Origin of the sequence: Aliiglaciecola sp. CAU 1673, from assembly GCF_029223185.1 — a bacterium.
Classification (GTDB): Bacteria; Pseudomonadota; Gammaproteobacteria; order Enterobacterales; family Alteromonadaceae; genus Bowmanella.
In genome coordinates, this window is the sequence record NZ_JARHUG010000018.1 from 1 (window position 1) to 57,671 (window position 57,671).

Sequence of the window (57,671 nt, forward strand, 5' to 3'; positions counted from 1 at the left end):
ACACCTGTTTGGCTAAATCAATGCCATAGAAATAAGTTAAATCTGACATGGACGGTTCCTCTTAAGTTGGCCACCGCTAAAGCGTGGCACACCCCGGAAGAAGGGGGAGTCCATATCATTCGTATCAATGACACTTATGGCCACGATGCTGGAGACAAGGCTATTCGTTGGGTCGCACAACTGATAAAGCAAAGCGTGAGAAAAAGTGATTGTGTCGCCAGGGTGGGCGGTGAAGAGTTTGCCGTGATGTTACCTAACACCAATCCACCCAATGCCAAGCTCACCGCCGAGAAAATACGCCAGGCCATCGAGTCATCCCCCCTGGTCTTTAAAAATCGTACCATTCCTATCACAGTAAGTGCAGGAGTCAGTGCCATCATCAATTCCGACAGTCAGTTTGAACTAGCTATCACTCGCTCTGATAAAGCCCTATATCAAGCTAAACAAAGTGGTCGAAATAAGGTTGTGCTGGATCCATTGATAGAAAATGCTGAACCTATGGAAGCTGACCAACAATCTGTTATGGCGTCTTAATCAGAAAATGGTTTCTTACAGACAAATCACCAAACTGGCGCTATTCATTTATGGTGACGGGCGGCACAGAGTAAAACTAAGACGTGACCAATGCAGCCTCTCACATGCTGTTGCTTTCGTCACAACTTATTGGCCACTTTCATTGAAGAAATGTAGAGCAAATGCAAAATAATCCTCACCTTTTTATTGCCGCCCTATTAAGTTTTATTGCCGCCCTGCTGCATATTGCCGTGGTTATCGGCGGCGGTAACTGGTATCGCTTCTTTGGCGCCGGTGAGGGAATGGCGCAGCTTGCCGAAGCCGGCAGTTGGACCCCGGTGCTCATTACCCTGGCGATTGCCACTGTGCTCTTTGTTTGGGGGCTTTACGGGCTCAGTGGTGCGGGAGTGATGGGGAAGTTGCCATTGTTGAAACCTGCATTGGGCCTGATCACTGCTGTATACCTTATTCGCGGCGCAGCCGGACTGATATTGCCCTTCGTCAGTAATCATCCGCAGGTTCAGCAAAACTCGATAATGTTCTGGATGATAAGTTCGCTGATTTGCCTGGTATTTGGTCTGTTTTACCTGTTTGGCACCCTGCGCAGCTGGCAGCAATAGCGCAGGCGAAGCGACAAGGAAAGCATCGAAAATCAAACGAAGCCGTGCCCCGGGGAGGATAATACTTTGCAAAGCCAACTGACCAGGGCATTGGTTATCGCTACCATGATATGCGGGCTACCCGCTATGCCAAATTCTTTAGCTGAACAAACCAGTAATAAGGGGGCGCCCATCCAACTTAGTGGCATGAAAACCCGAATCGAAACACCCTTTTTTGAAGAATCTTTGGCCTTTTATACCGACTACATCGGTTTATCAGTGCTGGAGTCTTGGGATGAGAAGGGCGACAGAGGCGTCATTCTGGGGATAAGCAAAACCCCACAAGCGGAAGCGTTTCTAGAAATTGCCGCTACGCCTTCGGTCCCCATATATCAAGGCCTGAGCCTTCAGTTTCGCAGCAAAGACTTACAGGGTTTTGTGGAGAAATTTGCAAATACCATTTCCTTCACCGGTCCAACAAAGCGCCCATGGGGCAGCACTTATCTGTATTTGACCGACCCGTCCGGGATCCGGGTCATCCTGTATGAAGGCGACTTGTAAATGCCGTCCACCGATAGCCCGGCGCCCGTACAGATACAATCGAAAATACACTACTGGCAACGTACCTTAATTCTCATTCTGGCAGGTTTCGCAGGCATCTTGTCTGCTCTGCCCTTGATCCCGAACCTGCTTGACTTGGCCGCCGAGTCCCCGCCTTTTCCGATCCCCGTGATCCAGGCAATATCAACGCTGCAGTCAACCATTGTTCTTATCGCCATGGTGTTTATTGGCGCGAAGATGGCGCCCAAAGCAGGTTTGGGTACCCCCATTGTCGATGCCTGGCTAGTGGGAGCCTGGGTGCAGCCTCCGCTTCGGCAAATACTGTTGTCAGCCATCGCTGGCGGCATTCTCGGGGGCCTGGCATTGGTGGCTTTTTATCAGCTTTACCTGCCCTATCTCCCCGCGACATTTGTTGAGAACGTCAAGGAACTGATGTTACCCCTGTCCTCGCGGCTGCTTTATGGCGGCATTACCGAAGAATTGCTCGTGCGTTATGGAATGATGTCATTTTTGGTATGGCTTGGCGTACGCCTCACTCAAAAGCAGGGGGATGGTGCGCAGACAGTTCATTACGTAGTGGCCATCTTACTGTCGGCTGTCATATTCGCACTCGGTCATCTGCCCGTAACGGCATTACTCACTCCTGAGCTTACAATGCCCCTGGTCTTCTATGTGATGATGGGCAACAGCCTTTTCGGTTTGATTGCCGGGTATCTATACTGGCGTCATGGCCTGGAGTCTGCCATGTTGGCGCATATGCTCGCCCACTTGGTGACGGTGACACTTGAGGGCATGTTCTGAGCCCCCAGGGCAACCAACCTGTTGTCACATTCTGGCAAGTAGAATAATCCGGCGGCGCTAGCGGACAACACTTGGCATGACTTTACTATCTTATTTCTGGCAAATGTGGGAGCTTGCCATTAACGGCGAGCTTCAGGGGATCTGGTTCTGGGCAGCAGTGTATATGCTGCTTGTCTGTGGCTACTCATTGGTATATCAGGTAAGGACACGTGCCTGGCCCTTTACCAAAGGCCAATTACTCGGGCTGGATGTGAGCAAATTTGGGGCAACCGAGAGGGATAGTTCAGCTCAGGACTATGTGGCAGAGGCACTCTATCGCTACACAATCGATGGTGTTGAATATACCGGCACCCGTATCTCTCCCTGGATTTTTGTAGCCAGCCACAACGCCAGAAGCCTGCTGCAAAAACAGCTGTCCGCAATTCAGCGCTATCCCGATGGCAGAGTGAAAGTCTTTTACCATCCCGTCAATCCACAGAAGGCCTTTTTAATCCTCCCTGGTTGGCTGGGGATAGCAGTAACATCTGTGCTGGGTATTTTGCCTCTGCTTACCTATTACCTGAAATACCACTATTGATCCCATCGTAGGGCTCTTCGTTGCACTTCCCTACCCAATTCAATACCTTACTGATAAGGTAATGACCATCCACCAACATTTGCTACTGATCATGCAAGACCCACAAATTGAAAAACGCCTAAAGAGCGCCAAGCGACTGGCCACCCTGCTCGATGGTGTCTGGACTATCCCCTTTACCAAATGGCGCTTTGGTGTGGATGCTTTGCTCGGTTTGCTACCCATTGCAGGCGATTTGATTGGCGCCGTTTTGGGCCTTTCCATCGTTTGGCATGCCCAGCAGTTGAAAGCGCCCTTAAACGTTAAACTGAAAATGCTGCTTAATATCCTTCTGGATCTGGTGCTTGGCCTGGTGCCGGTGATTGGGGATATTGCCGACATGTTCTTTCGCAAGAATTTGCGCAATGCAGCATTGTTAGAGGACTGGATAAATCAACAAACCGTTACCCGCCCCTCCTAAGCAACAGAGAAATCGTTTATGCCTCATCTGATTATTCATTACGCCAAAGAACTGGACAGTAAACCCGGTGCCAAACGGCTGGTAGAATCCGTCTACCAAGGTGCCTTGGCCTCAGGCCTATTCAGCGCCCCCGGGATCAAGGTCCGCGCCCAGGCCTTCGAGCATTTTCAGACCGGTGAATCCGACCTACCCTTTATCCATGTAGAGGCGCGGATCCTGGGCGGACGCACCGCTGATCAGAAAAGCGCCTTGTCAGCCCTGATCCTGCAAGGTCTATCCGAACTGCCCTTAGCCTCCGTGTCGTTAACGGTAGAGGTGGTGGATATGCATAACCCAAGCTATGCCAAGCTGGTGAAATAAAGCAATTTACACCCGCCTGGGAAATGGCGATTAACTCATCTAAAATTCATTGTTAATCAGTACCTTGAATGGCAACTTTCTATGACACTTCGCTCTCACCCAGCGCTGGCTGCGACACTGCTCCTGCCTGCCTCCTTAACATTTGCAGCCAGCCTGAGCGTCTCTGAGCCAGTTATCCGTAAGGACCTGCCCTCTGCCTCGGCAAACATGCTAATGGGTGAGCGTTTATATGTGGTGGGCGATGACGCGTCTTTTTTGTTTGTACTAGACAATAACTTCGAGATGATCGACAAAACGCCAATCAGCCCCCTGCAACCCGCTGCCGATGGCAGGGTACCGGGTGATATCAAAGAGGATATGGAAGCCATGGATGCCATGGAAGTGCATGGCGAGGCGGCGCTTGTGATCTTGGGCTCTGGCACCAAACCAAGGTTTAGGGAAAAAGGCATAGTGTTGGCGCTGGATAATAGCTTTAAAGTGGAACGTGACCTTGCCCCCCTTTATCAGCAATTACATCAAGCAACCGGTTTTAAAGCCAGCGAGACCCTTAATATTGAGGGGTTAGCCAGTGATGCCGAATATGTGTATATCTTTAATCGGGGCAGCCGCAGCCCCAATGCTATATTCAGGCTGAATAAAGCCAACTTTATTCAGTACATGCTGGGTCAAACCGACAGTATTGAGCACATCAATGCTCAAATAGTGCGCTTACCAAAAAACAACGTAATGGAGTCCACTTTTTCCGGCGCCGTTTATAGCCCCGCCATGAAAAAGCTATTCTTCACCGCATCAATGGAAGGCGATAAAAACGAGATTCTGGGTAGTTTTGTCGGATGGCTGACGCCAGAACAGATGGATTTCAAATCGCCCCTGGACTTATCCTCTCAACCCCTGGCAGTGATGCTTAATGGCAAGAATCTCATTAACAAAATTGAGTCCATCACTTTAAGCAGGGAAGACGAAAACCAGGTTGAGGGCGCACTTGCCGCAGACAATGATGATGGCACCAGCCAGTTTATGCGTTTCACTCTGTCTCTGGATTAGCAATCGCTAAAATGCCGCTCTCATACGAGACATTGGACACCATTGCCGACAGCTTCAGTCCACTTATTGCCCTTTTTGCCCTGGCTTTAATTGTAAATCCGCTTCGCTTGGGACAGCGCAAAATGGCAATGCAACGTCTTAAAGCCCTTGCTGCATTGCTGGTACTTATTTACGGCTTTATGTTGTTGGATATGAAGCTGGATCCTGATGAAAAGTGGGCCATTGATTACAGCACCCATACTGCCTTTGCCCTGTGTTTTTGCGCCTTTAACTGGCATTTTGAGCCCAGATGGCGGCTGCTATGGCCACTAGTGTTGCTTGCCTATCTTTTGTTGATGCTTTACCAGGGGTATCACCCATTTATAGACATTATCATCACGTTGATGCTGACAGGCCCTATAACCTTTTTACTCTTAGGCAGGTCTAAGGGCATCACATCCAACCCGCAGTAAACTTATCCCCAGTACCATTCGTTGTTTTATCCATACATGTTTATTGATGTCAGCCTCAAAGCCGCTTTATCTCAAACCAGACTAACAAAAAACGGCATATTCTTAACATGTAGCAGCACCATATAACCTAGGAATAAAAAATTTACCGCGAGCTGATGCAACAATCCTACATCCCCTTGCCCGGTGCTGTCTGATTGATTGACTGATGAGTTTCCTGCAACAAGTAGAAATCGGCACTGGATTTAGCGTGATTAAAGTTAACCTTTGCCCAGTAGCTAGCCTGCGTGCTGTCTTGTTCCACATATAAGTAGAACTTTGCCAATTCGGCTGCGTGAGCATAGTTATGCTCATCACTTCGTTGCGCAATCCTGGCCCGCATAGCCTTCAGCCATTTTTTGCCTGAATCGGAAGCCTTCTCCGCCATCGCCAACCTTAGCAGCAAAGCATCATTGATATCGGCATGACCTTCAGTGATGGCCACCAACTTGTTTAGCACCTGTTGATGATGATTTAGCGCCAGCTGTACGTCAGCCCACAAAGCAATGTAGCTAACCTGAGTATCAGCAAGATACTCTTCCTGCAAATGCGACAACGCCAATTCGGGTTCATCCATCGACAGAGCTAAAGTCGCAAGGATCTCATTGGTCCAATGGCGCTGAGCAGCAGGCAAACCGTCAGATGATGGCAACATTTTCAACAACTGCGCATACAACACATGGATGTGATCTGGTATCACCTGCATACGTGTCTCCACCACACAGGCGGCAATAATGCTGGCATCGGCCACCGCGAGGAGCTTTTCGCAAGCCTTTACGGCTTGTTCATGCTCTCCTAAATTATTCAGCACTGACGCTTTGAGCAACCACAAATCCGCATTGTGAGGCTGGCTTTTGAGAGCCTGTTGCAGTGTCTGATTGGCGGTAAAAAAATCGTGTTGGTGTTGCTGTAGCTTTGCCAACAAGTAGAGTCGGCGCACTTCTTCCTGCTCATTATTTACCTTGAGCGTTTCAAGAGCGGCTTGCAGAGATGGCAGGGTGGACTCAGCAAAGCCTAAATGCGTTACCTTGGAGAGCTGTTGTTGTAAGCCATCAAGGGTAATGGGCTGCACTGTCACGCTTTTCTGTTTTCTGTCCGCTGGCGGATGGTCGTGTCCTTCGTGGGCGTAACCTTGTAAAGCCCAGCAGACACAAAAGGCCAAGCCCCATAAATGCCAGTATTTGAACCTGAGATTGTGTTGGCACTGTTTGATTGTCATTTTTTATACCTCAATAGGAAGCCATCCTTGGCAACAAAGTCAATTAATCTACAAGCAAATCGTCATAGGCCCCGGGCTGTGTGACATCGTCATCAATAGCCCGACCATTTAAACGAAGAGGCGCCGCATTGGCGTCCTGGGAAAACGCTGAGCGACTAAGCTCGGAAAACAATACTGGCAATGCTTCTACGACAATCACCAGGGTGGCCGACACCGGTTGGCTACGCCTGTCGGTAACTGAAAAACTGAAACTGTCTTCACCGGTGAATTCCAAACCAGGGGTATAGCTATAGTTACCGCTAGCATTGAGGGTTACCGCGCCAAATTGTGGCGGTTGCAGCAAGGTAAAGGTTAAGGTGTCATTGTCAGCATCGATGGCTTGCAAGGTGCCACTAATGCTTTGTTCGGATTGCGTGGTGACACTGGCATCCATGGCCACCGGCGCAGTGTTTGTCGGCGGCGGTGGTGCAGGTGCTGCCGAGTCATCACCGTCGAAACAGCCACTAAGGACTAATGTCAGAGCAACAATAAAGAGTGGTTTGTTCATGACATCTTCCTTTAATTAGAACCAGGTAATGGGGTCGCCAAATACGGGAAAGCGCTGGTCATCATGCGGGCATCCAGTGGTGCACCATCGGTAAAGGGCACATTGCCGACATTCGCATCAGCCTCTTCACACAGGCCTAAATTCGTCGCTTCGCCGTTAACCGGAATGGGATGACATAAGGCCCCCATTACCACACGCAAGGCAATATCGACCACATCGTCTCCGGGTCTGCGGCCGTTGGGGAATCCCGCCAAATCGTCTCCAGCCACGCCAAAGGGAGATTGGGCATCAGCGGGAACCGCAGCAATAGCAGTATTTAAGCGCAGCATTTCTGAGGGAGTAACTTGGGCCAGCTGATTAACACCAGAGAAGCCAGTCAAAAAAGCGGTGACCAAATCCGTCCGCGGAAAATTGGTTGGCGCCAGGGTGGGCAGTGAGGTGCCCAACGTCGCGTTGACGGCATCCAAAAATAAAATATTCAGCAACTCAGGTAGGCTGGGATGGGTCACATAATCGGCAAATTGCCCGTCTTGACTGGGATGAGAAGATGAAAACTTATCCTTGTCGCCAATACCAATCACCAATTCATTCACCAGTGGATTGCCCAATCGGGAAACTTGGGTCATGGCCCCACCACTCACTGCAGGTTTGTCGAATGTGGCATTGGGATTCAAAATAGTGGCTTGGGGCAAACGGGCTGTAGTCCAGGTGCCAATGACGCCGTTACCACTGCCAACGATACAAGACTTTGGCACTTCCAAGGCAATACTGGTGACATTTTTATCGGCCAGGTCGTCGTTACTTGACGCTTGGGTGATGCCGCCAGGAAAGCCATTGCCATCGCCAGTACCTGGGGCGCTGTCCCCCTCAACCGGCACATAATTGACCAGATCAAATGTTTTGCCCAGGTTAACCACAAAGGGATCTTTGCGCTGACCGACGAAGACTTTTGCCGGCAACGCACAATTGGGCAATATGGTGGTATAAACGAACTGCTGAGCATACTGCTCATATCCCTGCTCAGAGCCAAAGGTCTTGGTACCTATGAAGTCCAGGGGCTTAGCAAAGGTTGTTGTGCCGTTTGCTGACAAAGGGGTGCGCATGCCACTGCGCATTTCGCCTTGCACCAGTGACACGGAATAATTTTCAAAAAAGTTGGCATTAGCTTGGGTATCGCGGCTAACGGGGCCTACGTTTTTCAGCGGCACCTTCACTGTTCTTTGATTACCCTCGGGTCCTATTGGTAACGCCACACCCTCGCCATTGGCACCGAGGCTTGCATCAAAGTCGAACACGAAAGATATATCTTCCAGAGCGTCACCATCGTTGTCGATATGTATGACATAGTGAGCCCGAGGATGCATGGCAAAATAATTGGGGCCGCCGTAGGCGTCTTGTAAGGGGATGTAGTTTGCAATCAGCGTAACGTAGTCCTCACGCCCCTCTTCATAGCTGTTAAAGGCATAAAAGTCTGTGGAATCGATAGTAGGGGTTTGGGTAACGCTAGGCGCTTCACGGTGACTAGAGGCAGAGACGGACACCGCTATAGCACTGGCTAGCGCAGCAATGGCAAATTGAGTCTGAATGTTCATATAGAAACCTTCTTTGTTGTGGGTTCGTTAAAGCCAAACGGACAACAAAGAAGGTTGGATGCAAGATTTCTGGTCTTTTTTACACAGCCGTCAGCGCTGAAGTATATAACACCTCGGTGGGTTGCCCTGTGGGTGACCCGCCCAGAGGCTCCAAACTCACTGCCAGTACATTGATGGGGACGCGTTTCAGACTTTCAGGCGCCGCCACAGACTTTTCACCCGCTTTTGGCAACACTCCCAAAGAGACTGGGGCGGTACCGTCTGCAGGCACTATCCATAGCTCAAAGTCTTTATCAACTCGGGCGGTCAACTGCTCCGTGGCTCTCACGCGTAATTGCCGGTCAGAAATTTCAATTAACCAAAGGGGTTGGGATTGCTGATTGTTGACCACCGCAATTTGGGTCACCGGTGGCATTAATGAGGGGCCCACAGCCGTCCAGATTACCGCTATCAAGATCGAGGCAGCAATAGCAAAGGTCACCATATTGCGCCAACCAGTGGGTTGTTTTTGGTGTCCTTTGCCTACTTCTTTGAGCACAACGTTGGATTCAACAAAGCCAAGCTTTTGCTGAATGCTCTGCCACACGCGTGCATCCGGCGCAACAGGCGCGATGGTCTCACCCATGCCATTTAAATACTGCTCCCACAGCCAGGTGGTTTCAGCAATGGTTTGGTTGGACATGATTAATTTTTGGTAACGCCTGCGCGCCCCACCCCGCAAGGTACCCAATACATATTCAGCAGCTAAGGCGTTGCGCAAAGATTCGGCTTGATAATTCATATTGACAGACACCTTTGCAGACTTTGCAGACCGCGGCGGATCCAGCTTTTAATGGTCCCAAGGGGGGAGTCCAAATGCTCCACCACTTCCTGATGAGAAAGACCACCGTAAAATGCAAGATGGATGGCCTGACGCTGTTGCTCCTCAAGCTCGTCAATACATTCGGCAAGGCGTCGGCGCTCCGATGAAGGCAGTGGCATGCTAGCCGACGGTCCGTCACTTTCTGGTGATAAACTGACTTCGTTACGAATATTGTGATAACGCATTAAATCAAGTGCCCGGTATCTGACAATACTTACCATCCAAGTCAGCACCGTACCTTTGCTGCGCTGATAACTGGCAGCGCCGTGCCAGATCTTGATAAAGGTGTCCTGGGTTGCTTCCTCTGCCAATTCCTTATGCTTGAGCATTTTAAGTGCCACCGCATAGATTTGTCCGCTGGTGATAGTGTAAAGCTTGGCAAAAGCGTCACGGCTGCCATCGGCGATATCGCATAGCAGCGGAAATAGCTCTTCATGTTCCATAATCGTCCTTCGAGTTTTTCTTACCTGAGTAGCCTTACGCTTGAACAACATGTTTGGATGCAGTCAAAGCAAAAACCTAAAGCATCTTGTTTGAGCTGAATCAGCCATCACAGCAAGCCAGGTATATTACTAAAGCCGCTGTTATCCCAGGGACTGTGGAAAACCACCTTGTCTTGACCTATCACTGTATGGATACTGAACTCACAGACTTTATCCCTGTGTAGGGATAAGCATCTACCTGTGGATAAATCTGCATGCAAAGTGATCCCAGTCAAGACGCGACAATACAGCGCCAGCGCTTTTCGGCTGATGAAATCAGCGAGTCACTAAAGGTGCTGGAACAAGCCATCGAGAATCATCGGATTTGGTATCACCAATTGCATGAAGGACTGCTTTGCCGACAACCCTTTTCTGACACCATGACTCATCCCCTCGCCCATACCCTGTGCAAATTTGGTTGTTGGTACTACCAAAATGCCAGTGAGGCCATTCACTCCCACCCAGAATTCAAGGCCATTGAATCGACCCATAAAACCATGCATGACGCCGCCAGAAGCCTGATTGAAGATTTTGTCGAGAGCATGCCTTTAGCCATAGAGAAATACCGCTTCCTGGCGAATAAACAGAAAGAACTGGGGCGATTACTCAGTAATTTGCGCGATACCATGGTAGCCCAGCAGCATTCCTTCGACCCCCTGACGGGCCTTATCAATCGCAAATTTATCAGTCTTATCCTTGAAAAACGGCATATGCAGTCGCTGCGTGACGCCACACCTTACAATATTGCGCTTCTGGATATTGATTACTTTAAAGCCATTAACGACAACTACGGTCATACCGCCGGCGATGCGGTGTTAAAAGCAATAGCGACCCTGTTGTCTAATGCTTTCAGGGACTCAGATTGCGTTTGCCGTTATGGTGGTGAGGAGTTTCTGGTAATGCTACCCGGCACCACAACACAGATTGCCTTTAAAATATTGGATCGCGTCAGAGAAGAGGTCAGTAGATTGCAGGTACCCTACGAGGACAACCTGATCAGCATGACCATTTCCATCGGCTTTGCAGACTTTGATCCACAAAAGCCGGTGTGGGAGCGGGTGAAAGACGCGGATACCGCGCTTTACCAAGCCAAAGCCAGTGGTCGGGATCGGGTGATGGCCTACACATCGGATATGGACGAGTAGATGAACCAAGAAACCTCTCGTCATAGTTCAGGGAATCAGTAGTATGAAGATTATTGGCCTGCTCGGCGGTATGAGCTGGGAGTCTACGGCTAACTATTACCGCGCCATCAATGAGGGGATTAAGGCACGCTTAGGCGGATTACATAGCGCCAAAATCTGTCTTTTCAGTGTGGATTTCGCTGAGATTGAAGCCTGCCAACATCGCGGCGAGTGGGATAAGGCCGCACAAATCCTCAGCGCTGCAGCCAAGTCTGTTGAAGCAGGTGGCGCCGATTTTCTGCTTATCTGTACCAACACCATGCATAAATTGGCTGAGCCCATTCAAGGGGCCATTGGCATTCCACTCCTGCATATTGCCGATGCTACCGCCAAGCAATTGCAACAAAGAGGTATCAACAAAGTCGGCTTACTGGGTACCCGCTTTACCATGGAACAGGATTTTTATAAGGGCCGTCTGCAGGACAACTATGGTATTGAAGTGCTGGTGCCTGATGAACACCAACGTAATCTGGTACATCAGGTAATTTATGAGGAACTGTGCCTGGGCAAAGTGGAGGCCGCATCCAAGGACGCTTACCTGCATATCATCCAGGATCTGCAAAAAAGAGGCGCACAAGGCGTTATTTTGGGTTGCACCGAGATTGCCATGCTGGTCAAGCAAGAAGACACGCCAGTCGCACTATTTGATACCACTGCCATCCATGCCCAAGCCGCGGTGGAGATGGCTCTGGCCTGAGGACAAAAATGAAACTGAAAGATTATCTGGCTGCAATCCCTGCACATCGTCAGGAGAGGTTTGCTGCCCTGCAAGCAATCATTAAATCACTGTTTCCCGATGCCAACGAGTCGATGAAATACAAGATGCCCACCTATGAACACAAAGGTGGTTGGATCGCCATTGCCAATCAGAAGGGTTATATCTCACTATATACCTGTTCAGAGGAACATATCAGCAGCTTCAAAAGCACTTACCCAGAGATTCAAACAGGCAAGGGCTGTATCAATTTTAAAGACAAGGATCCGTTGCCGTTGGAGGCGCTGGCCATAGTGATTAAAAGTGCATTATCTTCAGCCCACTAGCTGGACCGTGAGCCTAACGCACTGGCAGGGTAAGATCCTTAAACATGCGCTCGATATCTTCGTTGCTCTTTTGCATCATCGCCCGCTCCACGACATCTTTGGTTAGATGCGGGGCGAAGCGCTCGATAAAGTCATACATGTAGCTGCGCAGGAAGGAACCTTTACGGAAGCCGATCTTAGTGGTGCTGTACTGGAATAAATGACTGGCGTCGATACGCACCAAGTCCCCATCCAGCTTCTCATCCAGTGCCATAGAGGCAATCACGCCAATACCAACGCCAAGGCGTACATAGGTCTTGATCACATCGGCATCAGTGGCGGTAAACACAATCTTTGGCGTCAGACCGGCACGATTGAAGGCCTGATCCAACTCAGAGCGACCGGTAAAGCCAAACACATAGGTCACCAGCGGAAATTCGGCAATATCCTCGATAGTAACGGAACTGCGCTTTGCCAGCGGATGTTCACGGTTAACGATGATGCTGCGATTCCAGTGGTAGCAGGGCAACATCACTAAATCGTTGTAAAGATGCAGAGATTCGGTGGCAATCGCAAAATCCGCCTCGCCCTTGGCGGCCAAATCGCTGATTTGCGACGGCGTACCCTGATGCATATGCAATGACACCCTGGGATATTTGGCCATAAAGCCTTTGATCACAGGCGGTAAGGCATAGCGGGCCTGGGTATGGGTGGTGGCTATATTGAGCTTACCTTGATCCGGCAGCGTATGTTCACGGGATACCGCCTTGATACTCTCGACCTTGGCCAGAATTTCGCGGGAGATATTGATCACATCTTTGCCGGCTTCGGTGACATGAGTCAGATGCTTACCGCTGCGACCGAATATTTGCACACCCAACTCATCTTCCAACATACGAACCTGTTTGCTGATGCCGGGCTGAGAGGTATACAAGCTTTCAGCCGTGGCCGATACATTGAGGTTGTTGTTGAGAACTTCGACTATGTATCTGAGTTGTTGGAGTTTCATCCTGCCCTTCGGTGCGCCGCAAATCGTTTTTCTATATGCCAAATATATATACTGACCAACGAGTTAATTCCATAAAATTTTAGTAGTAGTGTGCCTAAAAGGCCTTTTTCCCGCCGATAAATAGTTGTGCCAGCAAGGATTTAGCTGCAAATCTTTCACTCATTCAACATTACTGATATAACACAGTGAAGTCTTGAAACGTCACAATGGCAGAAAGCGCAAACATGATTGATTTCTCCTCCGTGCTCGCCGCCGGTGTGCATGATATGAAAAATTCGCTATGTCTGTTAATGCAGTCTATTGAGACCTTAGGCCAACAACTCCCCAAAAATAACAAGGAATATACACATCACCTGGCCAGTCTGCAGTATGAAGCCTCCAGGCTGAATACCGGGCTGATGCAGTTGTTATCTTTGTACCGGGCGGAAAAGAAAAACCTGCCGATCAGCATTGATGAGCACTTTGTTGAAGATCTGGTGGACGATATCCTTGCCACCAATGAAAGCTATATAGCCAATAAAAAGATCACGCTGGATATCGACCAACAGGCTGAAGGCCCCTGGTATATGGATGTGGAACTGATCAATGTGCTGCTTAACGACATCCTCATCAATGCCATGCGCTACAGCAAAGAGCACCTCAAGCTCAGCACCTATTTTGAGGATGACTTTTTATGTATCCGCATCGAAGATGACGGTCCGGGTTATCCAGAAAGCATGCTGATTGCCGGCAATACCGATATGCAGGAATTTAACATCAGCACCGGCCGCACCGGCCTGGGGTTGTTTTTCGCAAGGCTGATTGCTCAGGCACATCAAATGAATGGCAATTCTGGCTCTATTACTCTTGAAAACGGGGGCAGCCTCGGGGGTAGTGTGTTTATCCTGAAATTGCCCTAAGATGCCACAGCCTTGTCGACGTATTTGCAACAAGTGAATTTTATATGTTTACCACCGTCATCATTTTAATTGTGGCCCTGATCGTGATTGCGATCGTGCTGAACGCCGTACAACAACATAAAGAACAGGTTGAAGCCGAAAAACGCGCCGAAATCGCCAAGCAAAAAGCAATCATTGACGAGACCGAAGATGCACTCGGCGCTGCTGCCCATATGCCCGTATCCCAGCAGCTCGTTATGATTTTGCACAAGCGTGTATTAAACGCGCTAAAGACCCAATATGAGATCAACCCCAAAGCGGTGGATGTCAAGCAACGCTTGCAGGATGCAGAGCAGCGCGGCAACACTATCAATATCGACCAACCGCCGCCGGCAGATGATGCCTTCGTGCTGCCCGACAATGACAAACAGATTATTTTGTTCATACAGGGCATCAAAAAACTCAGAACATTGCTGCGCTCGGAGCACTCCAAAGGCAAAGTGGATACCCATGTATTTATGGATGAAGACAAGCGCCTGGACAGGTTGCAGCTAAGAATCAATATAGAAACCCTGCAAAAGCGCGCGCGTACCGCTTTCCAAGGCGGTATGCTCGGCTCGGCTCGCCAATACTTTGAAAAAGCCATTGCTGCGCTCAATGCCCAGCCCGAGCAAACTGAATATATCAACAGCAAGCGTGCCGAGGTTCAGCAGCAGCTCAGTATTATTCAGGATAACCTAAAGAATGCTAATGCTGCCGACAGAGCCAAGCGTCGCGACGCCGAACGAGACGACCTCGACGAACTCTTTGCCCCCAAGAAGAAGTGGTAACTCACTGAACTAAGGTTCGCTGTGCGCAGCAGGCCAGTTGGTTTGCTGCAACTGGGCTAACAATCCGGCCGCCGGTACCGACAAGCTCCCGCGGCTGCGGCTGACCACCCCCACAGTATTGACCAAAGCAGGCCCACTCAGGGTCCTGCAGATAAGCCCTCGCTGCAGCATGTCCTGTTGGCAAAGCGACGGCACCAGAGATAATCCCAGCCCGGATGCCACCAGTTGTCCTACCGTCGAAAGTTGCCCTGCTTCGGCCACAGTTTGCACCGAAATATTCTGAGTTTGCAGACGCTCCTCACACCATAGACGCACTGTCGAGCCTCGGTTCATAGCAACAAAATCCATCCCTTGCAGATCTGACCAATGCAGATCGTCTTTGTCACAAAATGGATGTGTGGGCCCCAAAATCACCATAAAACGATCTTCAAATAACGGTAGAAAATCCAGTCCCTGCAACTGCCTTGGACGAAAGACGATACCCAGTTCAGCGCGACCATCGAGGACAGCTTCCACCGCCCTTTCCATCACCAGATCCAACACGCTGATATTGATCTTCGGGTAGTTTTGATGAAACAGCTTGAGAACCGGTGCCAGTTGGCTATGAGCAAAGGATGGCATCGCCGCTACCGTTAGTTTTCCCCGTTGCATAGCGAACAAATTATGTAAATCGGTCAGAGCCTCATCCCAATCATTGAGCAGGCGTCGCGCCAGCGGCAGAAAATTTCGCCCTTCCTGAGTTAACTCCACCGAGCGCGTAGTTCGGGACAATAATGCCCCACCGACTTCTTCTTCAAACTTCTTGATTGCAATGGACAGAGCCGGTTGTGACAAGTGCAAGCGCTCTGCTGCCTCGGCAAAAGAACGACTGCTAGCCAGTTGCACAAAGGCCTGTAGCTGTTTCAACGTAACGTGCTTCATGGGAGTTCTTAGTGCTTGAGCCCTTGGTAAAAAGATTATGACTGGGCAATTTTGATTTATATTTTTTATTAATAGCTAAAATAAATTAACTTCACAACCCTGCATAGCTGTCCAATACTGTGTCCAGCCTTTCTCTGTTGGCTGCCGAATAAAATATGGCGCCGCAATAACAAACAGGAGCATCCCATGTCAGGTTTTGACAAAGTGGTGTCCAGCTATGAAGAAGCCATGGCCGGACTTGAAGACAATATGACGGTGATTGCCGGTGGCTTTGGCCTTTGCGGCATTCCCGAGGGCCTGATCGCACAAATAAAAAAAATGGGCACCAAGGGCCTGACCGTTGTTTCCAATAACTGTGGCGTGGATGGCTTTGGCCTGGGAATTCTGCTGGAAGACCGCCAGATAAAGAAAATGATCGCTTCTTACGTGGGCGAGAACGCTCTGTTTGAGCAACAACTGCTCTCCGGTGAGTTGGAAGTCGAGCTGACTCCTCAGGGCACCCTGGCCGAGAAAATGCGTGCCGGCGGTGCCGGCATTCCTGCTTTTTACACCGCCACAGGTTACGGTACGCCGGTTGGTGAAGGCAAAGAAGTGCGCGAATTCAATGGCCGTCCTTATATTATGGAAGAGTCCATCACCGGCGATTTTGCCATTGTCAAAGCCTGGAAAGCGGATCGTTACGGCAACTGTATCTATCGCCATACCGCGCAAAACTTTAACCCCATGGCCGCCACGGCCGGCAAGATTACCGTCGTGGAAGTGGAAGAGATTGTTGAGCCCGGCGAGATCCCGCCAAGCCAAATCCAAACACCCGGTATCTACGTGCAGCGCGTGATCAAAGGCAGCTTCGAAAAACGCATCGAACGTCGTGTAACCCGCAGCGCATAAGGAGACAACAATGGCACTTTCAAGAGAACAAATCGCCATGCGCGTGGCGCAGGAATTCAAAGATGGCAGCTATGTGAACCTGGGTATCGGTATCCCTACCCTTGCCGCTAGCTATGTCCCCAAAGGCATCACGGTGATGCTGCAATCGGAAAACGGCCTGCTGGGCATGGGGCCTTACCCTACCGACGAGCAGGTGGATGCGGATATGATTAACGCCGGTAAAGAGACAGTGACGGCTATCAGTGGCGCCTCGATATTCAGCTCCGCCGAAAGCTTTGCCATGATCCGCGGCGGCCATGTGGACTTTACTGTGTTGGGCGCTTTCGAGGTAGATGTGCATGGCAACATTGCCTCCTGGATGATCCCCGGCAAACTGGTTAAAGGCATGGGTGGCGCCATGGACTTGGTGGCCGGTGCCAAGAACATTATCGTGACCATGACCCACGCAGATAAATACGGTAACTCCAAGTTACTGGATAAATGCACCCTGCCGCTGACCGGCGTCAACTGCATTACCCATATCATCACCGACCTAGCCTTGCTGGAAATTAAAGACGGCGCTTTCCATCTGCTCGAGCGCGCCCCTGGCGTGTCGGTGGAGGAAATTCAGGCCAAAACTGCCGGCAAGCTGATTGTGGACGCTGACGTTCCTGAGATGCAGTTCTAATGGATTTTCGCAGAGGGCCTTCGGGCCCTTTTTTCATCCAAGCACGGCAGCATTGAGTTTGCGCCTGGCTTCGCGCATCATAGCCAGATAATAAAAATAAAATTCAGATAACGTGCGCCTCGCAAAAAACGCCGCTTTTAATCTTTGTGCCAATCTGGCGCTTGCCCTTAGCAACTGGTTGTTGCTGATTGTGGTCAGCAAATTCCATGGCGATCATGCCCTGGGAGAAGTAGTGCTGGCGCTCTCCATACTGTCGCCGCTTTTTTTATTTGCCAGCTTCAAACTGCGTACCTTGGTCATCTGCGATACCGACAACGAATATCCGGTTGAACAATATTTTCATGCCCGTTTTATCGCCAACAGCCTGATCCTGCTGTGCTTACCGTTGGTCAATCTGCTGCTGTCAGAGGGGATATCGTGGCAGGTAATGTTGATTATCGGCCTATATAAATGGTGCGACAGTTGGTTTGAGCTCAGCATTAGTTTGCGTCACCGTCAACAGGCCTTTGCCAGTGCCAGCAGTTGGCTACTGCTAAGAGCCACAGTAACCGGGATGGTGTTGGTGTTATCGGCTTTTCTCGGACTGCCACTGCTTGGGATGATGCTCCTTTGGTTGCTGGTAACCGCTTTATTTGCGCTAGCAGCCACTCTGAAAAGTCACAAAGTAGTGACCGAAGAACTAAAGCAATCCTTTTCGCTGCTGTCAGCCATCTTCAGTCGTCAACGTCTGTTTGGCGCGTTAGGGCTATATCGACGCTATCTGACATTAAGCCTGGCATTAATGTGTTCTTCGCTGTTTGTCTACCTGCCAAACCTGGTGATAGAACACCATTTGCAGATAGTGGATGCCGGCCGTTTCGCCGCCACCAGCTATTTTCTGGTGGCAGGCTCTTTACTCATCACCAGTTTATCTCAGGCCGCCCAACCCAAGCTCCGACAGCTTTATACCCAGCAGACCTTTAACAAATTCTGGTCGTTGGTGGCCAAACTCTGCATGGCAGGTCTTTTTCTGGGTTTAATGGGAGTTGCGTTGTCATGGCTACTGGGCGATTGGCTGCTATCCCTTTTCTACAGCCAGGCCATGGCAGCCATGCATAATGAATTTATCTGGATAATGGCGGCGGCCATGATCCGCTATGGCTATATCTTTATTGGTACCGGACTGAACGCCCTGAAAGCCTTTCATATCCAAACCTTTATTGCACTAGCCGGTACCGCAACGGTATTTATCGCTTGCCTGTTATGGGTGCCGCAGGCCGGTACCCTTGGTGCCGCAAAGGCCATGTTTACAGCGACCGCCTTGGAGTTCATGTTGTATCTGGCGTTTTTGTTTTTAAGGCGCAAACAACTGGGCTTGGGAGTAACGGCATGAAGCGTGTGATGCATGTTTTCGGCATTATGAACCGTGGCGGCGCCGAGCTTCGCACCTTAGCGCTGATGCCTGCTATGGAGAAACTGGGATATGAATTTCATTTTTGTGTACTGAGCGGGAAGACCGGGGTATTGGATGATGAAATCCGCAGACTTGGCGGACAGGTTCACTATTGTCCTCTTGGTGCAAGCTTACCCTGGCGTTTTATCAAACTGCTTAAAGCACAGCAAATCGATATATTACATTCCCACGTGGCGTTGGTGTCAGGCTTTTTAGTCTCATTGGCGCGATTGGCCGGAGTGAGACTGCGTATTGCCCATCTTCGCAGCACCCATGATGGCGGCCAGTCCACCTATTTACGTCGTCTGCGTGACCACTTCCTTCGCTGTTGCATGCGCTGTAACAGCCAACGTATTCTTGGGGTTTGTGCCGGCGCGTTAGCGCGATACTGGCCAAATTGGTCAGCCGATCCGCAATTCCGGCTGGTCTACAACGGCCTGGATATTCAGGATATCCCAAAGCAGAACAATTTCTGGCAAGCTTATGGCCTGACCGAGACTGACAGCCCGGTTGTGATCAATCTGGCAAGGATGGACAAGGTTAAAAACCACCTTCGCCAGGTGAGTATGTTTGCCGACTTTTGTACACACTTTCCACACGCCCGAATGGTCTTTGTAGGAAAAGAAAATCCAGAGACCAAAGCGGCTATGCTGACCCTGGCTAAAGCGCGTGGCATTGAGAGTCATTTGCTGTTTTTAGGTGAGCAAGGCAATCCCCTGCCCTTGTTGCGCCATGCTGATGCCATGCTTTTTCCCTCCAAATGGGAAGGACTACCGGGTGCGGTGCTGGAGGCGCTGAGTCTTGGCACGCCGGTGCTGGCAACCCGGTTACCCGGGACCGAGGAGATCGCCGCGCAAATTGATGGATTACAAGTTATGTCCCTGGAAGAATCCGACCAGCATTGGGCGGCGGCGCTAGCACAATTATTAGAACAACAGGCTGACAGAAAGGCCCTGGTAACACAATTTCGGCAAAGTGACTTTGTGATCAGCAAAAATATAGACACCCTGCATGCTATATATCTCGGACACTAAATTACTGACCAAAGCGCTGGGGATCTGGTTGATTCTGATGACCGGGATCATGATCCTGGCTGTTTACGGTGGTGCCTTTACCCTCACGCGCGCAGAAGTCGAAGTATTCACCAGCCTCTGCTGGCTGTTTATGTTAGTGCTTCTGGCACGTGCGTTACCGCGCGGGATATGGTCGATTTGCTTTATTTTCTTCGCTGCGTTCAGTGTGTTTCATGCCGGTCTGATCCTGACCGACAGTATCAATGCCATTACCGATGAAGATATTCTTTACCAGATCAGTTTCTGGTTTGATCGCCCGGAGACCCTATTGGCCATCCACCTGGTAAACCTGGGTATGCTTGGCTTCAGCCTCGGGGCACTGCTGTTTTCACGCCACGCCAAGGCGCCAAAAACCTCCACCTTGGACCCTGGTTTTAACCGCCGCGTGTTTCATCTAGGCGGCCTTATTCTCTGTCTGTCTCTTGTTGCCTTTTTCGGTGTCACTGGCGGAACAGGGGCTCTGGCCTCTTACGGCGCATATTTAAACCTCTTGAGCCAAGTGCCGTCCCTGGGGGTTTTCTACGCCTATCTGTATTTCTTTATCGGTTTGGGACTGGTGTTAGTGGCAGTAGCCTACCGGCGTGGCTTCAGCCTGATTTATTTTGCCTTGTTCGGTGTATACGCCCTGTTTGCCTTTAAATTGGGCTTGCGCGGAGAAGTGATGTTTCCCGCCACAGTAGCCGCTTGCATGCTGGGGCGACGTGGCAAAGTGATAAAGCTGCCATATCTGATAATGTTGGTAGTGGTCTTTTTAACCCTCACCGGCATCGTCAAAAATGCGCGGGTATCGGGGGATTACTCTCAGATTGACAGTTTTAACCCACTTAACGCGGTGGCCGAGATGGGCGCCAGTTTACGCCCCATCACGGCCGTTATCGGTTGGCACCGTGATGGCGACGCCCTGCTCTTAGGAGGCAGTTACTGGGCTCCTATTGAGCGTCAGTTGGCGTTGTTTGTACCAGGAATAAACCGTATCAGCGTCGACGAAGATCCCAGACTGCTCAATGTGGTGGTGCAGGAACGGGTCGGCCCTATTGGCTTTTCCCCGATTGCTGAGGCCTATGCCAACTTTGGTCGTTACGGTCCACCGATCATTATGTTTATTCTGGGCAGCCTGTTCGCCTTTTTGGACAATATGCAGCCTTCGATTCGCCGGGATCTGATGGTGGGCGTGATGCTAACGCCCTTGTTTATCATGATCCGCAACAGTTTTACCTATGTACCGGTGCAGATGGTGTTAGGCCTTATTCTTGGCCTTGCGGTGATCTATGCCGCCTCTGGCAGCAGGAGTAAATAGGCTTGCAAGTCATTGTCAGTTGTGAGTTTCGTTTTTATCAAACCCCGGATGGCCAGGTGTGGACACCCAATGCCTTCCACTATGGCTTTTGGGACCGCTACCTGCAGGTCTTTTCTCAAGTGAAGATTCTGGCCAGGGTATTGGCTGTTGAACAGGCACAATCCGATTGGCAAAAAGTCACCGGCGAGAGGGTAAGTCTTTTACCTATGCCCTACTACCTCGGGCTTGCTGGTTTAATTCGATCACTGCCCGCCATGTTTAAACAGCTACGCCGACACTTATCTGAGCCTGGTGCGGTGATCTTCAGGGTGCCCTCACAAACGGCCATGTTGGCCAGACTCGCCAGACCCAGCCGCGCCTATGCATTGGAGGTGGTGGGCGATCCTGCAGATGTATTTGCCGCTGGCATCACCCATCCGCTGATTGGCGCCCTGCTCGGCCCTTTTAGTGCCTGGCAGTTACGTAAGATGGTCAAAAGTGCCAAGGCCGTAAGCTATGTTACCCGTGACTATTTGCAGAAACGTTATCCTGCTGCCCCAGCGGCCAAACAGGTAGCCTGCTCCAGCATTGAGTTGGACAAAAGCTGGTTGGCTGCGTCGCCAAGACAATACAATGCGCCGGCAAAACGGCTGCTGTTTATCGGCTCATTCAGCCAGCTATACAAAGGCCAGGATACCTTGATTGAGGCGATGGCCAAGTTAAAAGAACAGGGCTTGTCTCTGCACCTGACCATGATTGGAGGCGGCAAACTGGCGGATGAGATGAAAGCCCTGACTGCTCGCCTGAATCTGCAGCACGAAATACATTTTGCTGGTGAAATGGCCCATGGCGATATTCTTAAGCACCTGAATGACGCAGAGCTATTTATTATGCCATCACGCACAGAAGGCTTGCCTAGGGCCTTACTTGAGGCCATGGCCACAGGCTTACCCGCCATTGGTACTAAGGTAGGTGGCATTCCAGAGTTGCTCAATGAGCCCTATCTGGTCAATGCCGAAGATGCCGAGGCGCTTAGCGCCGCAATCGCCAGGCTAAGCCAGGATCCACAGGCGTTGTGCCAAGCGTCGGCCCACAACATCGCCACCGCAAAAGATTATGAAAGGGAGCGCCTGGCGGCGATTCGCCGGGCTTTTTATCAATTTATAGAGCGGGTCAATGAGTAAAATAAAAGTACTTCATTTAGTAAAAACTGCAGTTGGAGCAAAATGGGCTTTTAACCAAACTCGAGAGTTGGTTAAGCTGGGAGTTGAAGTTCATATTGCACTTCCATTTGACCGTGTGGTTCATAAATATCAAGAAAACGGAGTAATAATCCACGAACTCATACCCGCCGTCTCACTATTACAGCCTTTTATAACTTTTCAGCGAGCAAGGCGATTAAGGCGCTTAGTAGAGCAAATTAAACCTGACATTATTCACAGCCATTTTGTAACGAGTACGCTTCTCATGCGCTTGGCTCTTTCAAGTTATAAAATCCCAAGGATTTTCCATGTGCCGGGGCCCCTGCATTTGGAACATCCTGTTTTTCGTAAACTTGAGTTAGCTAGTGCGGGCAATCAAGATTACTGGCTTGCATCATGCAAATGGACAAGAGAGTGTTATTTAGATAATGGTATAGATTCGAATAAAGTTGGACTCGCCTATTATGGGGTTACACCATATGAATTCATCTCACCTGAAGATTCAAAAACCAGCTTGAAAGAGCAATTATCTATGCAACGAAGCGATCTCTTGATTGGAATGGTTGCATACTTCTATAGTCCCAAAAGGTATCTAGGACAAAAAAGAGGGCTAAAAGGTCATGAAGATTTAATAGATGCACTTATATTAATAAGAGAAAAAATTCCAAACACTCGCTGTGTCTTTGTTGGTGGTCCATGGGATAAAGCCGATGACTATTTTGATAAGGTCAAAGAATATGCTCGCGAAAAGGTTGGAGATGCGGCAGTTTTTCTCGGAACAAGGCAAGATGTGGGCTGGCTCTATCCACAATTCGATTTAGCTGTGCATCCATCACACTCCGAAAATGTTGGAGGGGCAGTCGAATCACTATTTGCAAAGGTACCAACGATTGCATCAAACGTAGGCGGATTCCCTGACTTGATTGTTGACGGAGAAACAGGCTACTTATGCAGCCCCAAAAACCCATCTTCAATTGCCAAACAAGTCATTCGAGCTTGGAATGAACCTGCTCAGCGCAAAAAACAAGCAGAAGCTGGATTTAGACGAGTTAACGAGCTAATGAACGTTGAGAACAATGCTCGAGATGTATTAGAATTTTATAAAAAAATATTACGTGAAAATATTAAAATAAAGCAAACCTCCTCAAATAAGGAAATGTAATATAAGACTTTTGAAAAGTGGAACAAGAATAACTGGAAATATCACGAGGAAAAAATATCATTTTTCACCAGAACCTCAAACTAAAGAGGTCAAATATGATGGCGTTATGGAAAGTAAAAAACTTGTAATTATCGGCGCCGGAGGACATGGCAAAGTTGCCGCCGATTGCGCTGAGCAGCAAGGTGGCTTTAGTAGCATTATTTTTCTCGATCAGGGCGGTAGTGAGCATAAGGACTACCCCTGGCCGATATTAGATAAACCTGAAAACTTTGCCCGTTTTATAGACGGCAACAGCAGTTTTTTTGTGGCTATTGGGCACAATGCCAGCCGTGATCGCTGGACTCAGGCACTGATAGCAGGAAACGCGCCACTGGCGACCCTTATTCATCCTACGGCAGTAATCAGTGCACATAGCCAGATTGGCGCCGGTACCTTGGTTTGCGCACGCGCAGTAGTAAACCCATTTACCTCGATCGGGATTAGCTGTATTGTAAACACCAGTGCGATTATTGAACATGATTGCAAGGTCAATGACCTTGTACATGTCGCACCGGGTAGTTGTCTGGCTGGGAACGTCGAGGTAGGACGCGCCAGTTTCATTGGGATCGGCACGAGCATCGTGCCCGGGATTAAACTGGGCGCCAATGTGCAAATAGGCGCGGGGGCTGCCGTTACCAAGGATATCAAGGATAATTGCCTGGCTGTGGGTGTCCCCGCGAGGATCATCAAGTCATTGCCAAGCTGCTAAAACAAAAAGCAACGCCATCATCAATAAAAATAGACGTTTAGAACCATAAAGGATGCGTTAATGCTTAATGGGCCATTTTCTCCCTGGCCTTGTTATTCCGATGAGGAAAAACAGGCTGCTGTTGCCGTATTGGATTCCAATAAGGTGAATTATTGGACGGGCACCGAGTCACGCGAGTTTGAAAAAGAATTCGCCGCTTACTGCCAATCAAATTATGCCATCGCTGTTGCCAATGGCACCCTGGCATTGGATTTGGCGTGGTATGCCCTTTCGCTCCCCCCGGGCTCAGAAGTTATCGTTACTTCCCGGACATTCCTGGCCTCGGTCTCGTCGATTGTGCTGGCCGGCCTGGTGCCGGTATTTACCGATGTGGATCTGGACAGCCAAAATATCACGGCGCAAAGCATCGAAGCGGTGCTTAGCGATAAAACCCGCGCCATTTTATGTGTTCATCTTGCCGGTTGGCCTTGTGACATGAAGCCCATTATGGCGTTGGCCGAATCACATGGTCTTTACGTGGTGGAAGATTGCGCACAGGCCCATGGCGGTCAATATCATGGCAAGCCACTGGGCAGTTGGGGACATATCTCCGCCTGGTCATTCTGCCAGGATAAAATCATGACCACTGCCGGTGAAGGTGGCATGGTAACCACTGACAACAAAGACTTCTGGTCACGTATGTGGTCGTTTAAAGATCACGGCAAATCCTATGAAGCAGTTTATGAGCGCCAGCATCCACCGGGGTTTCGCTGGTTGCATGAATCTTTTGGTACCAATTGGCGCCTGACCGAAATTCAGGCCGCTATTGGCCGCATTCAATTGCAAAAAATGCCGCAGTGGCATGCCAGCCGTGCTGCCAATTCACACAAGCTTTTTGATGCAGCCCGTCAATGTCCGGGGCTGCGCGTGCCTGACATTCCGTCTGATGTGCAACATGCCTACTACAAGGCCTATGTGTTTGTCAGGCCGCAGATGCTTAAGCCAGGTTGGGACCGTGACCGGATCATGGCCGCCATTAATGAACGGGGCGTGCCCTGCTTCAGTGGCAGCTGTTCTGAGGTCTATCTGGAAAAAGCTTTCGACAATACACCGTTCAGGCCAAAAGAGCCGCTTAAAAATGCCAGGGAACTTGGCGATACCAGTTTGATGTTTTTGGTACACCCCACTCTCAAGGAGGAAGAGATTGAACTGAGCTGTCAGGTGCTGTCAGCCGTTATGCAAGAGGCGACGTCATGAGTATCAATCTGCTGTTAAACCGTCTTTTCGAATTACCCTCTGGTTATAAGAACGCGCTGGCGATGGTCTGGGATCTCTGTTGTCTGGTGCTGGCCTTTGTTGGCAGTTATTGGATTCGACTGGGTATTGATACCGAGACGCTGGGATTACACGAAGTCTACCTGGCCGTTTCGGTCGTGATCTTCCATATGTCTGCCCTGCTCTTTGCCGGTCATTATCAACATGTAATCAGGCATATCACCCTCAAGGCCATCTTAATTGCCCTGATGACCAATACCGCGGCATCCGTTTATCTGTTCGTGGCCAAATATCCTCTGGATGCCTTTGTACCTGTCAGCCTGCCGGTGATCTACTTTGTGTTTGCCTCGGTAGGCATGTTATTACCACGTGTCATTATCATGCTTACGGTTCAAGGCCAGAATTTCAAACTGCGTGAAAAGTGTCTGATTTTCGGTGCGGGTCAAACAGGCCGCGCCCTGGCAGCATCGCTGCTGCATGACTCCGAAATGCTGCCAGTGGCTTTTATTGACGATAAAAGCGCAAAACAGGGAAAAACCATTCTCGGCCTGGATGTCTATTCCAAAGATATGGTGCCGCAATTGGCTAAACGCTATGGCGTCACCAAGCTTCTGATGGCAGTTAACAACTGTTCTGCAACACGTCGTCGTGAGCTTATCCAGGAATTAGAACCCTACGCCATCGAGCTACTGTCAGTGCCGGACATGAATGACATTCTGTTTGGTAAGCGTCAGGTCCATGAACTTCGGGAAATCAAAATTGAAGAGTTGCTGGGCAGAGCACCCGTGCCACCCAAAGAAGAGCTGATGCAGCCCGACATCCATGGCAAAGTAGTATTAGTGACGGGTGCCGGTGGCTCCATCGGTAGCGAACTTTGCCGACAAATTGCCAAACAGGCACCATCCAAACTGGTGCTGTTGGAAATTGCCGAATACAACCTCTATTGCATTGAAGGCGAGCTCAAAGCCGCCTTCCCCGAATTGCCCCTTATTCCCCTGCTCGGCGATGTAAAGGATGCCCGCCAGGTAGCTCACCTGCTTAAGGCTCACAAAGTCGATACGGTTTACCACGCTGCGGCCTACAAACATGTGCCGTTGGTGGAAGGCAATATGCTCGCCGGCATTCACAATAACGTGCTGGGCACGGCGAATATGGTCAAACTGGCCAACCAATGTGGTGTGAAAAAATTTGTGTTGGTGTCAACGGATAAAGCCGTGCGTCCAACCAACGTGATGGGTGCCTCCAAGCGCCTGGCAGAGCTTTGTGTGCAGGCCATGGCCGATGCCGATGGCAGTACCGAGTGCGCGATTGTGCGTTTCGGCAATGTACTGGGCTCATCGGGCTCTGTGGTACCTCTGTTTACCCGTCAAATTAAGGCCGGCGGGCCCATTACCATCACCCATCCTGATGTGGTGCGGTATTTTATGACTATTCCGGAAGCGGCGCAGTTGGTGATCCAGGCCGGTGCCATGGGTAAAAATGGCGAGGTTTTTGTGCTGGATATGGGTGAGCCGGTGCGTATTCTGGATATGGCCCACAATATGGCGCACTTGATGGGGCACAGCATTCGCTCAGAAGACAATCCCGAAGGGGACTTGGAAATCCAGGTAACCGGTCTGCGCCCCGGCGAGAAACTCTATGAAGAGTTGCTGGTCAGCGGAACGTGCAGCGATACCCAACACCCGCTGATCATGAGTGAAAAGGAAAATCGCCTGCCATTAACGGAAACAGATAGATTGTTGGAACAACTGGAAAGCATTATTTATGACAATGACGATGTGGCAGCCAAGAACTTGCTGTTGGATGCGCCATTGGCATACCGAAGTGCTAACCAAGCACCACAAAAAAAAACTAAACATATTGATACTGAAGGAAAATTAACTTCGACCGATAACATGGTAATCGCCTGATTTGGCCGACGTTAACTGATAGTGGTTCTTGATGTTCAGACAAGCATGTTTTGCCTCTTTGGGGCTTCTTTCAACGCTCTCTTCTGCCCAAACCCATGAGGTGCTGAGCAAAGACAGTGATAAATTAGTGGTTACGGCCAGCGCCCTTACTACCGATAATGTTAACCCCACCCAGACTGACAAAGAAAAGGCGAACGGCCTGAGTCTCGACGCCAATGGCAAGCTGGTGATGGCTCGCGATGCGTTGTGGCTGCGCCTGGCCTATGCAGCGCATTATCAGCAATGGCAGTCGCTGGACCAGAATGTCTTGGCAGAAGACAGTCAGACAGCCTTAGAAACGTCCCTGCTGGCTCGTCTATATGTATCCGATGTCTGGATTGCAGAGGGTGAAGCCGGCTACGAGATGCAGGAACTACAGCCTGGCACAGGGCTTTCGAGGCTGAGAAAGAATATTGTCCAGGCTGACGAGCGCACGCAAAGCAATATACGTTTTGGGTTCAGCTATGGCCATGATCCGATAAATCGCCGCATCGGCTTTGGCGTTGAACGGCTGCAGCGCCGTTACGACGATGCCAATGTCTATGCCAGCGAATTTGAGCTGGACCAATCTACTGTCAGCACACAGCTGGCATTTAAACTCTCCGACATCACCTATTTGCTGGCGCAATTGGAATATCAGCAGGATGATTATCTGTCACCACTTCGTTTTGACAGTGACAAGGTTCGGGCCTTGCTGGGGATCCATTGGCAAATGACCGGAAAGACCAGCCTGAGGGCCTTGCTGGGCGGTTATCAGCGCAGCACTGATCAAGCCGAAGATACCAATGGCTCCTCTTGGGAACTGACCCTGCAATACGAGCCGGTCGACTACTGGAAAGTCAGCCTGCAAGCCGTGCAAGATTCCGTTGCCGGTGAAAGGGAAAACGCCACCAATACCGAAGTAAGCCGGATTCAGTTAAGTACCCAATACCAGCCCAGTGAACGCTGGTTGTTGGGATTAGACGCAGGGCTGATGCAAAACCGGTTTGAAGAGCCAGATGGTGAACAGCAATTAGATGAAGCCAATGGCAGCCTCTACCTGGGATGGTTACTCAAAGCACATAGCCAAATCAGATTGTCATTAGGTTATCAGTCGCTGGAATTTGCCGCCGAAGACCTGGACTATGACCAAAACACGGTGAGTCTGGCATGGCAGTATCGTTTCTGAAACGGGCGTTGATAGCCTTGCTGCTGCCAATGGTGTGCTATGTCCACGCCAATGAAGACCAATATCGTATCGATGCCGGTGACAGTATCGCCATTGTGGTGTTTAACGAGCCTGAATTATCGATCAAAGCCAAAATCGCACAATCGGGGCAAATCCGCTTCCCACTGCTGGGCGATATTAATGTTCTGGATAAAACTCCGGATGAATTGGCCCATGAAATTGAGGCAGCGCTGGTGGACGGTTACCTGGTCAATCCGGATGTGTCCGTCACTATCGAGGCCTACCGCCCTATCTTCGTTAAAGGCGCTGTGAAAAAGGCCGGCAGCCATCCCTTTGTGTTTGAGTTGAATGTTGAACAGGCCATCGCCATGGCCGGTGGATTGACCGATCGTGCGTCAAAGTCCGATTGGCACATCATTCGCAAGGGAGAAAAGATAAAAGCAAACAAATCGACCACCCTGATGCCGGGTGATGTCATCACTATTGGTGAGAGTCTTTTCTGAGCATGGCCACAGAGCTTAGCCCCGACAAACAGTTCAGTCCCGAAGCCATGACCAGTCCGGCTCAGGTGGTGCTGTTTTTTTGGCGCAAGAAGTGGCGCATTCTGTTTTTAGCGGCCCTGATGGCTGTGGGCGCGGGCTTCTATATCCTGCAACTTCCCAAAGTGTATACCGCCTCCAGCACCCTGTTGTTAGGGGGAGCCGACAAAGGCATGCCACTGCCCAATATCAATATCGGGCAAACCACCGGCGATACGGAGATGGACACCTACATAGAATTCATGCGCTCCCGCACCTTTGCCCAGGCAGTGATCGAGCATTTGAATTTGCAGGATGAAGCAGAATACGCCGATATTTCCTCTGAATCTGAGCTGATCAGCAAATTCCGCAGTAACCTTGCCGTAAGCCAGGTGAAAAATACCCATATGGTTAAGGTTACGTTCTCTTCCCGTTCACCTGAAACCGCACAGAGCGTCGCCGATGATATCGGTCCGACCTTCTTCGAATTCCATGCCAAGCTGGAACAGCAAAAAGTACAAAACCGTTCTGACAACCTAAATATTCAATTGATGGAAATTCAGCAGCGGCTGGCCAACTCGGAATTGACGGTGCAGGAATATGTCAGAAAGTACGATATCGTCGATTTAAAAGCGCAGTTGAGCCTGGCACAAAATGAAATCAACGAATTAGTTAAAGAGCAAATGCAGCATGAGCGCAAGCTCTCTGAATTACGTATTACCTATCATCAGGCCCTCGCCGCAAGAGACGATTTTAACGCTCTGCTCGGCCAATCCTGGTTAATGGAGAGCCCTTCGGTAGTAGAGGCTAGACGCCAATGGGTAATGCAAAAGGAAGCCATGGAGCGAGTAAAAGATCGCTACAAGCATAAACATCCCAAGTACATTCAGGCACAAACGGACTTAGCCTCTGCCGAGCAAGAACTCAAGAAACGGGTAGATGAGCATCTGGCAGCCCTGAAGCAAAGCATTGCTGCCAGCGAGCAACGTACCAAAGAGCTCAGGGTTGAGTTGGAAAAAAACAATGAGGCCTTTCGCGAGCTTGGCGACCATCAAACGGTGTTAACCCGTCTGCAGCAAGAGCTGGATGCCAACCATAAAATTCACGACCTGTTCCTGTCCAAGCTTCAGGAAATGGAAATGCTTAAGGATTTGGGCCAGACCAAAGAGTTCGCCGTCGTCGATCGCGCCACCTTACCTAAGTTTCCCAGCAAACCAAATGTCATTGGCTTGCTGTTTATGGCCTGTTCATTTTCGTTTGTCTTCAGCGGCGGATTCTGGTTTGTATTCTCATTGGTGGGGGATAAAACCGGCCGATTGATCCATGCAGCCAGGTTGATGGAAGTCACCGTTTTAGCCCTGTTGCCCAAAATTGGCCGCCAGTTTCTGCATCGCCGCGCCGCGCCGCTGCGTACCGGATTAGGTGATAAAAATTATCGCTACGCAGAAGGGATCCGCTCCCTGCGTACCACCATGCTCATTGGTCCTTTCGCAAGCAAACAACATATTATTGCGGTTACCGCCATTAAATCGGGTCAGGGCAAAGCCAGTGTGGTCAGTAACCTTGCGGATTCCTTAAGTAACGTAGAGCCCATTTTGTTGGCTGATCTGGACTTGCGTGCCCCTTCCCTGGCAAGGGCCTATAACCTGGATCTGCAAAAGCCGGGGATCACCGACTTTTTCGATGGCAAAGCCAAGCTAAGCGTATGCATGTACCATAAGAACAACGGCAGGTTGACCCTTCTGCCAAGCGGTAAAATCCCGGCGGATCCGCTGGCACTGATCTCCACTCAAAAATTTGCCGAATTTATTAAAAAACTGAATACCAAGTTTCCGCGCATGCTGGTCGAAGCACCGCCGGTAAACTCCGTGAGTGACGCCTTGATCCTGACCCGCTTAGTGGATGGCGTTATCGTGGTTTGTGATGTGGAAAATACCGAAGTGCAGGAACTGACCGATATTATCCAAAACCTGCGGGAAGCCAACACGCCACTGCTTGGTATTGTGTTTAACCGGGTAAAAGACAACTGATCCTGAGGCAAACTCAGTCTTTCCTTGGCCCATCTGCACCAGCACGCGTATAATCCCTGTAATATTTAACGTCCTGGACGCCACTTTTGCTTTTTTCCGACCTTCCCCTTGATCATCGTCTCCAACATGCCCTGCACAAAAAGGGCTTCGAGGAAGCCACCGAAATCCAAAGCAAAGCCATTCCCCATGGCCTGTTGGGTAAAGATCTTATCGTGTCTTCCAAGACCGGTTCAGGCAAAACGCTGGCCTATCTTATTCCGGCCATCAACAGGGTGATGAAGACCAAGGCACTGAGCAAACGCGATCCTCGCGTATTGATCCTGGCCCCTACCCGTGAGCTGGCCAAGCAGGTATTTTTACAGCTCAAAGTGCTGCTGGAAAAAGGCTATAGCGCGGCGCTTATTTTAGGTGGCGAAAACTTTAATGATCAGGTGAAAGCCCTGCGCCGCGATCCGCAGTTTATCGTTGGCACCGCTGGACGTATTGCCGACCACTTGACCGATAAGTCATTGTTTTTAAACGGTCTGGAAATGCTGATCCTGGATGAAGCGGATCGTATGCTCGACCTGGGCTTTGCCCCGCAATTAAACCAAATTCACAAAGCGGCCGATCACCGCAAACGCCAGACGCTGATGTTCTCCGCCACCCTGGATAATGTGGAGCTGAACCTGCTGACCAAAACCCTGTTGAAGGGCCCGCAGCGTATCAGCCTCGGCAGCGCCGGTGAGCAACATGAAGATATTGAACAGCGCTTTATCCTGGCTGACCATATCGAGCATAAAGAGGCCCTACTCAAAGCTTTGCTAAAGGTTGAGAAAACCAAGCAAGCCATTTTGTTTACCGCCACCCGCGAAGATACCGAACGTTTGGCTACCCTGCTCAAAGAATGGGGCTATGCGGCCGCTGCCTTAAGCGGCAACCTCAATCAGGGTCAGCGTAGCAATATTATGAATGAATTCTCGCGCGGCCATCATCAGGTGCTGGTCACCACCGATGTAGCCTCTCGCGGTCTGGACTTGCTGAAAGTCGCGCTGGTGGTCAATTTCGATATGCCCAAGCAGGCTGAGGAATATGTGCACCGTATCGGCCGTACCGGCCGCGCCGGCAACAAAGGCGAAGCGGTATCCCTGGTGGGCCCCAAAGACTGGCAAAGCTATCAGGCCGTCAAAGCCCTGCTGGAGCAGGAAATCGAATTTACCGCCATCGAAGGACTGGAAGCCAAATTCAAAGGCTTGAAAGTGAGAAAAGCCAAGGCCCAGGCCACCGCCGATTCGACCACCTCCGCGGATAGCGCCTGGAAAGACGCCAAGCCCAAGACAAAGCGTATCAACACCTTTGCCGGCGTGGATGTGGGCGATAAGGTACTGGCCAAACGCAAGCCTCGTAAAGTGATTGAAGAGCCACTGGAAGAGGATGATGAGGAAATCATGCACGAGCCGGTGCCGGAACAATTACCGCCTGATCAGCAAGGCTCATAACATCAGTTGAACAACATCAGTTGAACTAGGCACAACTCCATCGGACACCTCAAATCACAGAGCTTGACTTAACATGACCGTCAGCTCTGTGCCAATTGCGGACCTTCAGTAACGAATGATATGGACTCCCCCTTCTTCCGGGGTGTGCCACGCTTTAGCGGTGGCCAACTTAAGAGGAACCGTCCATGTCAGATTTAACTTATTTCTATGGCATTGATTTAGCCAAACAGGTGTTCAGTATCCACGGGGTCGATCCCCATGGCAAGGTGATTATCCATTCCACCATTAAGCGCGCCAAGGTGTTGTCTACCTTTGCCAATTTACCTGCCGGTATCGTTGGTATGGAGGCCTGCAGCGCCGCCCACTACTGGGCCAGGGAGTTAATTAAGCTTGGTCATGATGCCCGGATTATGGCGGCCAAGTATGTTGCCCCCTATTGCACCGGCGCCAAGAATGACGCTAATGATGCCAGGGCCATTTGCGAAGCGGTCAGTCGTCCCCATACCCGCTTTGTGAAAATCAAATCCCCAGAACGTCAGGCCATTATGATGACCCACCGTGCCCGTGAAAACTGGGTACATGAACGCACCGCCCTGATTAACCAAATCCGCGCCTTTCTGGCTGAGTTTGGCATTGTGGTTAAGCAAGGCCGCCATGCTATTCAGCGGGCCATTCCGGAAATACTGGAAGACGCCGACAATGGCCTGCCAGAGATTGCCCGGGAGCTGGTCGCTGAATGTTATGAACATCTAACAGTACTGAACCAGCGGATTGCCGATTTGGAGCAATGCTTCGACATCCTGGTTAAAGCCAGTCCCACAGCACAGAGGTTGATGACGATAAGTGGTGTCGGTCCGCAAACCGCGACCGCTATTCTTGCTGCCATCGGTAAGGGCGAGCAGTTTGATACCGGGCGTGACTTTGCCGCCTGGTTGGGCTTGGTTCCCAGGCAATATTCCACCGGCGGCAAGCCGAAACTGGGGCGTATCTCCAAGAAAGGTAATAAATACCTGCGAACACTCCTGGTTCACGGTGCCCGAGCGGTGATTGCCAATCTCAAGAAAAAGAACGATAAGCTCAGTCAGTGGGCCCAAGGCGTACTGCTAAGACGCGGCTTTAAACGGGCCATCGTGGCGCTGGCGGCCAAGCACGCCAGAATCATTTGGGCTTTGCTGAGAAACGACAGCGAATTTGAATATGAATACGCCGCCTAGCGGCGGCGTATGACGTTAGTAATTAAGAGTTACCCTACCGGGTCACTGCAATAGCAGCTGATGATGTTTGGTTAAGACCATTTGTGGGAAACCTGAGATTGCGGCTGGCATTAAATGCCTTCTAACGAATTAGGCCCACAACCGCGCAGATTCATCATGGCCAGGGCGATAAATGCCCATTAACAGGCCGAATGTAGAGCGGCAGTCCCAACCCAACATCAAGATAAAGTGTAGCTATTGTTTTGACAAACGGGGGAGTCCATGTAGCCCCAATCATGGGCAGGCCCGCGCAGCGGGGCTGTCCCATGCATTGACTTGTTAGCACTATATATCCAGTATTTCAGTTATTACCTCAATATCACTTTTATTGAGGATGAATATTTCAGAGTAACCATCAAGCATATCAGTAGTTACTTCAGGATCTCGTTTATCGTAAAGAAGCTCGATAACCTCCTGCTCTAATACAAAGCAATCTAATAAAGTGCCATCTACGACCTTTATTGTCTGAAATTCATAGGCTTCTTGCTTCAAACGTTTGTCTACTGTTTGAGTTGTAATTCCTATTTTGAAACGCTCTTTGTTATTTATGAAAATTCGCACGAAATAAAGCCAAGCGGGTTTGGCAGCTAATTCACTATCCCTCTGTAGAATAGTTATGTTATACCTTCCCGAATTCCTAATCCTATCACCCGCGTTTATTGCCTCTTCGAGTGATAGTCCTGATTGGATTCTTGACCTAAGCGCACCTACTGAAATACCTTTTCTGCCTGCCAAATCATTCAAAGATTTATATATTTCACCTGCATAAGTTATCGTTCTTGAGTTTTCTTTGATTTCGATTCCTAGTGCTTGCTCAATAGTAACATCGCCAGCTAAACGAGCTAAAAGCACAGCGGGAGTGAGCCCATATGCTTCAGCTACTGCCGCCTTACTTGGATAGTTAACTCCCTCAACTGTCAATGGCTTACTTTTTCCATCTAGTTTAACTGCATCCTCTGGTGTATAGCCATAGTCAACAATTCGCTGGCGAACTGTATACTGAGGCAAGCCATATGCATTGGCTAAAGCTTGATAGCTTGTATATACCTTTCCCTCAACGGTTAGACGTATTGGCTTTTTCTTCTTTTTCTCAATCTCTCGTTGCTTCTTTAGAGTTCCTTTTGGTATTTCATCTAACCCTATAGCCTGCCGAATTGTAGCGCCCCTTTTTAAAAGATCTCTAATCGTCGCTTCAGATGTATTATGTAATTTAGACAGTTCCTTTATGGTATTTTTCCTTCCGTCGACATCAAATTTTCTTGCTCTAGCCACTCTTCCGTCTTTTACCGGCTCGATCCCTAAAGCCTGCTCAACAGAGAAACCTTTTTCCAAATTCTTTCTATAAGTTACGTATTTTACGTTTAGCTTTCTACATGCATCTGCTGCGCTTTTATATCCAACTCCGCCTGCATAGAATTTATAATTAGCTTCCTTAACAGGCTCTACATAAGACTTTCTTTTCTTTAATGGTACAAGATCATCACCACGACAGCCCCTGGAATATCGCTTGTAAATTGTATTTAAAGTCATCCCGTACTCATCTGCGATACTTGGCAAGTTTTCGTAAACTTTGCCTTCCACAGTATGAGCCCCTAATCTTGTTGTTATTGTTTTTTCTTTAGGGTGAAACAAAGCCTTCTCTAAATTCCACCCCTTTTTCAATCGGGCTCTTAAAGTTGCTATGCCAACGGTTATTTTATCTATATTGTCTTCATAACATGATGACAGTGTCGAATAACCTTTTTCTTGGAAAACGTATTTCATATATGGTCGGATTCCTCCATGGTGCTAACAGCTTATTATATTGAATTCGCGATAATATCCGGCTGAGGTGACAAAAATTGGGGCTGCCAATTATAACTGTACATGCATAGTGTAGGGAGTAGATGAATTTTTATGAGCCAGTTCCTATTGATAAAGTCCTAATACTAATCTGCAACACTTCCCCACTAATGCCCGCAATTCGCTCAATGCTGCCTGTCAAATTTGCTCTATTCCTTAGAGCAAAAGTGGCAGATCGGATAGTAGCCACTACGCATCAACAAAGCCGCTTTTTAAGACAGTTAGCGTCTGAATACCTCTTCACCATCCACCAGGGTCAGTATGACCTTGGTTTGATCAATGGTATTGGGCGGGATCTTGAACAGATTTCTATCCAATACGATTAAATCGGCCAACTTACCGGCCTTGATGCTACCGACCCTGTCCTCCTGACGCAGGTTGTAAGCCCCATTGATGGTATAGGCCGCTATGGCCTGTTCCAGACTGATTTGCTCGGGCGCTCTGGTCACTGCATTTTGCATACCGGTAAAGGGATTAAAATCGCTGACACTCCAATCACTGCTGAGGGTTAATCTCGCGCCCGCCTCTACCAATGCGCGAATGGGTATCAGGGCTTTTGAGCGCCCTTTACCGATAAGCGGAATATTTTCCGGCCAATGGGCTGGCTGGCTGAACTCACCGGCTACCTGGGCATCGGCGGTGACATTAAGGGCGGCAAAACGCGGTAAATCGGCTTTATCCACTACTTCCACATGGGTGATCCTATGCCTGCCCTGCCCTTTACTGCCCGCTTCGATGGCATTCAACGCCTCATGAACTCCCCGATCGCCGATACCATGAATATGAAAATCAAAGCCCAATGGCTCCAAAGACTGAATATAACGGGTCAGCCGCGCCTGGCTAAAGTAATTCAGGCCGCGATTACCGGGGATATCAAACAATACCTCGTTATAAGGCTTCAACATGGCGGCGGTGGTATTGACCAAAATGCCGTCGCTGTAGACCTTGATTTGATTTATTTGCAGCAAGCTCTCGGGATTGAATCGATACAGCTTGGCTAACTCAGTTAGCTGCTCTGTATCGTCAAGCTCAGGATAAGCCCAAAGACCCAAATTAACCCGTAGGGTAAGCTCCTGATTATCGGCAAGACGCTGCCAGGTTTTATGTTGACCAAGCTGCCAAAAGGTACGGGCATCGGCAATGGAGGTGATACCCACCTTGGCAAGAGCCGGCAACGTATCTTCGACCAAAGCACGGTAGTCGTTCTCACTGTTACGTCCCTTTTCAGACAGAGCCCTGGCCATAGCGATTTCCCCGGCATTGTCCAGCAACAAACCATTGGGTTCACCCTTGTCATCTCGCACAATAAGGCCGCCCGGCGGATCGGCACTGACTTTCTCAATTCCAACTCGTTTAAGGGCCTGGGAATTTAACCACATGGAATGGGAGGTCTGCTCCATAATAATCACCGGACGATGGCCGATAGCCTCGTCCAGAATCGCTTTGGGCTCACGAGCGGCGTTTAACAGCGCCTCCAGGCTGTGGCCATAACCAATCAGCCAGCCCGGACCGGGATTGGCCTTATCCGCCGTGACCAAGTCATCATAAAAGTTCTCGGCGTTCCATTGCTCGGGATCCAAATCAAAATCGGTCGCGTCTGAGCCAGACTCCAAGGGATGAATATGCACATCGTGAAAGCCCGGCAGCATCATTTTTCCGCCCAGATCTTCCACTTGAGTGTGCTCGTTGGCATAAGTCAGTGCGGTTTTATCACCACCTACGTAGATAATGCGATTGTCTCTTATCGCTAGCGCCTGCGCCCAGGGCTGCGCGGGATCCAGGGTGTAGATGGCACCGTTAATAAAGATCCGGGTGGCCGCCTTTTCTCCCCTGTCGGCTTTGGAGTGATCTTGTGCAAAACATAGCTGCCAGGCACCTACTGCAAATCCTAAGATCAGTAGCAACTTGATCATGCGCATTGTCTGCCCCTTTATGTGTCATGCTAATTTCAATGCCAATGCTAGATAGGATACTACTGGCATTCGCTATCAGGGATTGATTAGACTGGAAAAACTAGATATCTCAAAGGCCTGCGTTAATGAAATTTAAACTGGATGCCAAAGTCCTGCTGACGGAAATCATCACCATAGTGATAGGTATTTTGCTGGCATTGGCTGCCAATGAGTGGAATAACCAGCGTATCGCCGACAATAAGGCCGACATGACCCTGCACATGGTGACCGAAGAAGTGGGATCCAATTTCGCCGTGCTGCAACGTATCCATGCCCAAAATCAGCAAGTATTGGACAGCATTGCTAACTCCGACAGCGAAGAAACCACACAGTTTCTGCCCGGCATACAGATCCGCGATACAGCCTGGCAAACCTTGCTAAGTTCCGGGATTGCCGAAAATGTGGAGATTGGCCTGCTGCAAGCCCTGCATGATCACTATGCGGTACTGAATATGTATAAACAGCTAAGCTATCAAACCCTGAATACCATCCTCTCCACTCAGGCGCTGGTCATGGGCATGACCAAAAATGTGGAGCAGGCAAAATCCAATGATATTTTTGAGGACAATATTAAGCTTCTGGTGATGGTAGAGTCGGCGCTTTTGACCAATACCCAGTCAACGCTGGACAGCTTGAAACAGTTTTCCCATTAAACAAACAAGGCGCCCACAAGCTCACATATCAGCAGCAAAGTGATCTTTTGCGCGCCCTGCCCGTTAACAACTATGCAACATTCATCCTTCTGTAGTCACCCGTAACTATAAGGAACTGTAAAATGAGCAGGTTAACCAAAACGTTGTCTACATCCGTTGCTTCCCTGGCCATTGCCAGCCTGTTAAGTGCACCCGCCATAGCAAAAAAGCCCAAGTGGGCAGAGAAATCCGACGCCAACATCGTTGAGTTTGCGGTAGAAGCTTCTGGTGTCCCCTTTGATTGGGACACTAACGGCGAAGACTTCGATATTCTGGTGGCAGCGCTTATCGCCACCGGCACCGACGCAATATTTGACGGTACCGATTACACCGTCTTCGCGCCCAATGATCAGGCTTTCTACAACCTTACCGGTACCGACAATGATGCCGATGCTTTCGATGCGGTAGTCAGTCTGCTGGATGTGGAGGGCGTTGCGGCCGTGCTTGCCTACCATGTCACAGAGGGGGTACGTAACTCCAGAAGCGTTACCCGCGCCAAACAAGTCGAAATGTTAGATGGCAATAGTATTAGGTTTGAAAACGGTTTAATTATTGCCAATCAATCCGAAGCGGGCTTAATCGACATCGATAACCGCCTGGCCGATGGTATGGTGCATATTATTGATACCGTGTTGCTGCCTTAATCCAGCGACATCACTGCACAACAAGTACAAAAAAAGCCGCTAATGCGGCTTTTTATTTACTTTCAAAACCTTACAGGCTGGCTTCTAACTGCGGCAGGATCTCAAACAAGTCACCCACCAGGCCGTAATCGGCCACCTGGAAAATCGGCGCTTCTTCGTCTTTATTGATGGCCACAATCACCTTGGAGTCTTTCATACCGGCCAAATGCTGAATGGCACCGGAAATCCCCACAGCAATATACAGATCCGGCGCAACAATCTTACCGGTCTGGCCGACCTGCATATCGTTAGGCACAAAGCCGGCATCTACGGCGGCGCGAGAGGCACCGATGGCGGCACCCAGCTTATCGGCAATGCCTTCCAGCAGTTTGAAATTGTCACCGTTTTGCATGCCGCGGCCACCGGAGATCACCACACGGGCAGCGGTCAGCTCAGGGCGCTCAGACTTGGTCAGCTCTTCACCAACGAACTCAGCTTTAGCGTTTTCTTTTACCAGGCTTAAGGCTTCAACGGCAGCACTGCCTTCTTCACCGGCCGCATCAAAGGCAGCGGTACGCACGGTGATGACCTTAATGGCGTCTTCGGATTTCACCGTGGCAATGGCGTTACCGGCGTAAATAGGACGCACAAAGGTGTCGGCGCTTTCCACTTTGATAATGTCGGAGATCTGCTCTACATCCAGTAGCGCGGCCACACGGGGCATAAAGTTTTTGCCGGTAGTGGTGGCCGGGGCCAGCACATGGCTGTAGTCCTTACCGATTTCGGCAACCAACTCGGCAATGTTCTCGGCCAGTTGATGACCATAGGCAGCGTTATCTGCCACCAGTACCTTGCTGACGCCGCTGATCTTGGCCGCTTGCTCGGCAACCGCCTGACAGCCACTACCAACTACCAGCAGATGCAGTTCGCCGCCGATATCCGCAGCGGCTTTGGCCGCCTTAAAGTTCTCTGGCTTGAGGTGGGCGTTATCGTGTTCAACAAAAAGCAGAATAGCCATTAGATCACCTTCGCTTCATTTTTCAGTTTATTCACCAGCTCAGCCACATCGGCCACCTTCACACCACCCTGACGCTGGGCAGGCGCTTCAACTTTCAAGGTCTTCACTTTGGAGGTCAGCTCCACGCCAAAATCGGCGGCGGCTTTGACATCCAAAGGCTTACGCTTGGCTTTCATAATATTGGGCAACGACGCATAACGCGGCTCGTTTAAACGCAGATCCGTAGTGACAATGGCCGGCAGGCTCAGGGCAACAGTTTGCAGACCGCCGTCGATTTCACGGGTGACCTTGACCTTACCGCCGTCAACCACCACTTCAGAGGCGAAAGTGCCTTGTGGCAGACCACACAGGGCCGCCAGCATCTGGCCGGTTTGGTTGTTGTCTGAATCGATACTCTGCTTACCGAGGATCACCAGCTCTGGCTTTTCTTCTTCCACCACTTTTTTCAGCAGCTTGGCCACTTGCAGTGAGCCCAACGCTTGCTCGGTTTCGATATGCAGGCCGCGATCGGCACCCAGGGCCAGGGCGGTACGAATTTGTTCCTGACAGGCTTTATCGCCGATGGACACCACCACCACTTCGGTGGCAACACCCTTTTCTTTCAGGCGTACCGCTTCTTCTACGGCAATTTCACAGAAGGGGTTAATGGCCATCTTGGTATTGGCCAAATCCACCCCGGATTGGTCCGCCTTCACGCGTACCTTGACGTTGTAGTCGATGACGCGCTTGACTGGCACTAATATCTTCATCGGGACACCTTTTATTGCTCTACTTGCTTGTGGGTACAGGGAATTTCCCTTTATATTGGCGCCAATGTACTTACTGTTGACGTAAACGTCAACCAACCGTACCCTTTTGGGCGCGCACAGTAATTTACACCATTTTAATCCCGGCTTTATGTATTATTAACCCGGTATTTTCCCTTTTGTTACAGGAGCGATGCGGTGGAAAGAGAATCCATGGAGTTTGATGTTGTTATCGTCGGCGCAGGTCCTGCGGGCCTCTCCACTGCGTGCCGCCTGGCCCAGCTGGCCAAAGACAAGCAACAAGAGCTGATGATATGCGTAGTAGAAAAAGGCTCTGAGGTAGGCGCCCATATCCTTTCCGGCGCCGTATTTGAGCCCCGCGCCCTGGCCGAACTCTTCCCCGATTACCTGGAAAAAGGCGCGCCGCTGACCACCAAAGTCACCGAAGATCATATCTATCTGCTGCGTAGCGAAGAAAAGGCCACCAAGCTACCCGGCTTTAGCACGCCAAAAACCATGCATAACGAAGGTAACTATATTGCCAGCATGGGCAATGTCTGTCGCTGGTTGGCCGAACAGGCCGAAAGCCTGGGAGTGGAAGTTTTCCCCGGTTTCGCCGCCGCCGAGGTGCTGTATGACGACAACGGCGCCGTGGCCGGTGTAATCACCGGTGATATGGGCGTGGGTGCCGATGGCAAGCCTAAAGACAGCTTTGTACCCGGCATGGAACTTCGCGCCAAATATACCGTGTTTGCCGAGGGCTGCCGTGGTCATTTAGGCAAAGCGCTGATTGAGAAATTTGAACTGGATAAAGGCAAATCGCCCCAACATTACGGTATCGGCTTTAAGGAAATCTGGGATATCGACCCGGCCAAACATCAGGAAGGCCTGGTGGTGCATAGCGGCGGCTGGCCATTAGACGAGGCCACAGGCGGCGGTTATCTGTATCACGCCGAAAATAACCAGGTGTTTGTGGGCCTGATTGTGGATCTTAACTACAGCAATCCCTATTTAAGCCCCTTCGATGAATTCCAGCGCTTAAAGCACCATCCGGTGTATAAGCAGTATCTCGAAGGCGGCAAACGTGTGGCCTACGGTGCCCGCGCCATTACCAAGGGCGGTTTTAACTCCCTGCCGAAGATGACCTTCCCCGGCGGTATTCTGGTTGGCTGTGATGCCGGTACCCTGAACTTTGCCAAAATTAAGGGCAACCATACGGCCATGAAGTCAGGCCTGCTTGCCGCCGAAACCCTGTTTGAGGCCATTAGTGCTGACAAGCTAGGCGCCGATCTGACCGAATACGAAGACAAGTTTAAAGACAGCTGGCTGTACGATGAGCTGTACCGCTCCCGTAACTTCGGCCCTGCCCTGCATAAGTTCGGTACTTTCTTAGGCGGTGCTTTCAATACCCTGGAGCAAAACTGGTTTGGCGGCAAATTCCCCACCACCCTTAAGGATGACAGCGCCGATCATCTGCAGCTGAAAAGCAAAGATCAGTGCCAGTCCATCCGCTATCCCAAGCCGGACGGGGTGCTGAGCTTTGATAAGCTGTCTTCGGTGTTTTTATCCAACACCAACCATGAAGAAGATCAGCCTTGTCACCTGCAACTCAAAGACGACAGCATCCCGGTCAAGGTCAACCTGGCGAAATACGATGAACCGGCTCAGCGCTACTGCCCTGCCGGCGTGTATGAAATCGTTGAGGAAGCAGGTACACCGCGCCTGCAGATCAACGCGCAAAACTGCGTGCACTGCAAAACCTGTGATATTAAAGATCCGACTCAGAATATTCGCTGGGTGGTACCTGAGGGCGCCGGCGGCCCTAACTATCCGAATATGTGATACTCAAAACAACAAACAGCCCGGCACCCGCCGGGCTTTTTTATGTTGTATCAGTAGCCCCCATATATCGGGATCGAGCATCCAGCGTAACACTACTTTTTCAATAGATGCCCGATTACCCCATTCGGGCATGACCCACTGAGATAGACAATCAGTAGCGCCGTCATTCCCACATGTTGTAAGTGGGAACATTCCCACATGTCGTAAGTGGGAATCCTACCTAACATCATTCTCCAATAGATGCCCGATTACCCCATTCGGGCATGACCCACTAAGATAGAAAGTCAGCAGCGCCGTCATTCCCACATGTCGTAAGTGGGAACATTTCCGCAAGCTGTTAGCGGGAATCAAACCCGCCATTACCCAATAGATGCCCGATTACAACATTCGGGCATGACCCACTGAGATGGACAATCAGTAGCGCCGTCATTCCCACATGTTGTAAGTGGGAATCTGTCCAAGCAAAATCCGCTAATTACCACAGTGTTTTCTAGTAAAGCCTCGCAAAAGCTTGATCCAGCACCGGTTTATTTTCCCGATTTCCTGCTTTAATTAACCAATAACAATAAGGGAACTCAATGGACAAACAGGCAAGCTGGTTATTGCTGGTAGGCGGCTTTTTTCTGATCACCCTGCTGATCAGCCCGCTAGCGAGCCGCTTCCATATCCCCAGAGCCTCGCTTTTTATCCTAAGCGGCATTTTGTTGTCACAAGCCACTGGGGAGCGTTTAAACGGTCAGGCCACAGAGTGGTTTAACAGCATCAGTTCAGTCACCTTGCTGATAATTGGCTATTTGCTTGGTACCAAGCTTACTCTCTCTTACCTGCGCCGCTATGCCAAAAGCGTGACCCTGATTACCCTTAGTGTGACCTTTGGCACTTTTGCTTTGGTGGCGTTGGGTCTTTATGTCTTGGGCATGCCCCTGCCGTTGGCCCTGATATTTGGAGTGCTGGCATCAGCCACCGATCCGGCAGCTACCTATGATGTTATTCGGCAAACTGGGGTTAACAATCGCTTTACCCGGATTCTGGAGGGAGTGGTGGCCTTAGATGATGCCGCGGGGCTGATTCTGTTTTCACTGGTGATTGCTGCGCTGGCCTGGTTTGGCAGCGACACTTTTATCTCCCCCATGGTGGATATGCTTTGGGAAATCGGTGGGGCGCTGGTGCTGGGTTGCCTGATGGGGCTACTGCTGGTGTTTTTACTCAACTTGAAACAAGAGCGTGACAATGTGTTTGTGGAATCCCTGGGCCTTATCCTGCTATGCGGCGGCCTGGCGCTTTATCTGCACGTGTCATTTCTGCTCTCGGCCATGGTGATGGGCTTGGTGGTGGTTAACCGCGCCAAAGAGTCCCAGGAGCATTTGCATGATATCGAGTTTATTGAACAACCCATGCTGATTCTGTTTTTTATCCTGGCGGGGGCCAGCGCCTCACTTAGCCAGCTATGGCTGGTGGGCGATATTCTGCTGGCCTATGTGCTGATGCGCATTGTCGGGCGGGTGATCTCCGCCCTGCTGGTTCCCCAATCCGAGCTTCCCAATAGTCAAAAACCCTGGCTGGGCCTCTCCCTCTTGCCGCAGGCCGGGGTGGCCATGGGCATGGCCCTGCTCGCGGCACAATACTACCCCGAGTATCAAGACCAATTAGTCTCAGTGACCGTTGCCGCCACCATTATCTTCGAGTTACTGGGGCCGCTACTGACCTTTCAGGGTATTGGCCGCAGCCGTTAAGGGCCGTATCGTCCGGAAGTAGACTATAGATTGCAGCCCCACAATCCATGCATTCTTCTAGTGGCTGATTTTCTCATCAGCAAACACTGCAGTTAGCCCATTAAACAGACTGGGGTAATAGCCGGTTATATGGCTTTCCTTATCAAGGTATTCATAGTGCCACCTTAGATGACCTATGGCCTCCTTCTCTAATTGCGTTACCAATGCGTGCACACCATCAAAGGCATTGGCATCTTCTTGCTCCTGGTTTGCCAGCGACATGTACAGAACTTTAGAGGTGGCAGCGGCCTGCTTTCCCTGCTGCAGCAACTTATTGTAAACGTCATCCACAATGCCCTTTAGTGGTGGGCTGGCCACAATAAAACGGTCAAACAGTTCAGGCTCGTTGGCAAGCAGATGCATGGCAAACTGGCCGGCTAATGAATGCCCGTAAAGAACATTTTCGCCAGATACGCGATAGCGACTCTGGATATGGGGCATCAGTTCCTCTTGAATAAAAGCGGTAAATTTATCCCTCTCAAAATACAAGTCACGGCTACGCGTATCGTCATTATTGGTTATCGCCACAATGACCATCTGAGGGGTACGCTGTTGTTCCGCCAATAATCGACTGGCCATGATCGAATGTACAAAATGCCTTTCGCCATCAAGCAGATACAACACTGGATAGGTCGTGCCAGAGTCTGCATATCCTTCTGGCAGGTATACATGAACACGCCGCTGCTCGGCCTGATGCCTGGAGTCAAGTGTGTGGGTAACACCCAATTCAAGGGTATATGGGGTTTGCGATGCGGCCAGCGCGGGACCGGAAAAAACACAGCACATCAGCAGGAACTGCAACAGATTTCTAAAAGGGAACATTCATCGTCCTTTGAAAAAGAAAAAATGGGGTTATCCAAAAATATCCATCGGTCTTATAACAAAGGCCAATCACACCTCAAATGCGCTTACGGCAAACGGTCTTAATCCTGGGATTAGTGTCTTATTTGCTTAGCGACTTGGGAAACGTTGTGACCTTGTATGTAAAGCCTGCGTGGCTAAATTCAGAGACAATTAGAAAAGCGTTGTCGAACAGGAATTAGGTGAAAGAAAAGGCTAATCGGGGAGACTAAGGGTGACGCTGCTCACAATCCAACACTCCCCTGAGCATCAAGTTTGTCTCAGTCACCATTTTCTTCGAATGACAGAGTTCGCTACTGACCTTTCAGGGCACTGAGCGCAGCCGGTAATCTTTACATCAGCTTTACATTGCCCGGACGTTTCTTTACCTGGCACTTCTTATAATCCCCACTCCTTAATTGATGCGTAGGATGGAGTGCGGAAATGAGAAAGGTTGCAGGCATAGTAATGGCCGCTTTGTTGTCCGGTTGTGGCGGTTCTTCAACAGATTCAACAGCAATGGACGACGTTAACCAGCAACCCCAGTTGCAGTCCTATACATTCTCAGGAACCCTCTTCGGCTTACATGAGAGCGGTCTGGAGCTATCACTGGGCAATCAATCCCTTTACCTTGGAGCAGGTGCCACCGCGTTTTCAATGCAAGCACAGATGGCGCCCGGCGATAGCTATACCCTGGCGATCAGTACCACACCCGCATTCCATAGTTGTACCATTGATAACGGCACAGGCACCGTCAGCGGCGATGTGTCGCAGATAGCAATCCATTGTTTAGATGAACGCGTAGGCGCCGACCTCACCCATCTGCCGGTCGGCGACAGCCTGATTTTAGATCGCAGCCAAGGTGACGAATCGCCGCAAGCGGGCAAGTTGTGGCTGTGCGGGGTACCACCAGATGGCGCCGGCGCAGCGGCTTCCGATGACTGGATCAATGCCGATGGTACGTGGAACTACATTATCAAACCCCAGGTGGAAGGCGAGAACTACGCGCTCAGTGAATTCACCGTGATCATCGACGGTGATAAGCGTCTGGTCACCGGCAATGCACTCCCCACCACCGCCATGGGCACCTTCCCCATTGAGCCCGGTACCATTGCCTACAACTACGACAGAAACCCCAGTGTGATCAGCGAGCACGATGTCAAACTGACCTTCGATGCTGTGCCGCAAAAGAGCGAGCAGCCCCTATGCGTTGGCTTTGGCGCCACCGGAATCTCCCTGACCGGCGCGGCCATCTATCACGGCTCTTCCACCTTGGGTACCGATGCCGCGGCATTTGAAATCCTGGATGCCTGCGGAGGCCATGCCGACGGCACCTCAACCTATCATTACCACTATATGTCGCAATGTGTGCTGGATGAACTGGACCCCGACAATGGCGGCCACTCGGCACTGATGGGCTATATCATGGACGGCTTTGGCATCTTCGGTCCCCGCGGCGAAGACGGCGAAGTGCTGTCTTCCGCCGACCTTGACCAATGCCATGGCCATAGCCACGAAATTGAATGGGACGGTGAACTGCGGGATATGTACCACTACCACTGGACTTACGATTTCCCTTATAACGTCGGTTGCTATAACAACGAACCGCAAATTCCCTGGAACGGCCGGGCCCCGCAGTAGCAGCTATGAAGTACCTGATCCCACTCTTGATTGCACTGCAGCTGGGCCTTGCCAACGGCAAGGCCCTGGCTCATACCGATGGGGTTACCCAGGCCAGGCTGACCTTCGATGAAGATCGCCAGTTTCGCCTGGAGCTGCTGAATTTTGATGCCTTGAATTTTCTGGCGCCGGAGTTGGCCAAGGAGAATCTGCGTATTGAGGATCTGCCTGATGCACCCGAATCTACGCTCTTTGCAATACTACAGGCCGGACAACAGCGGCTGTTGCAAGAGCTGCAACTGCGGGATCAACAGGGTGATCCCATTGCCTACTCCTTAAGTTTTCCGTCGCTGGAAACTTTCCGTACGCAGTTGCAGGTAAAAACCACGCTGCAACAAGAACCGGCCTTTTTGGTAAGGCTCTCTGGACATCTCACTGACAAGCAACAAGAGCTGGTTGTCCGCTTTCCCGATGCCCTCAATCAGGTGGCGCTGAAAACCGTGACCATTGCGCGTTTGCATATCGCTCCCGGCGAGCAGACACCCAATTTGCTGGGCCAAGCCACTACACAGCAAAGCTGGCTGGCTGTTGCAGGCAGGTATATCCAGCTGGGCTTTGTACACATTGTGCCTAAAGGCCTGGATCATATCCTTTTTGTACTGGGTCTGTTTCTCCTGAGCCAGCGGCTTAAACCGCTGATATGGCAGATCAGCGCCTTTACCCTTGCCCATACCTTCACCCTGGCGCTATCGGTGTATGGTGTGATTAACCTGCCGGCCAACATTGTGGAGCCCTTAATTGCCCTGTCCATTGTGTTTATTGCCGCTGAGAACCTCTACACCAGTAAACTGCATCCCTGGCGCACGCTGGTGGTATTTGCTTTTGGCTTAGTACATGGAATGGGATTTGCGGGGGTACTGACTGAGCTGGGGATACCAGCGCATCAGCAACTCAGTGCTCTGATCGCCTTTAATCTGGGCGTAGAGCTTGGACAACTCAGTGTTGTCGCCCTGGCCCTGCTGCTACTGCACCGCACTTACGTTAAAGGCTGGTATCGAGAACTTATTGCCATACCCGCCAGTGCCGCTATTGCCTGCATTGGATTAATTTGGAGCGTACAGCGGGTGGTCGGGCTTTAAGTGTTGCGAGTTGCGAGTTGCGAGTTGCAGGAAAATTGTACTAACTGAGACGCAAGCCGTACTTCGTGAAACTGTTTAATTGGATTATATTTGTACGGCATTTCCGTAGATTTTGGTGACCTTATGGAGACAATCAGCATAAATAAATTCAGAGACAATCTGAAAGCCGTTGTCGAACAAGTGGTTAGCCGCCATGAACCGCTTAAGGTCACCCGTCGCGCCGGTAAGGCCTTTGTGGTGGTGAGCGCCGATGACTGGGAAAGAGAGCAGGAAACCCTGCGTGTGCTGCAAAACAAAAGCCTGATGCGGCAAATAGCTGACTCATTACAGACCCACAACAAGGGACAAGGCTATAGGCCCACGGAAGAGAAAATGAATGAGATCACTGGTCTTTGAAGGTAATACCTGGCAAGCCTGTGAAGCCATGGTGATTAAGATATGCGGTTGTGTAAGGCATTATGCAAGCTGCTAAAAGAAATGCTCAAAGCCGACCCCGCCAGCGGTCTGGTTAAGCCCGAACCACTAAAACATAACCTCACCGGTTTCTGGTCAAAACGCATTTCCCAAAAAGACCGCCTTATCTACCGCTTTGATGATCATGCTATCTATATCTTCGCTATTGGTGGGCATTATGATCAGGAATGAGTGGCAAGCTGCTATTTACACATTGCCAAATAGGCGAAGCAATCAAACCTCAATCCAAATGGATGCCCGATAACGACTTCGGGCATGACAGTGCTAACTTTGAGAAGCGCTGTTCTCGGACTCAGGGCCATCAGACTAATTATTCTCTCACTGAACTTTCAGACCACTCTGCCCCGCTCGTCACTCGAAGCTCGTTACTCGTAACTGTTATCCCTCATATCTTACCGATTCGCCAAGCCTGCTGGCTAACCCCGAGCCGCGCATACAGCGCCGCTGGACCGCTTGATTTAACACTTGTGAACTGGCGTACAGACTAACCTGCTTTTTGGCCCGGGTAATGCCGGTATACAACAGTTCCCGGCTTAGGAGTTCATTGCTTTGTTCACCCAAGGCGAGGATGGCGTGCTCAAATTCGCTGCCCTGGCTTTTATGGATGGTCATGGCGTAAAGAGTTTGGTGTGGCGGTACACGGCTGGGGAGCAGGCCTTTCAGCTCGCCCTGGCTATCCATAAACCAGACTTTAAGCATGCCTTCCCTATCGGCCATACAGATGCCGATATCGCCGTTAAAAAGCCTTACGCGGTAATCGTTTTGACTGACCATTAGCGGGCGGCCGGGGTAAAAATCCTGTTGGGGACGGATCCAGCCGCGCTGCGTCAGCGCCAGTTGCACCTGGGCATTGAGCTGTTCGGTGCCCCAGGGGCCTTTACGGGTGGCGCAGAGCACTTGCTGACGAGCAAGGCAGGCAAAGGCTTCACGGATATCACCGTTATCGATGGCTTTAAAGTAGTCTTGCAAGCTTTGGCATAAGATATCGAGCAGGTGGCTTTGCCTTGGTTTGGCTTGCCACAGCACATCCTCTGATGGTTGCTGCAAAAAGGCGTTCAGGCCCTGGCTATCGCCGCTATTGGTGAGCATGGCCAGCTTACCAATACCGCTGTCGGCGCCAAAACGGTGGCTGTGGGTCAGCATCACCACATTATCCTGCAACCGGCTTTGCGCTGTATCGCATGCCGGTAGGTCAGGGCCTCCCAGGTCTTTAATCAGCTTACAGGTCTGTTGACTAAATTGGCCGAGGGAGCTTTGTGCAAAGGGCTCGCCCAGGCTTTGGCATATATCGGCCAGCACCGTGCCCACCTCTACGGAGGCCAACTGTTGACGGTCACCCAGCATCACCAAACGGGCATGACTGGGCAGCGCAACAAAGAGCTTGGCCATCAGCGGTAAATCCACCATCGAGGCTTCATCCAGGATCAGCATATCCAGCGCCAACGGATTATCGCTGTTATGCCGAAAATGCACGCTGTTGGGGATAACGCCCAGCAAACGATGCAGGGTCTGGGCCTGCTCGGGAATATCGGCCGACAGTTCTGTCGGCAATTTGGCCTTGGCGGCGCCGATAGATTCACTGAGTCTTGCCGCTGCCTTGCCAGTGGGAGCGGCCAGGGCGATGCGAAGGGGCTTTCCCTGCGCCTTGGCCAGGCCCTGCACCAGCGCCATCAGGCGGGTGACTGTGGTGGTTTTACCGGTGCCGGGGCCACCGGTGATCACACAAAAACGGCGACTGATCGCCAACAGCACCGCCACCTTTTGCCAGTCGATACCTTCCGAGGGAGGAAAAAGCCCCAACAGCAAGGCCCGGCAAGCAGATGGGTCTACCACCAGGGTTTCTTTGCTTAATGCCAGGATCGCCGCCGCCAACCGGGTTTCGTATTGCCAATAGCGCTGCAGGTACAGATCCTGCCCCTCTTTCACCAGCGGCTTGTCTACGGATAACTGCCCGCCATCTGCGCTGGCGATGCACCTTGCCTTATCCAGCATGACGCCAAGGGCAGCTAGTGTCAGCGGCGACTGGTGCAACAGCGTCAATCCCTCATTGACCTTGTGTAACAGCGCATCGAGCGACAAACACACATGCTGGGCACTTAGCTCCTGGCTTAAGACGGCGGCCACCAAACCTAAAGACTGTTTATTCTCAACCTCCCTTTCGGCCACAAATTCACCCAGGGCGACATCCAGTTCACTGAGCCAACCCGCCGCCACTAGAGGATTTAAATAAGAATAAATATTCAGCATAGAGATAATTGTTCCATCTCGGTGGCTTTGGGCGACTCCCCATTAAACAGGGCATCCAGGGCCAGAATCAGCGCCTTGGGTGGGCGGATAGTCAGAATGCCGCAACCGGGATGGGCCGGGTGCATACCGCGTATAAACCAATAGCAGGCCCCGCCCATATCCTTGTCATAGTCATAATCGGCGCGGCGCACTGATAAAAAGCGATGCAGGGCCAGGCAATACAATATGGCCTGCAGACGGTAGTCATGGGCGACCATCGCCTGCTCCAGCGCCGCTTGCTGATAATCACTAAAGTTATTGCCCAGATGATTGGACTTGTAGTCGGCCACATAAACCTTGCCGTCGGCTTCAAACACCAAGTCGATAAAGCCTTTTAGCATGCCGTTAAGATTGTCAAAGTCATAGCGGGCGCCATAGCCAGGCAGGTGCTTTTCCACAAGCCGGTTAAAGGCCCCGGCTGAGACTCTTGCCAAAGGCAGGTGAAACTCCAGTTCCACCTTTGTACGCCCAAGCTGAGACAAGGTTAATGCACGGCTGTCAAACAGCGGGGTTTGCACCACTTCCTCAAGCCAAAGGCTGACCACCGGCCACCAGCTTTCATCAATGCCGTATTTTTGCCCTTGCTCCGCCACCAGTAATGCAAAGTCCCCTGCCTTGCCCTCTTCCACCCATTGCTCCAGCACCCCATGCAAGAACGTACCAGCCTTGGCACCGCGGATAAAACCAAAGCGATCCAAGCGTACTTGCGGGGTATCCACAGGCAGTTCGATATCCCGGCCTTCATCCTGTCCGGGCGCGGGCAAATGATCCTGAGCCAGACTGATGGCCGAGTAACTGGTCAAACGCCAGCTTTGGCGAACACTGCGACTGAGCCTGGCGTTTGTAAGTTGCACCGTTTCACTGTCTGCTACCGGCGCCAGGGGGACAGGCGCGCTGGCAACAATGGGCAGATAGGTGATCCCAGGCTCCTGAGCCAGTGCTTGCAAGCGCTCAGCCAAAGGAATGATCTCATCGCCTTCTTTTGTCAGCAGACTACCCAAGGCGCTTAATCCCAGCAATGAGCCTTTGCCATAGCGGGCGGCAGGATCCCAGACCCCTAAACTGCAATAGTGCACTGAGCGGGTCAGGGCTACATAGAAAAGGCGGATATCCTCGGCCAGACGCTCCTGACGGGCTTTCTTCAATGCCTGTTCACCTGCTAAAAAGTCCACCCAAAGCTGATGCTGCTCATCATGATAAATAGGATCCAACTGCTCATTAACCCGGGTGGCAAAAGGCACAAACACCAGCGGATATTCCAGGCCCTTACAGGCATGCATGGTAATGATTTGCACCAGTTGGGCGTCAGTCTCCAGCCGTAACTGCTGACCTTCATGGTTTGGATCGGGAGCCTGTACTTGCTGCTGATACCAGCGCAGAAGTTGGCTTTCGCCTTCAAGCTCGGCGCCTTGTTGCTGCAGTAATTCAATCAGATGACGAAGGTCGGTCACCCGGCGCAGCCCGTCACCGCCACTGCCACTGCCACTGCCACTGCCAAGCACAGATTCAAACAGGTTGAGGCTGGTACTCACCTGATACAAGGCCGCGGCTATGCCCTGGGTCTGCCAGATACGGTGCCACTGAGCAAACTGCCACAGCAGTTGCTGCCAGCGGTTGTCATCCTTGAGCCAGGTATCGAAGTCCTCACCAGATAACCCCACCATCGCGCTCAACATCGCCGCCTTAACCGCCTGCTCATCCGCCGGACTATGCAGGGCTTGCAACAACAGCAACAGGTCGGCAGCGATCTCAGTGTCAAATACGCTGCGCCTGACTAAGAACACACTGGCAATATTCAGCTCGGCCAAGGCCTCTTTTATCAGCGCTGCCTCGTTGCGGTCGCGCACCAGCACCGCACAATCACCCGGGACCAGAGCGCGATCTTTCAGCCGCGCCTGGCCTTGTGCACCGGCCTTAACCAGCGCTGCAATCTGCATAGCGCAGTGGCGGGCCAAAAGCGATTGCACCTGGCTAAAGGGCTGCGGTCCTTCTCCCTGAAGATGGTGGAAGGCCAGTCCCACAAGCGGCTTGCCATCGACCATCAGCGGCTCTGGCTTACGGCCGGGTTCAACCGCTGAAAAGGGAATATCCTGATTAAACAAAAACCCCCTGACGCTTTGTTTAAACAGGCTATTTACCGCCTTGACCATGGTCGGTTGTGAACGCCAGTTTTTATCCAGGGTAAAGCGCTGCGCTTCTGGTACCTGACGCTTGGCCTTGATATAGGTAAAGATATCGGCACCGCGAAAGGCATAGATTGCCTGCTTCGGATCGCCGATCATGATCAGACATTCATTGCCGGCGGGCGCATAAATGCGTCCAAAAATATCGAACTGGATGGGATCGGTGTCCTGAAACTCATCGATCATGGCTGCCGGATACTGCTGGCGAATAGCACTGATAAGGGCCTCGCCATGTTCACCGCCAAGTGCCCGGCTTAAATTTACCAACAGATCATCGGGGCTGAGTTCATGATGAAGCCCCTTGGCCTTTCCCAAGGCTGCTTTGACTTTTATCAGCGACTCATGACTATGGTGCAGTAACAGTCCCTGCTCCAGGGATTGTTGTAACGCCAGCACCTGTTCAAAGCGAGCAAAATCCAGATGCGCCATCTGCGGGCTTTTCTTGGTACGGGCTTTTTCGATTTTTTCAGGGAAAAAGGCATCCCAGCCATGCTTTTCAGCAAAAGAAAAAGTCAGGTCACCACTTTGACAAAACGCCTGCATGGCGGCCACTAACTCCCCTTTACCCAGCAGCGTATTGCCTCTGAGGGCGGCATTATTGAGGGTGTCAGCAATGTTTTCATCCAACCACCAGCGTTTAAGCTGGGTTACTGCCAACTGATAGTCTTGCAGCAGATCATGTGGGGCCTTTTTCAGCGGCGGGCTTTTAGCATCGCGATTTAACAGGCCGCGAATATGGCGCAGCAAGGCGCCGGGCTCAGCCCATTGGGCCAGCGTCAGTTGCAACAGGGTCGCAGATTGGGTTTGCACATGGCGGCGCCAGTAATCGTTAACCGCCTGTTGCAAAAAGGCCGATTCATCCAGGATCAGACTTTGCTGATAAGCCGCACCGCTTTCAAAGGCATGTTGGGTAAGCATACGCTGGCTGAAACCATGGATGGTAAAGACCGATGCTTCATCCATTTGCCTGAGCGCCAGAAACAGCCGCTGGCAGGCCTCGGTGCGATCAGGCAACTCATCAATCAGGGTCTGGATCAGAGGATCTTGGCTGGCGCCCAGATAAAAATCCATGGCCGCCTGCTGTATCAGCTCACGAATACGGCTTTTAAGTTCGGCCGTGGCGGCGTTGGTAAAGGTCACCACCAAAATGCGATCCACGGTAAGCGGCGCACAACCATGGCCAAGCAACAGGCGCAAATACAAGCGCACGATGGTAAAGGTTTTGCCGGTGCCGGCGCTGGCCTCAATCAGGGCCTGGCCGTTAAGGGGGAAGCGGCCGATATCCAGGGACTTCATGCTGACTCCTTGTCTTTAAGGCCTGTGAGTAAACGCTCCGCCCATTCACAGCTTTGCGTAAATACCGGCTCAAGCTGTGGGAAGCAGCGCCTGACATGGGGCTCCTGCCCTTCTCCCATTGTGTTTTGATTGCCGTAAAATTTGTCCAGACACTTGTCTTTATCGCCTGTTGTCAGCCACAACCAGGCGGTTTCCACGAAAAAGGGCAAGGGCCTGGCATGACCTTCACGCCAGGCAGTCACAAATTCAGATAAATACCCTCTGGCCTGTTCCTGACTGGGCGCGGCTAGCACAAGGGGCTTTGTCTCATGGCCGACAAGTACCGCTTCATCCAGCGCTTCGCCCTGGGCGCTTAATACCAACAGCCGCAGCCACAGCATCAAACGATGTTTTGCCGCTACTTTGCCGGCGCGGTACAGCACCAAACGCCTGCCAAACACACGATCCTGATGGCCCTGAATCAACAGGCCGTCAATCTCAAGGGCAACACTGATACGCCGCGGCGATACTGTCCCTTCAAAGCTGTGTAGCTGCGAAGCTAAGGCCTGATATTCACTTTGCAGGGTGTTTAAGGCCAGTTTGCCGCTTTCCCCCACGGGCAGCACGCCCTGTGCACTCATGCGGGTCAGCAGGGAACCCTGATCTTGCCCGCTCAGCAACTTTTCACGCAGCAAGTAGCGGGGCAAGCCCGACAGCACAAATGGCTCTTCATCGGCGATGTCATCGGCAACGGCTTTAAATTGAACCTGCCAGCGCAGTTGGAAAAAGCCTTTGGCCGGGTTTTGGAAAAAACTCAGCCAATCCTCATAGGCCATATCGCTCTCTGGTGTCAGGTTCGACAGCGGCGCACCGACAAAGGGCGCTGATGGTGCAGCGCCCTGCTCCAGGGTTTTGGCCAGGTTAAGCCAAAGGGGCTGGTAGCTCAGCTGAAGGTTCGACTGAAGGTTTTGCTCATTAGCGCCTTGAAAATAGTCTTTGGCAAAGGGTTGCAAAGGATGCTGGCGGCAAAGATGATGTTTCACATCCTGCGCTTGCCCACCGTCGAGGCAATACACCTGCCGGCAGTACTCCACCAACTCGCTGACCAAGACTGACGGCATACGCTCACTGTTGTCCCGCTCACTCTTGCCTATGTAACTGATATAAAGGGCCTCGCGGGCCGAGAGCAAGGCTTCAAGAAACAGATATTTGTCGTCCAGGCGGCGCGAACGATCGCCCTGGCGTGGCTTAGCGTGCTGCATCAGATCAAAGCCCATGGGCAGCACCTGACGGGGATAATCGCCGTCGTTCATGCCCAGCAAGCAAACCAGTTTAAAGGGGATGCTACGCATGGGCATCAGGGTACAAAAGTTAATCGCCCCGGCTAAAAAGCGCTGACCGACCCCGCGCTCCTGCAAATGCTCATCGATGGCCTGCTGGAAAATGTCCTGAGCGATGGGCCAGTCAAAGTGCGGCTGGTGTTGTTCCAGTAGCACCAGCGCTTCCTGCAAACGCACCAGGTAAGTTTCTTCTTCATCCTCTGGCGCAAACAAACGGGTAATCAGGTCCCTGGCAAAGACGAGTTTATCGGATAAGGGAGCCTCCTTCTGGCAATGGTCCAACGTCCAGGTGATCACCCGCATAAAACCGATAAATTTGCCCAAGGCAGCGCTGGCCTGCCCTTCTAAATCTTCAAAGGGCGCGATCAGACCAAAATCGTCCTGATACAGAGGGGTATCCATGGCATAACCACAGAGCAAACGCTCAAGACCAAACAGCCAGGTATTTTGCGCTTCAGGGGGTAAATCCCAGCGGGCCTTATCCTTGCCATCCAGCCCCCAGCGCACTCCCGCATCCGTCAACCAGCGTTTAAGCAGCTCAAATTCCTGGCCATCAATGGTAAAGCGCCGGGCAATAGCCGGCACTTGCAGGATATCCAGCACCTCAGACAGCGTCAGTCGCTGTTTATGCAATCCCATCAGGGTTAAAAAGGCCCCCAGGAGAGGCGATTCCTGGCCCAGCCCTCGATCAGAGATGGCATAAGGCAGGCTTAATTCTTTAGGTTTGGTACCGAATACGCCATGGATTAGCGCGGCGTATTGGCCCACATCCGGCATCATCACCACGATATCGCCGGGATGTAACTGCGGATGGGCATCTAAAAACGCCAACAACTGGTCGTGTAATACTTCCAATTCGCGCTGCCGGGAGTGGCAGCTGTGCAAGCTCAAACTGCGATCGTCTGGCTGGATGGCAATCTTGGGGAATTCTGTCCCCGGGCCCAGCAGTTCTTCGGCGCTTAAAGGGGCGCTACTGCCCCGGTGTGTCAGGTCGAAGACTTCCTGCTGCAAGTGACTCAACAAACTGCTGGCCTTGGGCGCAACAAATTCATCATGCTGCTGCATGGGCACTTCAAGCAGCATATCTAAAAATTCCTGGCCCAACCGTCCCCAGGAGCTTAACAGCGGATTGCCCACATCCAGCCAACTGGCTTCCTGCTCGCCATTGATGCGTTTCAGATCCATCCTTGCCTTACGTTTCAGATCTACCACATCGCCCCAGTAGTGCTCGCTGGGGTTCGACCAGAAAAGGTAAACCGGAATATGCTCTGCCAAAGCGCTGAGCACCTCTAATTGCTGTTTGGGGAGTGCTGAGATACCGAAGACAAACAAAGCCTGGGGCAGATCATCGGGTGCCGCCTGAGCCAAGCGTTCCAGCAGGGCCTGGTGCAAATTGGCCCGATGCCAGGGGGACTCCCCCAAGGCTTTGGTCTTGTCCACCAAGGCCCGCCACAAAATCGGCTGCCAGGGCTGCTTACCGATATCCACATCGGGCAACCGATCTTCGCCCTGCTCCCAGGCCAAAATCCAATCGGGCCGGTACACCAGATATTGGTCAAACACATCGGCAATCTTATGGCTGAGCTGAAACAGCTTAAAACCGTCATCGCCCAGCAAATAGCCGGCGACAGGGGCAAAAGCCGGTTGCTGACAAAGCTGGGGTAACAATCCCATCAGCTTCCAGGTCATGGCCGCTTTGGAAAAGGCCGAGTCTTTGGGTAAATCAGGAATCAGGCGGGTATAGAGTTGCCAGATAAAGCTGGATGGCAACGGAAATGCTAGGTTAGCGGCAATACCGAGTCGTTCGGCCACCTGCAATTTTAACCATTGGGCCATGCCGGGGCTTTGCACCAGGATGGTCTGGCCAACTGACCAATCCTCTTCGGTCCCTTGTGCCTGGGCCAAACATTGGCAGAGTCTTTCTGCCAGCACTTCCATTTTGTTTGACTGAACTAACTGGAGCATGGGAATAGTGGTTCTTATAC

52 protein-coding genes are annotated in these 57,671 nt (G+C 51.0%); 37 read left to right on the plus strand and 15 right to left on the minus strand.

The annotated features are described in order from the left end of the window. The 9 genes from P2G88_RS16055 to P2G88_RS16095 form a co-directional block, all read left to right on the plus strand. Nucleotides 1–534 (plus strand): GGDEF domain-containing protein (locus tag P2G88_RS16055; protein WP_275797777.1); only part of this gene is annotated, 534 nt, incomplete at its 5' end. Between the two features lie 161 nt (nt 535–695). After that, nucleotides 696–1,133, plus strand: a complete 438-nt coding sequence (locus P2G88_RS16060; protein WP_275797779.1) for a hypothetical protein — start codon at nt 696–698, stop codon at nt 1,131–1,133. A 66-nt stretch (nt 1,134–1,199) separates the two neighbouring features. After that, nucleotides 1,200–1,673 carry a VOC family protein gene (locus P2G88_RS16065; protein ID WP_275797781.1) on the plus strand — a complete coding sequence of 158 codons (474 nt, stop codon included), beginning with the start codon at nt 1,200–1,202 and terminating at the stop codon, nt 1,671–1,673. After that, complete coding sequence (locus P2G88_RS16070) at nt 1,674–2,474, plus strand: CPBP family intramembrane glutamic endopeptidase (protein WP_275797783.1); 801 nt, start codon at nt 1,674–1,676, stop codon at nt 2,472–2,474. 76 nt (nt 2,475–2,550) lie between these two features. Next, on the plus strand, nt 2,551–3,051 hold the full coding sequence (locus P2G88_RS16075) for a DUF3592 domain-containing protein (protein ID WP_275797785.1): 501 nt from the start codon (nt 2,551–2,553) through the stop codon (nt 3,049–3,051). Nucleotides 3,052–3,112: 61 nt separating this feature from the next. After that, nucleotides 3,113–3,508: a DUF4112 domain-containing protein gene (locus tag P2G88_RS16080; protein WP_275797787.1), complete on the plus strand. Its 396-nt coding sequence runs from the start codon at nt 3,113–3,115 to the stop codon at nt 3,506–3,508. 18 nt (nt 3,509–3,526) lie between these two features. After that, the gene (locus P2G88_RS16085) at nt 3,527–3,868 is read left to right on the plus strand and encodes a 5-carboxymethyl-2-hydroxymuconate Delta-isomerase (protein ID WP_275797789.1); all 342 of its coding nucleotides are present in this window, start codon (nt 3,527–3,529) and stop codon (nt 3,866–3,868) included. An 81-nt stretch (nt 3,869–3,949) separates the two neighbouring features. Continuing rightward, nucleotides 3,950–4,912, plus strand: a complete 963-nt coding sequence (locus P2G88_RS16090) for a hypothetical protein (RefSeq protein ID WP_275797791.1) — start codon at nt 3,950–3,952, stop codon at nt 4,910–4,912. Between the two features lie 11 nt (nt 4,913–4,923). Further along, nucleotides 4,924–5,364 (plus strand): hypothetical protein, encoded by a 441-nt coding sequence (locus P2G88_RS16095; protein ID WP_275797793.1) that lies wholly within the window; start codon nt 4,924–4,926, stop codon nt 5,362–5,364. A 166-nt stretch (nt 5,365–5,530) separates the two neighbouring features. Here P2G88_RS16095 and P2G88_RS16100 read toward each other — a convergent pair whose 3' ends face one another. The 5 genes from P2G88_RS16100 to P2G88_RS16120 all read right to left on the minus strand — a co-directional run bounded on the left by P2G88_RS16100 (nt 5,531) and on the right by P2G88_RS16120 (nt 10,063). Then, the gene (locus tag P2G88_RS16100; RefSeq protein ID WP_275797794.1) at nt 5,531–6,619 is read right to left on the minus strand and encodes a tetratricopeptide repeat protein; all 1,089 of its coding nucleotides are present in this window, start codon (nt 6,617–6,619) and stop codon (nt 5,531–5,533) included. 43 nt (nt 6,620–6,662) lie between these two features. Then, nucleotides 6,663–7,166: an Ig-like domain-containing protein gene (locus P2G88_RS16105; protein ID WP_275797796.1), complete on the minus strand. Its 504-nt coding sequence runs from the start codon at nt 7,164–7,166 to the stop codon at nt 6,663–6,665. Between the two features lie 11 nt (nt 7,167–7,177). Beyond that, nucleotides 7,178–8,758, minus strand: coding sequence for a DUF4331 domain-containing protein (locus tag P2G88_RS16110; protein WP_275797797.1), 1,581 nt, complete (start codon nt 8,756–8,758; stop codon nt 7,178–7,180). A 79-nt stretch (nt 8,759–8,837) separates the two neighbouring features. Further along, the gene (locus tag P2G88_RS16115; protein ID WP_275797800.1) at nt 8,838–9,539 is read right to left on the minus strand and encodes an anti-sigma factor; all 702 of its coding nucleotides are present in this window, start codon (nt 9,537–9,539) and stop codon (nt 8,838–8,840) included. Further along, nucleotides 9,536–10,063, minus strand: a complete 528-nt coding sequence (locus tag P2G88_RS16120; RefSeq protein WP_275797803.1) for a sigma-70 family RNA polymerase sigma factor — start codon at nt 10,061–10,063, stop codon at nt 9,536–9,538. The genes P2G88_RS16115 and P2G88_RS16120 overlap by 4 nt, the downstream gene beginning before the upstream one ends. Nucleotides 10,064–10,317: 254 nt before the next feature. On the opposite strand from P2G88_RS16120, the gene P2G88_RS16125 reads away from it, so the two are divergent. From P2G88_RS16125 to P2G88_RS16135, 3 genes are read left to right on the plus strand one after another with little or no spacing between them, the layout of a single operon-like run. Beyond that, nucleotides 10,318–11,247 carry a diguanylate cyclase gene (locus tag P2G88_RS16125; protein ID WP_275797805.1) on the plus strand — a complete coding sequence of 310 codons (930 nt, stop codon included), beginning with the start codon at nt 10,318–10,320 and terminating at the stop codon, nt 11,245–11,247. A gap of 43 nt (nt 11,248–11,290) precedes the next feature. Beyond that, entirely contained in the window at nt 11,291–11,983 is a 693-nt protein-coding gene (locus P2G88_RS16130; RefSeq protein ID WP_275797807.1) for an aspartate/glutamate racemase family protein, read from the plus strand. A gap of 8 nt (nt 11,984–11,991) precedes the next feature. Continuing rightward, complete coding sequence (locus P2G88_RS16135) at nt 11,992–12,327, plus strand: DUF1801 domain-containing protein (protein WP_275797809.1); 336 nt, start codon at nt 11,992–11,994, stop codon at nt 12,325–12,327. 13 nt (nt 12,328–12,340) lie between these two features. Here P2G88_RS16135 and cysB read toward each other — a convergent pair whose 3' ends face one another. Next, nucleotides 12,341–13,315, minus strand: a complete 975-nt coding sequence (gene cysB, locus P2G88_RS16140; protein ID WP_275797811.1) for an HTH-type transcriptional regulator CysB — start codon at nt 13,313–13,315, stop codon at nt 12,341–12,343. Nucleotides 13,316–13,521: 206 nt separating this feature from the next. Between cysB and P2G88_RS16145 the strand changes: the two genes are divergently transcribed. Together P2G88_RS16145 and P2G88_RS16150 are read left to right on the plus strand one after the other, a co-directional pair. After that, the gene (locus P2G88_RS16145; RefSeq protein WP_275797813.1) at nt 13,522–14,214 is read left to right on the plus strand and encodes a HAMP domain-containing sensor histidine kinase; all 693 of its coding nucleotides are present in this window, start codon (nt 13,522–13,524) and stop codon (nt 14,212–14,214) included. Nucleotides 14,215–14,258: 44 nt separating this feature from the next. After that, nucleotides 14,259–15,023, plus strand: coding sequence for a hypothetical protein (locus P2G88_RS16150; RefSeq protein WP_275797815.1), 765 nt, complete (start codon nt 14,259–14,261; stop codon nt 15,021–15,023). 9 nt (nt 15,024–15,032) lie between these two features. On the opposite strand, the gene P2G88_RS16155 is transcribed toward P2G88_RS16150, so the two are convergent. Continuing rightward, a complete protein-coding gene (locus P2G88_RS16155) occupies nt 15,033–15,944 on the minus strand; it encodes a LysR family transcriptional regulator (protein ID WP_275797818.1) in 912 nt (303 codons plus the stop codon). A gap of 186 nt (nt 15,945–16,130) precedes the next feature. On the opposite strand from P2G88_RS16155, the gene P2G88_RS16160 reads away from it, so the two are divergent. The 15 genes from P2G88_RS16160 (at nt 16,131) to P2G88_RS16230 (ending at nt 34,003) form a co-directional block, all read left to right on the plus strand. Continuing rightward, nucleotides 16,131–16,832: a CoA transferase subunit A gene (locus P2G88_RS16160; RefSeq protein ID WP_275797821.1), complete on the plus strand. Its 702-nt coding sequence runs from the start codon at nt 16,131–16,133 to the stop codon at nt 16,830–16,832. Nucleotides 16,833–16,842: 10 nt separating this feature from the next. Beyond that, on the plus strand, nt 16,843–17,499 hold the full coding sequence (locus P2G88_RS16165) for a CoA transferase subunit B (protein ID WP_275797823.1): 657 nt from the start codon (nt 16,843–16,845) through the stop codon (nt 17,497–17,499). Nucleotides 17,500–17,611: 112 nt separating this feature from the next. Beyond that, nucleotides 17,612–18,871 (plus strand): hypothetical protein, encoded by a 1,260-nt coding sequence (locus P2G88_RS16170; protein WP_275797825.1) that lies wholly within the window; start codon nt 17,612–17,614, stop codon nt 18,869–18,871. Next, a complete protein-coding gene (locus tag P2G88_RS16175; RefSeq protein WP_275797827.1) occupies nt 18,868–19,965 on the plus strand; it encodes a glycosyltransferase in 1,098 nt (365 codons plus the stop codon). The genes P2G88_RS16170 and P2G88_RS16175 overlap by 4 nt, the downstream gene beginning before the upstream one ends. Next, complete coding sequence (gene wzy, locus P2G88_RS16180) at nt 19,943–21,301, plus strand: O-antigen polysaccharide polymerase Wzy (RefSeq protein ID WP_275797829.1); 1,359 nt, start codon at nt 19,943–19,945, stop codon at nt 21,299–21,301. Before P2G88_RS16175 ends, wzy begins: the two co-directional genes overlap by 23 nt. Nucleotides 21,302–21,303: 2 nt before the next feature. Continuing rightward, nucleotides 21,304–22,464, plus strand: a complete 1,161-nt coding sequence (locus P2G88_RS16185) for a glycosyltransferase (RefSeq protein ID WP_275797831.1) — start codon at nt 21,304–21,306, stop codon at nt 22,462–22,464. Beyond that, entirely contained in the window at nt 22,457–23,644 is a 1,188-nt protein-coding gene (locus P2G88_RS16190) for a glycosyltransferase family 4 protein (RefSeq protein ID WP_275797832.1), read from the plus strand. The genes P2G88_RS16185 and P2G88_RS16190 overlap by 8 nt, the downstream gene beginning before the upstream one ends. 10 nt (nt 23,645–23,654) lie before the next feature. Beyond that, nucleotides 23,655–24,392, plus strand: a complete 738-nt coding sequence (locus P2G88_RS16195; protein ID WP_275797834.1) for an acetyltransferase — start codon at nt 23,655–23,657, stop codon at nt 24,390–24,392. 60 nt (nt 24,393–24,452) lie between these two features. After that, on the plus strand, nt 24,453–25,628 hold the full coding sequence (locus P2G88_RS16200) for a DegT/DnrJ/EryC1/StrS aminotransferase family protein (RefSeq protein ID WP_275797836.1): 1,176 nt from the start codon (nt 24,453–24,455) through the stop codon (nt 25,626–25,628). Then, nucleotides 25,625–27,556, plus strand: coding sequence for a nucleoside-diphosphate sugar epimerase/dehydratase (locus P2G88_RS16205; protein WP_275797838.1), 1,932 nt, complete (start codon nt 25,625–25,627; stop codon nt 27,554–27,556). The genes P2G88_RS16200 and P2G88_RS16205 overlap by 4 nt, the downstream gene beginning before the upstream one ends. 31 nt (nt 27,557–27,587) lie before the next feature. Next, entirely contained in the window at nt 27,588–28,763 is a 1,176-nt protein-coding gene (locus P2G88_RS16210; RefSeq protein WP_275797840.1) for a hypothetical protein, read from the plus strand. Further along, entirely contained in the window at nt 28,745–29,266 is a 522-nt protein-coding gene (locus tag P2G88_RS16215; protein WP_275797843.1) for a polysaccharide biosynthesis/export family protein, read from the plus strand. The genes P2G88_RS16210 and P2G88_RS16215 overlap by 19 nt, the downstream gene beginning before the upstream one ends. A gap of 2 nt (nt 29,267–29,268) precedes the next feature. Beyond that, entirely contained in the window at nt 29,269–31,311 is a 2,043-nt protein-coding gene (locus tag P2G88_RS16220; RefSeq protein WP_275797845.1) for a polysaccharide biosynthesis tyrosine autokinase, read from the plus strand. A gap of 86 nt (nt 31,312–31,397) precedes the next feature. After that, a complete protein-coding gene (locus P2G88_RS16225; RefSeq protein WP_275797847.1) occupies nt 31,398–32,789 on the plus strand; it encodes a DEAD/DEAH box helicase in 1,392 nt (463 codons plus the stop codon). 185 nt (nt 32,790–32,974) lie between these two features. Continuing rightward, complete coding sequence (locus P2G88_RS16230; RefSeq protein WP_275797849.1) at nt 32,975–34,003, plus strand: IS110 family transposase; 1,029 nt, start codon at nt 32,975–32,977, stop codon at nt 34,001–34,003. 324 nt (nt 34,004–34,327) lie between these two features. On the opposite strand, the gene P2G88_RS16235 is transcribed toward P2G88_RS16230, so the two are convergent. Next, the gene (locus P2G88_RS16235) at nt 34,328–35,806 is read right to left on the minus strand and encodes a hypothetical protein (protein ID WP_275797851.1); all 1,479 of its coding nucleotides are present in this window, start codon (nt 35,804–35,806) and stop codon (nt 34,328–34,330) included. Between the two features lie 299 nt (nt 35,807–36,105). Beyond that, nucleotides 36,106–37,803, minus strand: a complete 1,698-nt coding sequence (locus tag P2G88_RS16240; protein ID WP_275797853.1) for an amidohydrolase — start codon at nt 37,801–37,803, stop codon at nt 36,106–36,108. A gap of 119 nt (nt 37,804–37,922) precedes the next feature. On the opposite strand from P2G88_RS16240, the gene P2G88_RS16245 reads away from it, so the two are divergent. Together P2G88_RS16245 and P2G88_RS16250 are read left to right on the plus strand one after the other, a co-directional pair. Continuing rightward, nucleotides 37,923–38,489: a hypothetical protein gene (locus tag P2G88_RS16245; RefSeq protein WP_275797856.1), complete on the plus strand. Its 567-nt coding sequence runs from the start codon at nt 37,923–37,925 to the stop codon at nt 38,487–38,489. A 122-nt stretch (nt 38,490–38,611) separates the two neighbouring features. After that, nucleotides 38,612–39,172, plus strand: a complete 561-nt coding sequence (locus tag P2G88_RS16250) for a fasciclin domain-containing protein (RefSeq protein WP_275797858.1) — start codon at nt 38,612–38,614, stop codon at nt 39,170–39,172. A gap of 70 nt (nt 39,173–39,242) precedes the next feature. Here the strand turns inward: P2G88_RS16250 and P2G88_RS16255 are convergent, their stop codons facing one another. After that, complete coding sequence (locus P2G88_RS16255; RefSeq protein WP_275797861.1) at nt 39,243–40,169, minus strand: FAD-binding protein; 927 nt, start codon at nt 40,167–40,169, stop codon at nt 39,243–39,245. Beyond that, nucleotides 40,169–40,918 (minus strand): electron transfer flavoprotein subunit beta/FixA family protein, encoded by a 750-nt coding sequence (locus P2G88_RS16260; protein ID WP_275797864.1) that lies wholly within the window; start codon nt 40,916–40,918, stop codon nt 40,169–40,171. Before P2G88_RS16260 ends, P2G88_RS16255 begins: the two co-directional genes overlap by 1 nt. 195 nt (nt 40,919–41,113) lie before the next feature. Between P2G88_RS16260 and P2G88_RS16265 the strand changes: the two genes are divergently transcribed. Then, nucleotides 41,114–42,757 carry an electron transfer flavoprotein-ubiquinone oxidoreductase gene (locus P2G88_RS16265; RefSeq protein WP_275797866.1) on the plus strand — a complete coding sequence of 548 codons (1,644 nt, stop codon included), beginning with the start codon at nt 41,114–41,116 and terminating at the stop codon, nt 42,755–42,757. A gap of 578 nt (nt 42,758–43,335) precedes the next feature. Beyond that, entirely contained in the window at nt 43,336–44,490 is a 1,155-nt protein-coding gene (locus P2G88_RS16270) for a cation:proton antiporter (protein ID WP_275797868.1), read from the plus strand. Between the two features lie 57 nt (nt 44,491–44,547). Here P2G88_RS16270 and P2G88_RS16275 read toward each other — a convergent pair whose 3' ends face one another. Beyond that, nucleotides 44,548–45,351 carry an alpha/beta hydrolase-fold protein gene (locus P2G88_RS16275; RefSeq protein WP_275797870.1) on the minus strand — a complete coding sequence of 268 codons (804 nt, stop codon included), beginning with the start codon at nt 45,349–45,351 and terminating at the stop codon, nt 44,548–44,550. Between the two features lie 462 nt (nt 45,352–45,813). Between P2G88_RS16275 and P2G88_RS16280 the strand changes: the two genes are divergently transcribed. The 4 genes from P2G88_RS16280 (at nt 45,814) to P2G88_RS16295 (ending at nt 48,773) form a co-directional block, all read left to right on the plus strand. Then, entirely contained in the window at nt 45,814–47,010 is a 1,197-nt protein-coding gene (locus tag P2G88_RS16280) for a YHYH protein (RefSeq protein ID WP_275797872.1), read from the plus strand. 5 nt (nt 47,011–47,015) lie between these two features. After that, the gene (locus P2G88_RS16285; RefSeq protein ID WP_275797875.1) at nt 47,016–48,128 is read left to right on the plus strand and encodes a HupE/UreJ family protein; all 1,113 of its coding nucleotides are present in this window, start codon (nt 47,016–47,018) and stop codon (nt 48,126–48,128) included. Nucleotides 48,129–48,251: 123 nt separating this feature from the next. Next, entirely contained in the window at nt 48,252–48,524 is a 273-nt protein-coding gene (locus tag P2G88_RS16290) for a type II toxin-antitoxin system Phd/YefM family antitoxin (RefSeq protein ID WP_275797877.1), read from the plus strand. A 42-nt stretch (nt 48,525–48,566) separates the two neighbouring features. After that, nucleotides 48,567–48,773, plus strand: coding sequence for a Txe/YoeB family addiction module toxin (locus P2G88_RS16295; protein ID WP_275797879.1), 207 nt, complete (start codon nt 48,567–48,569; stop codon nt 48,771–48,773). Nucleotides 48,774–48,980: 207 nt separating this feature from the next. Here the strand turns inward: P2G88_RS16295 and recD are convergent, their stop codons facing one another. The 3 genes from recD to recC are packed head-to-tail and all read right to left on the minus strand — an operon-like array spanning nt 48,981 to nt 57,651. Further along, the gene (recD, locus tag P2G88_RS16300; RefSeq protein ID WP_275797881.1) at nt 48,981–50,849 is read right to left on the minus strand and encodes an exodeoxyribonuclease V subunit alpha; all 1,869 of its coding nucleotides are present in this window, start codon (nt 50,847–50,849) and stop codon (nt 48,981–48,983) included. Then, on the minus strand, nt 50,843–54,367 hold the full coding sequence (gene recB / locus P2G88_RS16305; RefSeq protein WP_275797883.1) for an exodeoxyribonuclease V subunit beta: 3,525 nt from the start codon (nt 54,365–54,367) through the stop codon (nt 50,843–50,845). The genes recD and recB overlap by 7 nt, the downstream gene beginning before the upstream one ends. Next, a complete protein-coding gene (recC, locus tag P2G88_RS16310; protein ID WP_275797885.1) occupies nt 54,364–57,651 on the minus strand; it encodes an exodeoxyribonuclease V subunit gamma in 3,288 nt (1,095 codons plus the stop codon). The genes recB and recC overlap by 4 nt, the downstream gene beginning before the upstream one ends. Nucleotides 57,652–57,671: the final 20 nt, after the last annotated feature.

Bases quoted from the DNA above. Each gene is read 5' to 3' on its own strand.
- P2G88_RS16060 (WP_275797779.1), top strand. From the start codon at position 696: ATGCAAAATAATCCTCACCTTTTTATTGCCGCCCTATTAAGTTTTATT.
- P2G88_RS16070 (WP_275797783.1), top strand. From the start codon at position 1,674: ATGCCGTCCACCGATAGCCCGGCGCCCGTACAGATACAATCGAAAATA.
- P2G88_RS16075 (WP_275797785.1), top strand. From the start codon at position 2,551: ATGACTTTACTATCTTATTTCTGGCAAATGTGGGAGCTTGCCATTAAC.
- P2G88_RS16080 (WP_275797787.1), top strand. From the start codon at position 3,113: ATGACCATCCACCAACATTTGCTACTGATCATGCAAGACCCACAAATT.
- P2G88_RS16085 (WP_275797789.1), top strand. From the start codon at position 3,527: ATGCCTCATCTGATTATTCATTACGCCAAAGAACTGGACAGTAAACCC.
- P2G88_RS16090 (WP_275797791.1), top strand. From the start codon at position 3,950: ATGACACTTCGCTCTCACCCAGCGCTGGCTGCGACACTGCTCCTGCCT.
- P2G88_RS16095 (WP_275797793.1), top strand. From the start codon at position 4,924: ATGCCGCTCTCATACGAGACATTGGACACCATTGCCGACAGCTTCAGT.
- P2G88_RS16100 (WP_275797794.1), bottom strand. From the start codon at position 6,619: ATGACAATCAAACAGTGCCAACACAATCTCAGGTTCAAATACTGGCAT.
- P2G88_RS16105 (WP_275797796.1), bottom strand. From the start codon at position 7,166: ATGAACAAACCACTCTTTATTGTTGCTCTGACATTAGTCCTTAGTGGC.
- P2G88_RS16110 (WP_275797797.1), bottom strand. From the start codon at position 8,758: ATGAACATTCAGACTCAATTTGCCATTGCTGCGCTAGCCAGTGCTATA.
- P2G88_RS16115 (WP_275797800.1), bottom strand. From the start codon at position 9,539: ATGAATTATCAAGCCGAATCTTTGCGCAACGCCTTAGCTGCTGAATAT.
- P2G88_RS16120 (WP_275797803.1), bottom strand. From the start codon at position 10,063: ATGGAACATGAAGAGCTATTTCCGCTGCTATGCGATATCGCCGATGGC.
- P2G88_RS16125 (WP_275797805.1), top strand. From the start codon at position 10,318: ATGCAAAGTGATCCCAGTCAAGACGCGACAATACAGCGCCAGCGCTTT.
- P2G88_RS16130 (WP_275797807.1), top strand. From the start codon at position 11,291: ATGAAGATTATTGGCCTGCTCGGCGGTATGAGCTGGGAGTCTACGGCT.
- P2G88_RS16135 (WP_275797809.1), top strand. From the start codon at position 11,992: ATGAAACTGAAAGATTATCTGGCTGCAATCCCTGCACATCGTCAGGAG.
- cysB (WP_275797811.1), bottom strand. From the start codon at position 13,315: ATGAAACTCCAACAACTCAGATACATAGTCGAAGTTCTCAACAACAAC.
- P2G88_RS16145 (WP_275797813.1), top strand. From the start codon at position 13,522: ATGGCAGAAAGCGCAAACATGATTGATTTCTCCTCCGTGCTCGCCGCC.
- P2G88_RS16150 (WP_275797815.1), top strand. From the start codon at position 14,259: ATGTTTACCACCGTCATCATTTTAATTGTGGCCCTGATCGTGATTGCG.
- P2G88_RS16155 (WP_275797818.1), bottom strand. From the start codon at position 15,944: ATGAAGCACGTTACGTTGAAACAGCTACAGGCCTTTGTGCAACTGGCT.
- P2G88_RS16160 (WP_275797821.1), top strand. From the start codon at position 16,131: ATGTCAGGTTTTGACAAAGTGGTGTCCAGCTATGAAGAAGCCATGGCC.
- P2G88_RS16165 (WP_275797823.1), top strand. From the start codon at position 16,843: ATGGCACTTTCAAGAGAACAAATCGCCATGCGCGTGGCGCAGGAATTC.
- P2G88_RS16175 (WP_275797827.1), top strand. From the start codon at position 18,868: ATGAAGCGTGTGATGCATGTTTTCGGCATTATGAACCGTGGCGGCGCC.
- wzy (WP_275797829.1), top strand. From the start codon at position 19,943: ATGCTATATATCTCGGACACTAAATTACTGACCAAAGCGCTGGGGATC.
- P2G88_RS16190 (WP_275797832.1), top strand. From the start codon at position 22,457: ATGAGTAAAATAAAAGTACTTCATTTAGTAAAAACTGCAGTTGGAGCA.
- P2G88_RS16200 (WP_275797836.1), top strand. From the start codon at position 24,453: ATGCTTAATGGGCCATTTTCTCCCTGGCCTTGTTATTCCGATGAGGAA.
- P2G88_RS16205 (WP_275797838.1), top strand. From the start codon at position 25,625: ATGAGTATCAATCTGCTGTTAAACCGTCTTTTCGAATTACCCTCTGGT.
- P2G88_RS16210 (WP_275797840.1), top strand. From the start codon at position 27,588: ATGTTCAGACAAGCATGTTTTGCCTCTTTGGGGCTTCTTTCAACGCTC.
- P2G88_RS16215 (WP_275797843.1), top strand. From the start codon at position 28,745: ATGGCAGTATCGTTTCTGAAACGGGCGTTGATAGCCTTGCTGCTGCCA.
- P2G88_RS16220 (WP_275797845.1), top strand. From the start codon at position 29,269: ATGGCCACAGAGCTTAGCCCCGACAAACAGTTCAGTCCCGAAGCCATG.
- P2G88_RS16230 (WP_275797849.1), top strand. From the start codon at position 32,975: ATGTCAGATTTAACTTATTTCTATGGCATTGATTTAGCCAAACAGGTG.
- P2G88_RS16235 (WP_275797851.1), bottom strand. From the start codon at position 35,806: ATGAAATACGTTTTCCAAGAAAAAGGTTATTCGACACTGTCATCATGT.
- P2G88_RS16240 (WP_275797853.1), bottom strand. From the start codon at position 37,803: ATGCGCATGATCAAGTTGCTACTGATCTTAGGATTTGCAGTAGGTGCC.
- P2G88_RS16245 (WP_275797856.1), top strand. From the start codon at position 37,923: ATGAAATTTAAACTGGATGCCAAAGTCCTGCTGACGGAAATCATCACC.
- P2G88_RS16250 (WP_275797858.1), top strand. From the start codon at position 38,612: ATGAGCAGGTTAACCAAAACGTTGTCTACATCCGTTGCTTCCCTGGCC.
- P2G88_RS16255 (WP_275797861.1), bottom strand. From the start codon at position 40,169: ATGGCTATTCTGCTTTTTGTTGAACACGATAACGCCCACCTCAAGCCA.
- P2G88_RS16260 (WP_275797864.1), bottom strand. From the start codon at position 40,918: ATGAAGATATTAGTGCCAGTCAAGCGCGTCATCGACTACAACGTCAAG.
- P2G88_RS16270 (WP_275797868.1), top strand. From the start codon at position 43,336: ATGGACAAACAGGCAAGCTGGTTATTGCTGGTAGGCGGCTTTTTTCTG.
- P2G88_RS16275 (WP_275797870.1), bottom strand. From the start codon at position 45,351: ATGTTCCCTTTTAGAAATCTGTTGCAGTTCCTGCTGATGTGCTGTGTT.
- P2G88_RS16280 (WP_275797872.1), top strand. From the start codon at position 45,814: ATGAGAAAGGTTGCAGGCATAGTAATGGCCGCTTTGTTGTCCGGTTGT.
- P2G88_RS16285 (WP_275797875.1), top strand. From the start codon at position 47,016: ATGAAGTACCTGATCCCACTCTTGATTGCACTGCAGCTGGGCCTTGCC.
- P2G88_RS16290 (WP_275797877.1), top strand. From the start codon at position 48,252: ATGGAGACAATCAGCATAAATAAATTCAGAGACAATCTGAAAGCCGTT.
- P2G88_RS16295 (WP_275797879.1), top strand. From the start codon at position 48,567: ATGCGGTTGTGTAAGGCATTATGCAAGCTGCTAAAAGAAATGCTCAAA.
- recD (WP_275797881.1), bottom strand. From the start codon at position 50,849: ATGCTGAATATTTATTCTTATTTAAATCCTCTAGTGGCGGCGGGTTGG.
- recB (WP_275797883.1), bottom strand. From the start codon at position 54,367: ATGAAGTCCCTGGATATCGGCCGCTTCCCCCTTAACGGCCAGGCCCTG.
- recC (WP_275797885.1), bottom strand. From the start codon at position 57,651: ATGCTCCAGTTAGTTCAGTCAAACAAAATGGAAGTGCTGGCAGAAAGA.